Origin of the sequence: Shewanella sp. FJAT-52076 (assembly GCF_019457455.1) — a bacterium.
Taxonomy (GTDB): domain Bacteria; phylum Pseudomonadota; class Gammaproteobacteria; order Enterobacterales; family Shewanellaceae; genus Shewanella; species Shewanella zhangzhouensis.
Genome location: NZ_CP080415.1, coordinates 758,529 through 816,199, shown reverse-complemented (window position 1 = coordinate 816,199; position 57,671 = coordinate 758,529). Strand labels below are relative to the sequence as shown.

At 54.3% G+C, this 57,671-nt stretch carries 49 protein-coding genes and 2 pseudogenes (1 of these 51 only partly in view); 17 read left to right on the top strand and 34 right to left on the bottom strand.

Annotation, left to right across the window (positions count from 1 at the left end; genetic code table 11):
• Window positions 1-1,344, top strand: the 3' portion of a protein-coding gene (locus K0H79_RS03530) for an OmpA family protein (protein ID WP_220077336.1). 111 nt of this gene lie to the left of the window's left edge; only the last 1,344 of its 1,455 coding nucleotides appear in the window; its start codon lies beyond the left edge, outside the window; it ends in the stop codon at window positions 1,342-1,344.
• An 89-nt stretch (window positions 1,345-1,433) separates the two neighbouring features.
• Window positions 1,434-2,045, top strand: coding sequence for a DUF4124 domain-containing protein (locus K0H79_RS03525; protein ID WP_220077335.1), 612 nt, complete (start codon window positions 1,434-1,436; stop codon window positions 2,043-2,045).
• Window positions 2,046-2,130: 85 nt separating this feature from the next.
• Here the strand turns inward: K0H79_RS03525 and K0H79_RS03520 are convergent, their stop codons facing one another.
• From K0H79_RS03520 to K0H79_RS03500, 5 genes are all read right to left on the bottom strand, one after another.
• A complete protein-coding gene (locus tag K0H79_RS03520) occupies window positions 2,131-2,733 on the bottom strand; it encodes an acetate uptake transporter (protein ID WP_220077334.1) in 603 nt (200 codons plus the stop codon).
• Between the two features lie 339 nt (window positions 2,734-3,072).
• A complete protein-coding gene (locus K0H79_RS03515; protein ID WP_220077333.1) occupies window positions 3,073-3,579 on the bottom strand; it encodes a YgjV family protein in 507 nt (168 codons plus the stop codon).
• Window positions 3,580-3,658: 79 nt separating this feature from the next.
• Window positions 3,659-4,252: a Crp/Fnr family transcriptional regulator gene (locus tag K0H79_RS03510; RefSeq protein WP_258405469.1), complete on the bottom strand. Its 594-nt coding sequence runs from the start codon at window positions 4,250-4,252 to the stop codon at window positions 3,659-3,661.
• Between the two features lie 142 nt (window positions 4,253-4,394).
• Window positions 4,395-4,946 carry a hypothetical protein gene (locus tag K0H79_RS03505; protein ID WP_220066805.1) on the bottom strand — a complete coding sequence of 184 codons (552 nt, stop codon included), beginning with the start codon at window positions 4,944-4,946 and terminating at the stop codon, window positions 4,395-4,397.
• A 242-nt stretch (window positions 4,947-5,188) separates the two neighbouring features.
• Entirely contained in the window at window positions 5,189-6,166 is a 978-nt protein-coding gene (locus K0H79_RS03500) for a LysR family transcriptional regulator (RefSeq protein ID WP_220077331.1), read from the bottom strand.
• A 152-nt stretch (window positions 6,167-6,318) separates the two neighbouring features.
• On the opposite strand from K0H79_RS03500, the gene K0H79_RS03495 reads away from it, so the two are divergent.
• From K0H79_RS03495 to K0H79_RS03480, 4 genes are all read left to right on the top strand, one after another.
• Window positions 6,319-7,263, top strand: coding sequence for a sodium-dependent bicarbonate transport family permease (locus K0H79_RS03495; protein ID WP_220077330.1), 945 nt, complete (start codon window positions 6,319-6,321; stop codon window positions 7,261-7,263).
• 94 nt (window positions 7,264-7,357) lie between these two features.
• Window positions 7,358-8,503: a DUF418 domain-containing protein gene (locus K0H79_RS03490; RefSeq protein ID WP_220077329.1), complete on the top strand. Its 1,146-nt coding sequence runs from the start codon at window positions 7,358-7,360 to the stop codon at window positions 8,501-8,503.
• A complete protein-coding gene (locus K0H79_RS03485) occupies window positions 8,500-8,853 on the top strand; it encodes a DUF1294 domain-containing protein (RefSeq protein ID WP_220077328.1) in 354 nt (117 codons plus the stop codon). Before K0H79_RS03490 ends, K0H79_RS03485 begins: the two co-directional genes overlap by 4 nt.
• Before the next feature lie 99 nt (window positions 8,854-8,952).
• Window positions 8,953-9,423, top strand: coding sequence for an FKBP-type peptidyl-prolyl cis-trans isomerase (locus K0H79_RS03480; protein WP_220077327.1), 471 nt, complete (start codon window positions 8,953-8,955; stop codon window positions 9,421-9,423).
• A 67-nt stretch (window positions 9,424-9,490) separates the two neighbouring features.
• Here the strand turns inward: K0H79_RS03480 and K0H79_RS03475 are convergent, their stop codons facing one another.
• Window positions 9,491-10,702 carry a Xaa-Pro peptidase family protein gene (locus K0H79_RS03475; protein ID WP_220077326.1) on the bottom strand — a complete coding sequence of 404 codons (1,212 nt, stop codon included), beginning with the start codon at window positions 10,700-10,702 and terminating at the stop codon, window positions 9,491-9,493.
• Window positions 10,703-11,196: 494 nt separating this feature from the next.
• Here K0H79_RS03475 and K0H79_RS03470 point away from each other — a divergent pair, with 494 nt between their 5' ends.
• Complete coding sequence (locus tag K0H79_RS03470) at window positions 11,197-13,938, top strand: ankyrin repeat domain-containing protein (protein ID WP_220077325.1); 2,742 nt, start codon at window positions 11,197-11,199, stop codon at window positions 13,936-13,938.
• Between the two features lie 54 nt (window positions 13,939-13,992).
• On the opposite strand, the gene K0H79_RS03465 is transcribed toward K0H79_RS03470, so the two are convergent.
• Both K0H79_RS03465 and K0H79_RS03460 read right to left on the bottom strand, forming a co-directional pair.
• Window positions 13,993-14,781, bottom strand: a complete 789-nt coding sequence (locus K0H79_RS03465; RefSeq protein WP_220077324.1) for an ROK family protein — start codon at window positions 14,779-14,781, stop codon at window positions 13,993-13,995.
• Between the two features lie 86 nt (window positions 14,782-14,867).
• Window positions 14,868-16,121, bottom strand: coding sequence for an MFS transporter (locus tag K0H79_RS03460; RefSeq protein ID WP_258405468.1), 1,254 nt, complete (start codon window positions 16,119-16,121; stop codon window positions 14,868-14,870).
• 304 nt (window positions 16,122-16,425) lie between these two features.
• On the opposite strand from K0H79_RS03460, the gene K0H79_RS03455 reads away from it, so the two are divergent.
• From K0H79_RS03455 to K0H79_RS03445, 3 genes are read left to right on the top strand one after another with little or no spacing between them, the layout of a single operon-like run.
• Window positions 16,426-18,225 (top strand): aminopeptidase P family protein, encoded by a 1,800-nt coding sequence (locus tag K0H79_RS03455; protein WP_220077323.1) that lies wholly within the window; start codon window positions 16,426-16,428, stop codon window positions 18,223-18,225.
• Window positions 18,226-18,276: 51 nt separating this feature from the next.
• Window positions 18,277-18,567, top strand: coding sequence for an antibiotic biosynthesis monooxygenase (locus tag K0H79_RS03450; RefSeq protein WP_220077322.1), 291 nt, complete (start codon window positions 18,277-18,279; stop codon window positions 18,565-18,567).
• 55 nt (window positions 18,568-18,622) lie between these two features.
• On the top strand, window positions 18,623-19,297 hold the full coding sequence (locus tag K0H79_RS03445; RefSeq protein ID WP_220077321.1) for a glutathione S-transferase family protein: 675 nt from the start codon (window positions 18,623-18,625) through the stop codon (window positions 19,295-19,297).
• A 184-nt stretch (window positions 19,298-19,481) separates the two neighbouring features.
• On the opposite strand, the gene K0H79_RS03440 is transcribed toward K0H79_RS03445, so the two are convergent.
• Window positions 19,482-20,054 carry a malate synthase gene (locus K0H79_RS03440; RefSeq protein ID WP_220077320.1) on the bottom strand — a complete coding sequence of 191 codons (573 nt, stop codon included), beginning with the start codon at window positions 20,052-20,054 and terminating at the stop codon, window positions 19,482-19,484.
• A gap of 156 nt (window positions 20,055-20,210) precedes the next feature.
• Between K0H79_RS03440 and K0H79_RS03435 the strand changes: the two genes are divergently transcribed.
• Complete coding sequence (locus tag K0H79_RS03435) at window positions 20,211-21,725, top strand: DUF3612 domain-containing protein (protein WP_220077319.1); 1,515 nt, start codon at window positions 20,211-20,213, stop codon at window positions 21,723-21,725.
• A 123-nt stretch (window positions 21,726-21,848) separates the two neighbouring features.
• Here K0H79_RS03435 and K0H79_RS03430 read toward each other — a convergent pair whose 3' ends face one another.
• The 8 genes from K0H79_RS03430 to mdh all read right to left on the bottom strand — a co-directional run bounded on the left by K0H79_RS03430 (window position 21,849) and on the right by mdh (window position 34,844).
• Window positions 21,849-24,878 carry a TonB-dependent siderophore receptor gene (locus K0H79_RS03430; protein ID WP_220077318.1) on the bottom strand — a complete coding sequence of 1,010 codons (3,030 nt, stop codon included), beginning with the start codon at window positions 24,876-24,878 and terminating at the stop codon, window positions 21,849-21,851.
• A 372-nt stretch (window positions 24,879-25,250) separates the two neighbouring features.
• Window positions 25,251-25,628, bottom strand: coding sequence for a PH domain-containing protein (locus K0H79_RS03425; protein WP_203326048.1), 378 nt, complete (start codon window positions 25,626-25,628; stop codon window positions 25,251-25,253).
• A 157-nt stretch (window positions 25,629-25,785) separates the two neighbouring features.
• Window positions 25,786-27,705, bottom strand: a complete 1,920-nt coding sequence (locus K0H79_RS03420) for a U32 family peptidase (protein WP_258405467.1) — start codon at window positions 27,703-27,705, stop codon at window positions 25,786-25,788.
• A 112-nt stretch (window positions 27,706-27,817) separates the two neighbouring features.
• On the bottom strand, window positions 27,818-28,153 hold the full coding sequence (locus K0H79_RS03415) for a cupin domain-containing protein (protein ID WP_220077317.1): 336 nt from the start codon (window positions 28,151-28,153) through the stop codon (window positions 27,818-27,820).
• A gap of 326 nt (window positions 28,154-28,479) precedes the next feature.
• Window positions 28,480-31,566: an efflux RND transporter permease subunit gene (locus tag K0H79_RS03410; RefSeq protein WP_220077316.1), complete on the bottom strand. Its 3,087-nt coding sequence runs from the start codon at window positions 31,564-31,566 to the stop codon at window positions 28,480-28,482.
• 9 nt (window positions 31,567-31,575) lie between these two features.
• Window positions 31,576-32,655 (bottom strand): efflux RND transporter periplasmic adaptor subunit, encoded by a 1,080-nt coding sequence (locus K0H79_RS03405; protein WP_258405466.1) that lies wholly within the window; start codon window positions 32,653-32,655, stop codon window positions 31,576-31,578.
• A gap of 2 nt (window positions 32,656-32,657) precedes the next feature.
• A complete protein-coding gene (locus K0H79_RS03400) occupies window positions 32,658-33,722 on the bottom strand; it encodes an efflux RND transporter periplasmic adaptor subunit (RefSeq protein ID WP_220077315.1) in 1,065 nt (354 codons plus the stop codon).
• A 186-nt stretch (window positions 33,723-33,908) separates the two neighbouring features.
• Window positions 33,909-34,844 carry a malate dehydrogenase gene (gene mdh, locus K0H79_RS03395; RefSeq protein WP_220077314.1) on the bottom strand — a complete coding sequence of 312 codons (936 nt, stop codon included), beginning with the start codon at window positions 34,842-34,844 and terminating at the stop codon, window positions 33,909-33,911.
• A 286-nt stretch (window positions 34,845-35,130) separates the two neighbouring features.
• Between mdh and argR the strand changes: the two genes are divergently transcribed.
• The gene (argR, locus tag K0H79_RS03390; RefSeq protein WP_011758789.1) at window positions 35,131-35,595 is read left to right on the top strand and encodes a transcriptional regulator ArgR; all 465 of its coding nucleotides are present in this window, start codon (window positions 35,131-35,133) and stop codon (window positions 35,593-35,595) included.
• Window positions 35,596-35,657: 62 nt separating this feature from the next.
• On the opposite strand, the gene K0H79_RS03385 is transcribed toward argR, so the two are convergent.
• From K0H79_RS03385 to K0H79_RS03365, 5 genes are all read right to left on the bottom strand, one after another.
• Window positions 35,658-36,593: a Dyp-type peroxidase gene (locus K0H79_RS03385; protein WP_220066785.1), complete on the bottom strand. Its 936-nt coding sequence runs from the start codon at window positions 36,591-36,593 to the stop codon at window positions 35,658-35,660.
• A 107-nt stretch (window positions 36,594-36,700) separates the two neighbouring features.
• Complete coding sequence (ggt, locus tag K0H79_RS03380) at window positions 36,701-38,407, bottom strand: gamma-glutamyltransferase (protein WP_220077313.1); 1,707 nt, start codon at window positions 38,405-38,407, stop codon at window positions 36,701-36,703.
• A gap of 53 nt (window positions 38,408-38,460) precedes the next feature.
• Window positions 38,461-39,486: an ABC transporter ATP-binding protein gene (locus tag K0H79_RS03375; RefSeq protein WP_220077312.1), complete on the bottom strand. Its 1,026-nt coding sequence runs from the start codon at window positions 39,484-39,486 to the stop codon at window positions 38,461-38,463.
• 1 nt (window position 39,487) lies between these two features.
• A complete protein-coding gene (locus K0H79_RS03370) occupies window positions 39,488-41,116 on the bottom strand; it encodes an iron ABC transporter permease (RefSeq protein WP_220077311.1) in 1,629 nt (542 codons plus the stop codon).
• Window positions 41,117-41,175: 59 nt separating this feature from the next.
• Entirely contained in the window at window positions 41,176-42,183 is a 1,008-nt protein-coding gene (locus K0H79_RS03365; protein ID WP_220077310.1) for a Fe(3+) ABC transporter substrate-binding protein, read from the bottom strand.
• 235 nt (window positions 42,184-42,418) lie between these two features.
• On the opposite strand from K0H79_RS03365, the gene K0H79_RS03360 reads away from it, so the two are divergent.
• On the top strand, window positions 42,419-42,922 hold the full coding sequence (locus tag K0H79_RS03360; RefSeq protein ID WP_220077309.1) for a hypothetical protein: 504 nt from the start codon (window positions 42,419-42,421) through the stop codon (window positions 42,920-42,922).
• Here the strand turns inward: K0H79_RS03360 and K0H79_RS03355 are convergent.
• From K0H79_RS03355 to K0H79_RS03335, 5 genes are all read right to left on the bottom strand, one after another.
• Window positions 42,919-43,521, bottom strand: coding sequence for a glutathione S-transferase (locus K0H79_RS03355; RefSeq protein WP_220077308.1), 603 nt, complete (start codon window positions 43,519-43,521; stop codon window positions 42,919-42,921). The genes K0H79_RS03360 and K0H79_RS03355 overlap by 4 nt on opposite strands.
• A 17-nt stretch (window positions 43,522-43,538) precedes the next feature.
• The gene (locus K0H79_RS03350) at window positions 43,539-44,285 is read right to left on the bottom strand and encodes a ferredoxin--NADP reductase (RefSeq protein WP_220077307.1); all 747 of its coding nucleotides are present in this window, start codon (window positions 44,283-44,285) and stop codon (window positions 43,539-43,541) included.
• Window positions 44,286-44,364: 79 nt separating this feature from the next.
• Window positions 44,365-44,973: a DUF5610 domain-containing protein gene (locus K0H79_RS03345; protein WP_220077306.1), complete on the bottom strand. Its 609-nt coding sequence runs from the start codon at window positions 44,971-44,973 to the stop codon at window positions 44,365-44,367.
• Window positions 44,974-45,401: 428 nt separating this feature from the next.
• Window positions 45,402-45,668 (bottom strand): hypothetical protein, encoded by a 267-nt coding sequence (locus K0H79_RS03340; protein ID WP_220077305.1) that lies wholly within the window; start codon window positions 45,666-45,668, stop codon window positions 45,402-45,404.
• A 68-nt stretch (window positions 45,669-45,736) separates the two neighbouring features.
• A complete protein-coding gene (locus tag K0H79_RS03335; RefSeq protein WP_220077304.1) occupies window positions 45,737-47,521 on the bottom strand; it encodes an ABC transporter ATP-binding protein/permease in 1,785 nt (594 codons plus the stop codon).
• Between the two features lie 386 nt (window positions 47,522-47,907).
• On the opposite strand from K0H79_RS03335, the gene K0H79_RS03330 reads away from it, so the two are divergent.
• Window positions 47,908-48,084, top strand: coding sequence for a hypothetical protein (locus K0H79_RS03330; protein ID WP_011758776.1), 177 nt, complete (start codon window positions 47,908-47,910; stop codon window positions 48,082-48,084).
• Between the two features lie 35 nt (window positions 48,085-48,119).
• On the opposite strand, the gene aroG is transcribed toward K0H79_RS03330, so the two are convergent.
• A complete protein-coding gene (aroG, locus tag K0H79_RS03325) occupies window positions 48,120-49,178 on the bottom strand; it encodes a 3-deoxy-7-phosphoheptulonate synthase AroG (RefSeq protein ID WP_220077303.1) in 1,059 nt (352 codons plus the stop codon).
• A 533-nt stretch (window positions 49,179-49,711) separates the two neighbouring features.
• Between aroG and K0H79_RS03320 the strand changes: the two genes are divergently transcribed.
• Together K0H79_RS03320 and K0H79_RS03315 are read left to right on the top strand one after the other, a co-directional pair.
• Window positions 49,712-50,569 carry a hypothetical protein gene (locus K0H79_RS03320; protein WP_220066773.1) on the top strand — a complete coding sequence of 286 codons (858 nt, stop codon included), beginning with the start codon at window positions 49,712-49,714 and terminating at the stop codon, window positions 50,567-50,569.
• A gap of 10 nt (window positions 50,570-50,579) precedes the next feature.
• Window positions 50,580-51,836, top strand: coding sequence for a DUF4785 family protein (locus tag K0H79_RS03315; protein WP_220077302.1), 1,257 nt, complete (start codon window positions 50,580-50,582; stop codon window positions 51,834-51,836).
• Window positions 51,837-51,925: 89 nt separating this feature from the next.
• On the opposite strand, the pseudogene K0H79_RS19375 reads toward K0H79_RS03315, so the two are convergent.
• From K0H79_RS19375 to K0H79_RS03290, 6 genes and pseudogenes are all read right to left on the bottom strand, one after another.
• A pseudogene (locus K0H79_RS19375) lies at window positions 51,926-52,366 on the bottom strand (methyl-accepting chemotaxis protein); the annotation flags it as partial.
• A gap of 147 nt (window positions 52,367-52,513) precedes the next feature.
• Window positions 52,514-53,146: pseudogene (locus K0H79_RS19370) on the bottom strand (PAS domain-containing protein); the annotation flags it as partial.
• A gap of 362 nt (window positions 53,147-53,508) precedes the next feature.
• Complete coding sequence (locus K0H79_RS03305; protein WP_220077300.1) at window positions 53,509-54,669, bottom strand: lipopolysaccharide assembly protein LapB; 1,161 nt, start codon at window positions 54,667-54,669, stop codon at window positions 53,509-53,511.
• Between the two features lie 80 nt (window positions 54,670-54,749).
• On the bottom strand, window positions 54,750-55,100 hold the full coding sequence (locus K0H79_RS03300; protein WP_220077299.1) for a hypothetical protein: 351 nt from the start codon (window positions 55,098-55,100) through the stop codon (window positions 54,750-54,752).
• Window positions 55,101-55,291: 191 nt separating this feature from the next.
• On the bottom strand, window positions 55,292-56,542 hold the full coding sequence (locus tag K0H79_RS03295) for an ammonium transporter (protein ID WP_220077298.1): 1,251 nt from the start codon (window positions 56,540-56,542) through the stop codon (window positions 55,292-55,294).
• Window positions 56,543-56,553: 11 nt separating this feature from the next.
• Window positions 56,554-56,892, bottom strand: a complete 339-nt coding sequence (locus K0H79_RS03290) for a P-II family nitrogen regulator (RefSeq protein WP_011758768.1) — start codon at window positions 56,890-56,892, stop codon at window positions 56,554-56,556.
• A gap of 239 nt (window positions 56,893-57,131) precedes the next feature.
• Here K0H79_RS03290 and K0H79_RS03285 point away from each other — a divergent pair, with 239 nt between their 5' ends.
• Window positions 57,132-57,671, top strand: a complete 540-nt coding sequence (locus K0H79_RS03285) for a hydrolase (RefSeq protein WP_220066767.1) — start codon at window positions 57,132-57,134, stop codon at window positions 57,669-57,671.

Sequence of the window (57,671 nt, the reverse complement as noted above, 5' to 3'; positions counted from 1 at the left end):
GCCAAAAAAGAGAAACAAGAGCAGCGGCACTATATTCCCTACCCCTTAATCACGGGGATGGACGCTAACGCCTATGCCGTGACTGACGTGGGCGGTGTACTCAGTCGGGTCAATTACAAACTGCCTGTGAGCTTTACACCTGAGCACGTCATCAATAACCACAAGGCACAATTGCTGCAGCAAGGGGCCAGCATATTGTTTGAATGCCACGGCAGCGACTGTGGCAACGAAGAAAAGCTCTACAATCAGATATCGCCCTTATCCAGCGTGAGTAAGCGTGAGCCATCGATGCTGACCGCCAAACTCTCCAGACCCAGCGGTGATATCTACATTAGCCTGTACAGCGCCAATTGGCACAGGGGCACCAATCTGCAACTGGATTTGCTCGAAGCCACCCCAGAGCCTCTGGATCTGGTCAAGATTGATGCCGCCCTGCTCGCCGCACAACCTACCGACATCAAGGTAGCGGATAACAGCGCAAAAGATGCCAGAGGCAGCGCCGACCATCCCCTGATGCAGCGCCTGCCCGGTGCCTTTATTGCCAAATACAGCCAACAGGGGTATGCAAAATCCCCTGTGTTGACGGGCGTTGAAGGTAAAAAAGCGGTCACCACCATCGCAGAGGGAAAACTCACACAAATCGCCTACAGCCTGCCGCGAAGCTACTCCGAATATGAAGTGAATGCCAACTATGTAGCAGCACTGAAAAAGCTCGGATTTCAGAAGGTTTTCAGCTGCGAGGCCAAGAGTTGTATCAGCAAGGATGCCATCTATTATGCCCTCACGCCCACAGTGTCCAACGGCAACGATGAAAGCCAGTTCTATAGCCTGTACCGACTGAGCCGCCCCGAGGGCGACATCACTGTCTCCAGCTATACCCTGGGCTACTCGGGCGCACTGTGGAACGAGCTTAAGGTAATAGAGGCAACCGGCCTGAACGATAACCGGGTTGGCATCGATCTTACCGCCCTCACAGACGCCATCACGCAAACGGGCAAAGCCACCCTCGACGGCCTGCTGTTCGACTACGACAGCGACCGTATGCTGCCTGAGTCAAAACCGGTACTGGAGGTACTGGCAAGCTACCTTAAGCAAAACCCGGCACGCCATTTTTACGTGGTTGGTCACACGGATGACCAGGGCGACAAAGCCTATAACCTCAGCCTGTCTGAGCGCCGCGCCGCCGCCGTGGTTAAGGCCTTGGGCGCGGATTATCAAATCAAACCGGCGCAGCTCGAAGCCCATGGCATGGGGGAATTCAGCCCGGTGGCGAGCAACGCCAACGAGGCAGGTCAAAGCCAAAATCGCCGGGTAGAGTTGGTACTGAGATCTGATAAAAAGTAGCGGCCGGGATAAACCGCATTCAGCAGGTGATTGCCCTGCGCCCCATCACCTGCGAAGATGGCGCGCCTGGAAATATAAGGATATATGCCATGAAATTGCACATGACACTGCTCGGGATTCTGGTTGGCCTGAGCCTCGTCCAGCCCGCACAGGCAGATAACGTCTACAGGTGGGTGGATAAGGACGGCAAGGTTCATTTCGGTGACCGCCCCCCGTCAGAAGCAGCCGAGGAACTCAGGGTCACCGACAAGTCAGCCCCCATCAGCCCATCCAGCCACTATGACGGCGAGGATGAAGACGCAGATATCAATGAAGCCACCCCGGACACCAGGCTGACAGCGGATTCGGGGGCAAAGAGGTCCCCTGCCACTTTCAGTGCCAAACAGCTGCTGGGCCGCTGGCAGGACGATATGCTGAACGACGCCTTTGATACTTACGCCGCCGATGGCAGCTATACCCGCGATGCCAACCTTTTCGGCTCAAAATTAACCCTCAAAGGCAGCTGGAAACTGGTTGGCAATGAGCTTCAGGTACAGATAAAAACCAAGTCGATGACATTGCCCAACGGCCAGTCCAAAACCGAGGCCGATGTGCGACTGAATAAAAGCCAGCTTATCAGCATCTCCGCCGCTGAAATGACACTGCTGCGCAATACCAAGGGTGGCGAACTCGAGTTCACCTATAAAAAAGTGGGCGTCTAAGCCACATCATTCCCTCACCCAGAAAACAAAAATGCCCTGTATTACAGGGCATTTTTAGTTGTTATCAACACAAGAGCTTATGGTCTCAGGCCGCCTTGGCTTCGGTCACGGCAACCACTGGCGCCTTGAGCTTGCGCTCACCAACGGGCAACACAGTGCGTCCATATTCGTTGTTAATCACCTGCGCCATGGCAAAGTAAATGGCGGATGCACCGCAGACAATGCCTTCCCAGGCAGCGATGGTGCCAATGAGTTCACTGCCGGTGAAATCCCGTGCCGCCAGCAGGAAAAACAGCAGCGTCAGGGAGCCGAAAATAAACTGCTTGATGCGGGCGTAGCGCAATGACCCAATAAACATAAAGCCGGTGAACACACCCCAGAGTGCCAGATACCAGCCCATAAAGGATGCCGGACTTGCTGCCACACCGGCGTTGGGCATCAAAATCAGCCCAACCAGCGTCAGCCAGAACAGGCCATAAGAGGTAAAGGCCGTGGTGCCAAATGTATCGCCGCGCATAAAACACATGATACCGACAATCACCTGCCCCAAACCGCCGTAAAAAATCCCCATGGCCAGGATCATGGCATCGATGGGAAAGAAACCGGCGTTATGAATGTTGAGCAAAATGGTGGTCATGCCAAAACCCATCAGCCCGAGTGGGGCGGGGTTGGCCAGAGGGGTGGACATAGTAAACTCCTGAATGGTAAAACCGTCGGCGCCAAAGCCCCAACGACCTGGATATACTGTGCCCTTAGTGACCGGTTAAGCACCCGGGTCATCAGTGAGGGCGGCGCATTCTAGTGGAGCGGCCAGTAAAAAACAATCCGCCTGCTACAAGGTTGTGACTTAACGCAAAACACCTTATTTCAACAAGTTAGCTACAAGTTAATTTGTGTTTCAGAATCATTGACCTGGCGAGCAGCTAGCAGTCACAGTCATTACACTGGTGGCCGCTGACAGCAAATAAAAAACCGAAGCGACTGTGGAAGCAGCCGCTCCGGCCACCCCAAGGATGGGGGACAGACATCAGGCATCGACGGGCTGTTTTTTCAGGTAAAAGCGGTAGTAGCCCACCAGGTTGCTGCCAATAAACACCAACTCCATCAGCACGGCAGCGGGCGACCCACGAAACAGGTTATTAAGCAGCCAAAAACAGCTGCCAAGCAGCATCATCTGACGCAGGCTTTTATCGCATCGACAAAAGGCGGCACGGGTTTGCAATACACTGCCGATAAGGCTCAGGCCGTCAAGCCATGACGCATACGCAAGCAGGGTTGCCACTATTGCCAGCCCCATAAAGAGCAGCATCCAGCATCTGTGCTGACTGAAGATACTGACCAAAAATCGCAACGCCGCCAGCAGCATCAGGATAGCCGGCACAGTGCTGTCGAGCATGGCAAAGTGCGCGGCAATCAGTAGCGCTGACAACACCAGCCAACAGAGAATCGTGCGCCTGTTTCGGCACTGAAACGAAATCACATCAGATATCAGTGCCAGAAATACCAGCAACTGAGACAGCATAAACAAGGACATCGGCCCCCCACACAGGAAAGGTGGCCATTGTGCTCAACCGGGATACGGCAGGCATTAACCTAAGTTAACGCCTTGGCGTTTATTCCGGGGCAGACATACGGAGGCGTCGGCGAATACGGCTCAAACTTTGGGGTGTGATGCCTATGTAGCTTGCCAGCTGAAGCTGACTGAGGTTTATCAACCAGTGAGGCCAATGCTCAGCTAGCCAAAGGTATCTCTGCTCCGGGGTGTTCAGCAGTAAAAACGCCTCCTTGCCCTCTTTATATTGCAATTGCCTTAGCAATAAATTCAGCTTGGCATCTTTCGCTTCCGGCTCATCAAGCACGCCAAGCTCCATGGGGATCACGGCTGCGGATGTAAGCGCCTCCAATTGATAGCGGGCAGGGCTGTTTGACATAAAACTCTGATAAAGCATGCAAAGCTCACCTGTGAAGTAAAACTCTTTACAGCGCTCCTGACCATCTTCGAGGTAGTGGCACGCCCTGAGAACCCCATCGACAACCCAAAACCCATATTGTTGCTGCGTGCCCTGGGGTAGTAAAACCTCCCCCGGCGAGTACTGAACGCATTTGACCTTATCAGGCAACAGACTGATTGGCATGGAAATTTTATGGCAAAACTGCCAGAATTCTTGCTGCTGTTCCTCTGTGACACCGATAATTTTTTGTGCCATGCACTCCCCTGCCATTCTCCTCCGCTGATTGGAACGACACCTTATCGCGCTTTATCCACAATTGCAGCAGGCTGAAGGCCTGATATCCGGACATGGTCGGCATTGCTGCCATAAAAAACGCCCAGAACGGGCGTTTGGCTGGTTACTTTCTCGGGCCCACCGGCACCATGATGTGGGCATAGGGCGTCCCTTTCCACATCACATAGGGGCCACCCTCATAGGGATCGGTTGGCAGACTGTCCAACAGCGCGGCATCGGGGGTAATAATCATCAGGTGCGGACCTTCGACTATCCACTGATTGTCGTCTGTTTTGCCCTCGGCGAAGGGGTCTGTATTACTGGCACCGCCATCACCCGCCAACATATAGGAAATACCTATCGACTTGGCCTGAAACGGCTTTTTATTGGACCAGGCATCGGCCCACATCATCCAGGGCCCGTCCATACACATGGGGGCTTTTCCTTGCAGACTGGGCGGTGTGGGGAAACAGGTATAGTTACTGCTGCCCTGTTGCAGCACATTGTGTTGCCAGTCCATAACAGTCACCTTGTCCCTCAAGGTGGGAGGTGCGGCGCTGAGTGCATCGTCCAGCAAAGCCTGAGTATCTGAGGCATAAAGCGGTGCCACTGCACCGGCCATTGCCAGCCCCAGGGCACAGGGCAAGGCCCTCAGCAAGGGGTTCTTCTTGGTCATAACACTATCCTCTGATGAGTGAAACGTCCCTGGATATGCTCTCAGGCAACCCCTTGCCTCTGGATACCTACTTCCGGTAACTGTTTTCCGGTGTTGTTACATGTAATAACGGCGACATGAAGGTCGAAGGCAAATCGGTGAATCGGCTTGTGTGTTAAGGACAAGGCGGCCCGGCAACATACCCGGATACTGCATCTCAAAGTATAGTTGCCGTAACAGCGTAAAACCAAAGACGGACACGGTTAACGGGAAGGGGTAAAGACGCGGTGGAGTGCCTCTATGTTGTCGGCCACGTAACCGGGGTCAATACAGTCCCCCAAATGCTCAGCCATAAAGCGAATAAGCTGCAATGCACTCTGGGGCAGCCGTTTATCGCGCCGTGCCACCAGATACCAGTTGCTGCGAAGGGGGAAATCCGCCACGTCCAGCACGGCGGGCTTTTCAGGCCCCATATCCCCCTCGCTGAGGGTATGGGCAGAAATCACCGACAACCCCAGCCCGGAGGCAACGCTTAAGCGTATAGCCTCGTTACTCTCGATTTGCATGATGTCACTGAGTTCGATACCGCGGGCACTGAGCCAGCTTTCAAACATCATCCGGGTGGCCGACCCCGGTTCACGCATAATAAAACGCTCCCCCTTGAGCACGTCAAAGCCCAGGCCTTTTTGCCCCACGGCCCAGTGATCGGCCGGGGCAATCAATTTAAGTGGGTTGGTGATAATCCGGGAGGCCAGCACAGACTCCCCTGCGGGTGGATGGCTGAAGAGGTAGAGATCGTCCTCCTGATGGGCAAAGCGATTGAGCACATGGGCACGGTTACCTATGCTGAGGGTGACCTGCACCTTGGGGAAGCGGCGATAGAAAGGGCCCAGAATACGTGGCATCACGTACTTGGCCGTGGTCACCAGACCGATGCGGATATGACCGCTCTCCCCTTCCCTTATGCCGCCGAGAAAATCGTCCAAATCATCGAGGCGCGAGAGTATATCGCAGGCGGCCCGGTACACCTCCTCCCCCACATCCGTTGGTCCCATGACGCCATCTCGGCTCTCCAGCAGCGGCTCCCCCACGAGCTCGGCAATCTTCTTCAACTGCAGAGAAACCGTGGGCTGGGTAAGGTGCAACTGCCGGGCGGCGGCAGACACATTGCCAAGGCGCACCACGGTAATGAACACCTGCAACAGTCTTACACTAAGTTGTTTAAGCCTGGGGTTATCCATCCATCGACCCTTCAAACGCAAACCATGGTATAGATAAATATCTATGCATAGTGCTAATAAAATTTATTTTTCAATATAGCTAATGATGGGCACAATCTCCAGCCGTCAAACTTGCCTTATCCCCGGTGAAAACCGGGCTGCTGGAGTCAACTATGCCGGATATTGTTATTGCCTTTTTTGCCCTGGGCCTCTTGGCCGGAGTGATCAAATCGGATCTTAAGGTCCCGGAATCCATCTACGAGACCCTGTCGATTTTGCTGATGCTGACACTGGGGCTTAAAGGCGGTATGTCACTACATGGTCAAACCGACCACCTGCAACCCATGGAGCTGCTGACGGTCGTCGGGCTGGGTTTTATTATTCCGCTGGCGCTGTTTCCGATACTGCGGCTCTTGGTACGGCTCACAACCTCTGATGCCGCCAGCATAGCCGCTCACTATGGCTCCGTGAGTGCGGGGACCTTTGCGGTGGTCATGGCGATGGCCGAAACCGCAGGCTGGGAGCTGAGACCTGAAACCACCTTGTATCTGGTCATGCTGGAACTGCCCGCCATCGTCATTATGCTCTGGCTGCATCGTCGTTTAAGCAAGGGAAATCAGCCCCACAGCAGCGGCGGCAACATACTTCACGAGGCACTGACCAGCCGTGGCGTGGTCCTGTTGCTGGGTGGTGTCATCATCGGCTGGCTGTACGGACCTCAAGGCCTCGAACCCCTGGCCCCCATGTTGCTCAGCGGTTTTAAAACCCTGCTGGCGCTGTTCCTGCTGGAGATGGGGCTGGTGACGGCAAAGGTGTGTATTCCGCTGCCACTTAAACAGTGGCGCCTGCTGGTGTTTGCAGCCATTACCCCCTTTGCACTTGCCTGGGTCGGCATCGCCGCCGGCATCACCATGGGCTTACCCGCAGGCACTGTGCTGGTACTGGCCGGCCTCACTGCCAGCGCCTCCTATATAGCCGCCCCGGCAGCTATCCGCGCCGCCATTCCCGATGCCAATATCGGCCTCGCGATGCTGGCATCCCTGGGTATCACCTTCCCGGTGAATGTGCTGATAGGGTTGCCGCTGTACCAGCACTGGATTGCCGGCCTGCTGCAATAACAAATGTGCAGTGAATGACGCGGGCCGCTGGCCCGCTTTTTTGTTTTCATGGTAGGCTGAACACCTTTGATAACAAGATGATGGAAGACAACGGATGTCAGCCAGCTCACCAATGCGTAATCCCAATATCGACAGTGTCCGCGGTCTCGCGGTACTTGGGATCTTTTTTATCAACATCCTCTTTATGGGCAATAGCCTCGAGGGATATGTGCCCACTATTCCGGCCGCCGCATCAGACATGCCGCTGGATGTGTTCTCACGGCTGTTTCTGGAAGGGCGTTTTATCGGCCTCTTTACCATGCTCTTTGGTGTCGGGTTGGTTATCCAATATCAGAAGCTTGGTCAAACCGGGCTCATGAAACGCCGCCTCAAGGTGCTGATGCTTTTCGGTGCGCTCCACGGGATATTTATCTGGCCCGGTGATGTGCTACTTAGCTACGGTCTCTCTGCCATGGTGGCCATTCGTTATCTGGATGCGCCCCTCGCCCATATCCACAAAAGAGCCCTGCAGTTTCTCGGTTTTTCGGCCATAGTGATGCTGCTCCTGACCCAGGCCCTGCCCACAGACCCACTTCCCTCACGGCTAAGCCCTGAGTATCAGGCATCCCTTGCCCCCTGGATTGGCAGCTATCTGGGCCAGTTGGTTCAACATCTGGCGATGATGCTGATGATGACGCTGGTAATGCTGCCCATCGCCCTGCTGTGGTACATCCTCGGCATGATGCTGCTGGGCATGTACCTCTACCGCAGCCAGTTTTTCAGCGAGGGGCTCACTGATGCGGCCCGAATCAGGTTACTGCTGCTGGCGCTCGTACTGGGCGCAGTGGATTTAGCCCTGTATTTCAGTGAATCCCGCTCCCTGGTCAATCTCGCTCAAATCACAGTGATATTCAGCGCCATTCCCGTATCTGTGCTCTATGCAGACCTGATTATCCGGCTGTGCCAGGGTAGAGAAACCTTGCTGAAACCGCTGCAAAACGTGGGCAAGCTGGCGTTGTCGCTGTACATTTTGCAGTCGCTCTTGGGGATTGCCTGCTTCCGCTACCTGTTTCCCGACTGGCTGCAAAGCTTTGATCGCATCCATTACCTGATAGCGGCGCTGACATGGGCGGGCTGCCAGCTGCTTCTTGCCACCTGGTATTTGAGGTATTTCAAACAGGGGCCACTGGAAAAACTGTGGCGCTATCTCGCCTTTGGTCGCACTCAGAGGGAAACGAGCACCCAGGAGGTAAAATCATGATTATTTTCGCCCTGGTGTTTTATTTGGTGTTGGCCATTGGGGTGGCGCTGAACTGGTTGCCGCTGTGGCTGCTCATAGGCTATGGCGGACTTGGGCTGGCAGCCTTTGTGGTCTTTGGTCTTGATAAACGCGCCGCCTTAAAAGACAAACCCAGAACCGCCGAAATCAAGCTGTGGCTGCTGGCACTGATTGGCGGCTTCGGCGGCGCCATGTTGGCCATGGGGCTCTTTCGCCATAAAACCAGTAAGCGTGGTTTTTTGTGGCCATTTTACGCTGCTACGGCGGTGCATCTGCTGCTGGCGGTTGGCGCCTTTTATTACGTCACTGCCGGTACACCAGTCGCGGGATAAGCCTTTCACCGACATCCAGACTTTACCCGACAGCAGCTTAACCATAAGATATTGAGTTCCATACGATAGTCAAAAGTCAGCCATTACGGAATCCATCCCATGAGAGTTGCCCTCGCTGTTATTGTGATTGCCTGCGTCATTTTTTACTTTTTCACCACCATGAATAATCAAAAGGCCGCCAAGCTCAATGAAGAGAAAGGCGCCGTTTTCCTTGCTGAAAACGCCAAGCGTGACGGTGTCACCACCACGGCATCGGGCCTGCAGTATGAGCTTCTGATTGCCGGCAGCGGCGAACGCCACCCCAGCGCCAGCGACACTGTGCGCGTGCACTACCACGGCACCCTGACCGATGGCACTGTATTCGACTCGTCAGTGGAGCGCGGTGAGACCATTGCCTTCCCGCTGAATAGGGTTATCAAGGGGTGGACCGAAGGGGTGCAACTGATGAAGGAAGGCGACAAGATGCGCTTTTTCATCCCGGCAAGCCTCGGCTACGGCAGCCGCAGCGTAGGCAAAATCCCCGGCGGTTCTGTGCTGGTTTTTGATGTGGAACTGATAGCCATCGAATGAATGCAGACTGACGCCAACTGACGCGACATAAAAAACGGAGGCCGGTGCCTCCGTTTTTTATTGTCCCTTACAAGCCAAACGGGTTGTCAATGGAATGGGAAGGGAGAGTAAACCACTTGGGCCCTGACTCAGTCATGTAGAAGTGATCCTCGAGCCGTACCCCAAATTCACCGGGCACGCAGAGCATGGGCTCGTTGGAAAAACACATACCCGGCGCCAGCGGTGTGGTGTCATTCGCCACCAGATAGGGCCACTCATGAATATCGAGCCCTATGCCGTGACCTGTACGGTGTGGCAGGCCGGGAACCGCATAGCCGGGGCCAAAGCCTGCGGCCTCAAGCACACTGCGGGCGGCCTTATCAACGCTGCCACAGGGGGCGCCCAATTTTGCCGCCTCAAAGGCGGCCGCCTGCGCCTGTTTTTCCAGGTTCCAGAGTTCACGCTGACGTGCGCTCGGGGTGCCATACACGTAAGTGCGGGTGATATCTGAGTTATAGCCATAAAGCTGGCAGCCGGTGTCAATCAGGACGGTATCTCCCTCTTCCAGCGCCTTGGGATTTTTCACGCCGTGGGGATACGCAGTATCTTCGCCAAAAAGCACGATACAAAAATAAGAGCCAGCCGGCGCCCCGACTTTACGATGGGCGGCGTCGATAAAGGCGTCGACTTCACCGACTGTGATACCGGGGCGCAGCATGGCAGCGGCGGCCTTATGCACTTCCAGGGTCATGTCCTTGGCACGCTGCATCAGCGCCAGCTCAGTGGCCGATTTTTGCATCCGGCAACCGGCCGTCACGGCCTTGGCGCTCACCACCTTAAGCTCAGGGTTGGCATCGCGAATGCCTTCGCTGATAAAGAAGGCGGCCGATTCATCCATGCCCACCCGGCCCTGCCCCAGACCGAGGCGATCGAGCACGGCACCAAAGAGTTGATAGGGGCTTTCGTCTTCATGCCAGGTATTCACCTCACCCTTGATGGCCATATAGCCCTTGAGGGTGTCTAATTCAAAGGCCGGTGCAATGTATTCCAACGCCCCCTCGGCGGGCAGAATGGCGCCCACCATGCGTTCGCTGGCGTACCAGCGGGTGCCGGTGAAGTAGTAAAGATTGGTGCCGGCATTAAGGTATACGGCATCCAGTCCTGCGGCTTTCATCAGTCTCTGCGCCTTTTGAATACGCTGTTGAAACTCACTCACTTCAATAGGGCCCGTACCCGCTGTCATATCACTGAGTTTGGCGAGAGCCTCCTCGGCCGTCAGCCCACCTACACCTATGGTCATACTTCACCTTCAAATCAGTTGTTGCCACGGGCCAACACAGCCTGAGGCGCAGTTCAGATGCGCATTTCTAGCATAAAATATACAAATATTGAACCCTCATTCTGTTCAAGATTGTTGCGTGCAGCTGACCAACACCGCCCAGCTGCGCTGAAATCGCGAAGCCTGCGGCAGTCTACAGAAGGCGCGCACCTCAGATAAGCAGCGGCGCAGAGTAAAAGGCAGGCTTTACGCTCAAGCCAGGCGGCTGCGATGGAAAAGCCCCAAGCACTCGAGACCTCAGCTCGCCATTTGGCGCAGCTGCAATCCGCTGTCTGCAACGCGGCGACAAGGCGCCCAATCAGCATCACCAAGAGCCTTGCTCCCGCGCTCTATAAGCCAAATTCGGTTGCCATTCAGGGCACTTGTGCGTATTGTGACGCCAATGTTGCACAGGCCGCCGTTCCTGCCAGGCCAAGGGCAACCGTCACTGGGGGAGCAAAGTGTCAGAAGGCGCCATGTCGGCAAATTGGTTCAGGTACTGCCTGTGTATGTCCAGCAGCGACAGCGAACGCATCCGGCAGACCACGGCGACCCTGTCCCCCGAACAGGCGCTCGATGCCCTTGGTTTGTCTGAGTATTTGGCAACGACCGAACGGCTCACGTCCCTCAAACTCTTCAGCAATCACCTGCGGCTGGATATCCAAAGCGACAGTGGCATCAATTATCGCCTGATGCGCGCCAGCAAGGCTCTGGGCGTTGAATTTATTAAGGTAAACGCCCGCTGCGCTGCCCTGGATGCCAGTTTTGACAGCTGTTTTTATCGCGGCATCAGGCCCTCACCCGATGAGCTGGACAGCCTGCTGACAAGGTTCCTGCCCGAAGATACCCTGGATACCCTTGTACGAAATCAGGATGTGGACGAGCTCACCCGGCTGCTAAGCTCAGGCCTCGATCCCAACGCCCCCCTCGGCGATGAGCCGCTTATCTATGCCTGCGTGCATTATCGCAGCCTGTCAATGTTTACCCTGCTCCTCAAGCAGGGGGCCAACCCCGAGGAATCAGATAGTGCCGGACAGGATCTGATGACGCGTCTGTTCGCCGACAATGACAGACGCCTGGCCCCCTTTATTGAAGCCTTGTTGCAACAGGGCTGGCCCGCCCATTACCGGTTGCCGGATGGCGGCTCCATCCTGTGGCATGCGTTTGCACTGGATTATGAACTGGCCGCCAGGCTTCACCGCCAGGGGTTCCCCTTCCTTCGCCCCCACGGCATTTACAACGCAGGCAGCACAGAGCAGCAAATAAAAATTGCCATCCGTCATCAGGACCAACCCGTACTGCAGCGCCTGCTCTCAGGCTTAAGCCTCAACTACGATCAATTGATGGTACTGGCAGGCCTGTGCACCCAGGTAGATAACCTGCTGGGTTTTAAGTTACTGGAAAGCCTGGGCCTCAAACTTGAAGATAACAGCGATGATATGGTGGAGCTCTTGCAGGGCGCGGCTGCCAGCGGCGCGTTCCGTCTGGTGGCCTACCTGCTGCTCAAAGCCGAAGCCCTGATGCTGGACATAGATGATTGCGTCGCCGATTTGGTGGAGTATCTGGTGGCCGACGACAGGGCCCACAGACTCATAGCCATTTTGGCGAACCGTATTCGACTGTTCGACCACAATCGCGCCATCGGCACAGCAATCCACCACAATGCACTGAAAAACCTTGAGATACTCCTTAAGGCCAACAAGCCAACCCGCTACCGCAGCCCCCTGTTGCACGACTATCTGGAAGATTTGAGCCCCGAATCCGCCCGGATGCTGCTGGCCGCAGGAGAGAATCCCGCCGAGACCAATGTGGACGGCGAAACCGTTTTTGAGGCCCTCTTGCGCCAAAGGCCCAACGAGGAGGCCCTGCATCAGGTATTCCACACAGCGCTGTTCAACCTGCCGGTGAGCGAATACATCTGGTTATTGATTGCTTACCGGGATACTCAGGGATTTGAGCAGGCCTGGCTGCGGCTTCGAAACAAGCAGCCGGAAAACCACCAGGGCGACACCCTGCTGCTGCACGCCTGCCGTCATGGTGCCCATGACACAGTGGCTTTTTTGCTGGCCCGGGAGCAGCCCCTTGACCATAAAGACCTCGATGGCAATACGGCGCTCGCCATATCCGTCGCCAAGGGACATCTGGGTATTACACGCCTCTTGCTGGATGCCGGCGCCGAGGCCAACGACACCCTGAAGATCCCAAGCCGCTCAACCCGGGCGAGCCATCGCAGCCTCGAAGTGCTGCTGGGCACCCTAAGCCGTCTGCGCCAGGAGGCGGAGGCACTGAGGGAATCCCTGCCCCCCCACGGACGTGCACCGCTGTTGTGTTATGCCGCTTACCGTGGGGATCTGGCCATGGCGCAATTGCTGCTGGAAAGAGGCGCAACCCTGCCTGCCAGTGACAGTGAGGGCTGTAGCGCCCTCTATTTCGCCGTCGCCAATGGCCACAGACAATTGACAGAATATTTGCTGGCGCAGGGCGCCGATGCCCTGGAGTGGTTTAAGGGCGAGTCGCTGCTGCACATCGCCTGCTACCGTGGCCATGGCGCTCTTATCCCCTGTCTGTTGCAGGCTGGACTGTCCCTTGAGGATGGCAACGATGCCGACGGCGATACGCCGCTGCATTTGGCCGCCCGTATGGGCGCCATGCACGATGAGGACCTGTGCACGCAGTTAATTGCCGCCGGCAGTGTGCTCGACAGCCAAAACCGGCGCGGGCAAACACCGCTGATGAGTGCCATTCTCATGCTCAGCCACAAGAGCGCGGCCGTATTGCTCCAGGCGGGTGCCAGTGCCGGGGTGCTGGATAAAAAAGGCAAGAGCGCTTTTGACTATTTCCGCGTCCTGGGTATCCCGGCACCCGGACTGGACCTTGGCGCCCTCAAACCGGCTGGTTTTTGGTATCGGCTGCACAAGCTCACCCTGGGACTGGGACAGGTCACTGTCTGGTATATACTGCCCTCGGTCCTGGCGCTTGGGCTGGTATGGTTCTTTGCACCAACCTGGCTAACGGCGATGGGTATGGGCATAGTGGCATGGTGGACGCTGGCACTGCTCATCGGCGTTAAGCAGCGACAGGATACGCAGGAGCCACTGCCGCAGCTCCTCATGCCATTGGGTAATTTCAGTCGGGCGGAAGATGAGATACGTTACATGGCCAGCTGGGATGACGACAACATGGATATCCCGCTGGCACAGCCCCGCCTGAGAGCATAAAACCAACCCATAAAAAAACGCCGCGTTCGCGGCGTTTTTTGTCACAGGCATTTATCACTCGCCTGCATGCTGCTGTTTTTCCAGCATGGTGGCCAGTCCACGGCACACCAGCGTTTCCATGTCATCGACTCTGTGCACCTGGCAGTTGGCCATAGGCGCACCCAATGCCATATCCTTGAGGGCACCAATACAGCCTTTGTAAAAATCGGCACTGTGCATCATGCTGCCCGCCAGATAAATGCGATTGGGATTGAAGAGGTTAACCACCCACGCCAGCCCCATGCCCAGATGACGCCCAGCCTGCACCAGGTCATCTCCCATCACCTGTTTACGACCACGCAGTGCTTCGGCAGATGCCAGTTGCTCCAGACTGAACTCGCCGCCCTCAGTCATGATACGGCAGTGTCCCAGCTCACCGGCAAAGCCGCTGGCACCGCTGAACACCTGGCCATTCATGGCAATTGCCATACCCAGGCCCGCACCGCACATCACCAGCACCTCACAATCATGACGAGGCTCGGCAATGGCCTGGATGCCCGCATCCATGTCGTTGACAATAAAGGCGAGTTCGCCGCTGCACTGGATTTGTGCAGGGTGCAGCCCCGTCAGTCCCGGCAGCGACTTACAGGTAACCAAACGGTTATCCCGCACCAGGCCCGGAACGGCAATGGCCAGACGGTAGTGCTCCAGCGCAAAGTCCTGTTCAAAGGCCTGGATCTGTTCGTTCAAATCCCGGATAGAGAAACCATCACCGGTGGGGAATTTATATTGTTCTGTATGACCTTCGTGCCTGAGTTCAAACAGGCCGTTGGTTCCCCCCACATCAAGTGTCAATGTTTGCATCATTTACTCCACTGATACGCCCTGCTCTGACCCCGAGCAGGGATGGCGAAGTTTACCATAGTGTCACCAACCGGTAATTGAATAAATCAATTGTTACCACCTTGTAACACCCTGCTTTTGCTCAACTTCCACCACGCCAGCAGCATCAGCTGCACCCCGATAAAGGGTAAGCAGGCCACCAGCAATACCTGCCAGCCAAGGCCGGTGAGCAAGGCGCCGGCCCCCAGTGACGCCATGGCCTGAAACCCAAATACCGCAAAATCATTGAAGGTCTGTATGCGGAACTTCTCTGCGCCGCGATAGCAGGAGGGCAGGAGTGATGTACCCGCCACAAAAAGGAAGTTCCAACCTACGCCCAGCAGCACCAGTGCCGTCCAGTAATTCAGCAGGGCGCTGCCGGACAGCGCCAGAATAATGGTTGCCCCGTAAGCCCCAAGTCCCGCCATCATCATGGCGCCGTGGCCGAAACGGGCGACCAAAGCACCGCTGATAAAGGACGGCAAATACATGGCGATGATATGGCTCTGAATAACCCACTTGGTGTCGGCCAGAGAATGGTGCTCCATATGGTGCATGTGCAGGGGCGTCGCCGTCATAATCAGGCTCATCATGCCATAGCCAATAGCGGCGCCGCCAATGGCCACCCAGAGTTTGCTCTGGGACAAAAGCTCAGCCAAAGGACGCTCGGTCTGAGGTTCTTTGGTGCTGGCATCGCCCTGCCATTGTGACTCATTGCGGTATCCCAACAGCACCAAGCCACCGCACAGGGCGATGGCCGACAACAGCAAAAAAGCGCCGGCATAGCTGCCATCAATCAACGCACTGCCGAGCACCGCAAGTTCAGGGCCAAGCAGTGCCGCCACCAGGCCACCCAGCAGCACCCGGGAGGCGGCCCTTGGCGCCTTGATGGGGTCAACGGCCTCCATGGCAGCGAAACGGTATTGCTGTACCACAGCCCCTGCTGCCCCCAGCAGCAGCGCGCCCACACAGAAAATCACAAAGTCGTTTTGATATACCCCGAGGGCTGCGGTCAATCCTGCGAGGGTGCCCAGCAAACTGCCCAGCAGGAATACCCTGCGCCTGCCGTACTTACGCCCAAGCAAACCCACGGGCACCACGGCGGCGGCAAGGCCGAGGATCATTACGGCAATGGGCGCCGTGGCAAGCTGTGCTGTGGGCGCTATTTTTGCGCCCACCAAACCGCCCAGCAGCACCATGATGGGGGTAGCACTCATTGACAGGGCCTGGGCCAACGTCAGTAACCACACATTGCGCGGCCATCCCTGTAATTTCCCCATCAGTGCCAGGGGAGTTGTGCGAAACCAAGCCGAAAACGCCATGAAATTTATGCCAAAATTAAGACTGTAAAAATGAACTTACGAATATCCCCCGCTCTCGGCCCGGCGTCAAGGCGTACACCCGGAGACAGTTGCCGGGACACGATTGCGGGCTTTTCTGCGCAAGCCTTCAGAGGAGCTCAAAGCATTTTCATCTTGCCTTACCTTGCGACTGTCAGTTGGGGTTGCGATAATCGGCGCATATTTATAAGCCGCGGGAAAGCACCCGGGCACATTACCCGTACTCAAGCACAAGTACTCAGAACAAGTACCCACTCACAAGCAAAACGTCAGGAAAAGGTCACCCATGTCAGCAGTCGCCAGCAGTGAAATCTCCAAGCGCCTCGATGCCATTCGCGCAGAAATGGCCGCCAATCAACTCGATGCCTTCATCATCCCCCGCGCCGACGAGTATCTTGGTGAATATGTGCCTGAGCATAATGAGCGTCTTTATTGGGCCACCGGCTTTACCGGCTCTGCCGGTATGGCGATTGTGATGAAAGAGACCGCCGCCATCTTCGTTGACGGCCGCTACACGGTGCAGGTACGCGATCAGGTAGACGAGCACCTGTATGCCTACGAAAGCCTGACCGATACGCCGCAGCCTCAGTATCTTGCCGACACCCTGGGTGAAGGCGCCCGGGTGGGATTCGATGCCCGCATGCATACCCTGGCCTGGTTTGAACAAGCCAAGGCGGTGCTGGATAAAGCCGGTATCGAGCTCGTTGCCGTAAGCGAAAACCCCATCGATAAGCACTGGCACGATCGCCCTGTGCCGGACATAAAACCCCTGCACCTCTTCAGTGATGTCGATGCAGGCAAGACCAGCGCCCAAAAACGTGCCGAGACAGGCCTCTTGGTGAAAAAAGCCGGTGGTGATGTGGCGCTTATCACAGCGTTGGATTCCTTCTGCTGGCTCCTGAATATCCGCGGTTTTGATGTGCCCAGATTGCCTGTGGTGCTTGGCTCTGCCCTGCTGTGGCAGGATGGCCGTATGCAGCTTTTTGTGGATACCGCCAAAGTCCCTGAAGGTTTCGCTGCCCACGTGGGTGACGGCGTAAGTGTGCACGCTGAATCTGAGCTCAATACGGCGCTTAACAATCTTGCCGGTAAGAAGCTGCTTGCCGACCCCAACAGTGCCAATGCAGCCAGCCAGCTCACTGCCCGTGAGGCCGGAGCCAAACTCGTTGCAGCCATGGACGTGGTTGCCCTGCCAAAGGCCGCCAAAAATGCGTCTGAGCTCAAAGGCATGCGTGAATGCCATGTACGCGATGGCGCCGCCGTGAGCCGCTTCCTCGCCTGGCTCGACAACGAAGTAACCTCAGGCCGCCTGTACGATGAAGCCGAGCTGGCCGACAAGCTTGAGAGCTTCCGTCTGGAAGACCCACGCTACCGCGAGCCAAGCTTTGACACCATTTCCGCTGCCGGTGCCAACGCCGCCATGTGCCATTACAACCACACCAATGGCACCCCGGCAAAACTGACCATGAACAGCATCTATCTGGTGGACTCGGGCGCCCAATATCTGGATGGCACCACAGATGTCACCCGCACCCTGGCCATTGGTGAGGTCACCGACGAGCAAAAGAAAATGGTCACCCTGGTGCTCAAGGGCCATATCGCCCTGGACTGCGCCCGTTTCCCCAAGGGCACCACGGGCCAGCAGCTGGATGCCTTTGCCCGCCAGTACCTGTGGCAACATGGCTTTGATTATGACCATGGCACAGGCCATGGTGTTGGCCACTTCCTGAGCGTGCACGAAGGCCCACAGCGCATCGCCAAAAACAGCAACTCCGTGGCGCTGCTGCCCGGTATGGTGGTGTCCAACGAGCCCGGCTACTACCGCGCCGATGGCTTTGGTATTCGTATCGAAAACCTGATTGTGGTGCGCCACTGCGAGGCCCTCAAAGGCGCCGAGCGCGAAACCTATGAGTTTGACGCCCTCACCCTTATCCCCATCGACACCCGCCTCATCGACAAGGCGCTGTTGACCGAGGCCGAAGTGAATTGGCTCAACCGCTACCACAGCAAGGTATACAACACCCTGTCACCGCTGATGTCCGGTGACGAGCTGGTCTGGCTGACGAAGGCCACCCAAGCTATCTGATATAAAGCGCCTTCGGGCGCTTTTTTATTACTGTTTTTAAGGAGGAAAACCATGTTCGCCGTTATTTTTAAAGCCAACGTCAGCAAGCTCGATGACCAATACAGCGCCATGGCCGCCGAACTCAGAAAGCTCGCCTTCGAGAAATACAATTGCCGCGACTTTATTGCCGTCACAGAAGGAGCAAAGGAAGTTGCCATCTCCTACTGGGACAGCGAGGCCGATATCCTCGCCTGGAAGCAGGACGCGCTGCACCGGGTGGCCCAGCAAACAGGTGCCGAGCGCTGGTATCTGAATTATCAGGTGGAAGTGCTGGAGCTGAAGCGCAGTTACAGCGCCGGCTGAATCACCACGAATAAATATCCATATGACTTAGCAGTATTTTGACAAGGAGTTCCCCATGCTGACGCTGTACATTGCCAATAAAAACTATTCCTCCTGGTCGCTGCGCCCCTGGCTGCTGCTGACCGAGCTGGGGATTCCCTTCGACGAAAAACTGCAGCCCTTTGGCGACAGCGACTTCAAACATTTCTCCCCCACGGCCAAAGTGCCCTGCTTGCTGGACGAAGGCGAGCCCGTGTGGGACTCACTGGCGATTATCGAGTATCTGGCCGAGAGCCACGCTGGCGTCTGGCCCGAGAACAAACAGGCACGGGCCTATGCCCGCTGCGCCGCCGCCGAGATGCACTCAGGATTTGGCACCATTCGCTCCATCTGCACCATGAACTGTGGCATCAGGGTTAAGCTGCACCCAGTGCCGGATGCACTCGAGCGCGAATGGGCCCGTATTGATGAGCTGTGGCAACAGGGCTTAACCCGCTTCGGCGGCCCCTTCCTTGGCGGCAAAAACTTCAGTGCCGTGGATGCCTTTTTCGCCCCTCTCGCCTTCCGGGCCCAGACTTATGGGCCCAAGCTGTCTGCGGCCTCTGAGGCTTATGTCGCCACCCTGCTCGACTTGCCAGGCATGAAGAGCTGGTATCAGGCGGCGCTGGCCGAACCCTGGCGTGATGAAGCCCATGAGCAGGAAGCCCATGAGGCGGGAGAAATTGTGGCTGATTTGCGTCTGGGTCAATGATGAAAACCCGCCAGGGCTGAGGACAGGGCTGAGGACAGGGCTATGCTGGCAACTATGCCGGTACGGAGCTGCCAGTACCATCCCGGCATGAATGTAAAAGGCCCGGTTTAACCGGGCTTTTTGCTTGTCACTTTTCGTTGTCTCTTGTGCGCGTCGCTTTTAGTTGTCTAAGCAGGGACGTTTGTTAAAAGAGCCCCAGTGAGACCAACTGGTACTCGCCGCCATCTTTTGCGGTAAAGCGACGTTCGTTGCGCTGAGGGCAATCATCATCGCAGGGAGCCGAGTGCAGCAGGCTCAGCCAGTTTCGGCATTGGCTGATGGCCTCTGTGGCACAGCCTTCGCTCTCCCTCAGGCAAAATCCGGGAGACTCAACCTGAATGTCCTCGATATGGGCCGGATTGGCACTGCCCATGCGGCCATTCTTATCCAGGGTCAACTCCACATGAATATCGCCTGACTTGAGCAAGATGGCACAGGGCTCTTCCTTGTGACCGCAAAGGGCAACAAACTGGGATGAGGTTTCCAGACCACTGTGGCTGCCATCTTCGAAGAAGGCCAGCAAGTGCTGGTAGTAAACCACATAGCTTTTCACCATCTTGTGACTGCCCCGCGCCAGCGGAAAGCGGCGGTCAAGAAATTCAGTTGCACTCTCGAGGCTGACTCCCCGTTTGGCGCCATTCACCACTGCGGCAATGGCTTCCCCGATGAAGTGATGCAGTTGTTGCTGATTTTGGGTATTCATCATGGTCATGTTCATTGCCTTGTCCTCGGTCACTTAGCTTCTTGTGGGTTTTGTCACGAAATCCTGCCGGTGGGATGCGTCGTGCAGTCGGTGAATTTCGCTTGATTTTTAGTCTATGTTATTTTTTACTACAATTTCACAATAAAAATTTTACAGTGTGAATTTTACAAAATGACCAGTGAAAAAAGCCTGATGCGCCAATCCCATTTTCTGGGCACCAAGATCAGAAACTTACGGAAGCGCAATCACTTAACCATGGAAGATCTGTCTTCACGCTGTGTACGTGTGGATCCCGGTTCGGCACCCTCAGTGTCATACCTGTCGATGATTGAGCGGGGAAAACGGGTGCCCAGTGCGGCCATGCTGGAGGTGATTGCCAAGGTATTTGAAAAGTCACCGGACTGGTTTCTGGACGATGCGCCGGAAGAAGACGCCATTACCCCGGACAAGGGACGCCGGGGTGGGATCAGTGGCATGGCGCTGGAGCCGGGCTTTTTGTTTTCCAAGGATATTCTGCAAATTGCCATTCCCGAAATGCTGTCGCAAACCGGGATCAGTGGCCGCCAGTTTGCCCATTTGCTGATCCGCGCCCACCAGGAGCATCATCAGAATCATTTCCCCGACCTGGAACGCGCCGCAGAAGAAGTCGGTGAGAAGCGGCTGAATCTCAGTGGAGAGGATCTGACGGCTATCTGCAAACAGATGGGCATGAAAATTAGATTCTTTAAAGAGCCACCTCAGGATCAGGTTGACGATAACGGTGTGCCTACCCATCAGTTGGTGACCTCATTTTTCGAACCGCCCTCCACCATCTTTATCAACGAAGCACTGAAGAAAAACCCCGAGCGGCTGAAATACGATTTGGCAGTGCACATAGGCCACTGCGTGCTGCATAACAAAGACGGGCTGAAGAATGTGCTGGCGGTGGGACGTGGCATAGGCACAGGTGAGCAGGATACCGATATATCCTCCACCGTGAATGCCCAGGATATCCTGAGTGCCTGGCGCGACTTTGAATCCAGCTTTTTTGCCGGCGCCCTGCTTTGCCCCAAGGTGCCTTTCCGGCAGTTGTTGGAGCGGGGAGGCTATGAAATTGATACCCATAAAAAAATCGGCGTGTCGGCCTCTGTGGCAATGCGCCGTATGACTGTGGTATCACCCTACCCCCACTGGCATTACTTCGATGCCTACGCCCCGGGCAAACTCAAGGCGGTATACCGGGGTAACGGCATTCCCCTGCCCTGGGGCAATATGCGTCAGGTGCCGGATCCCTGCCAACACTGGGCGGTATTTCGCATGATAAGCGAGCCATCCGATGGCAGCTCGGCGCAAATCTCCATTCTGGATGTGGGTGGCAGCCCGCGTATTTACTGCTGTGAGTCCACCAAGGTGGTGGATTTGGCCGGGAATCACCATGTACTGTGCGCGGGCATCGATTTGAATCCCGCCATCGATGCCCAGGGAACCGACGCCTTAAGTCTCGCCGAGGCACTGAAGGACCACTGCGTGGCGTCTGGTGGTCAGGGGGAAATTCCCACTGCCATTAAACGCCAGCTGATGAGCATAGCCCGTATCCTTAACATCAATTGGGTGGAGCGTGGCATACACAAGGGTGCCAGGTTGATTTGCTCACGGGGAAATGTGTGCCCGCGCAAACCCAGCTGTTATGGGGGCTGCAAGGGATAAGCGTTTTAAGCAGGTCAGTGCCGGGCCTGCTTTGCCCGAAGCAATAATGAAGCAATAAAAAAGGCCGCCTCCCGGGAGATGTGGGAAGCGGCCTTGCCTTCAGGCAATAAGGTATCAATGACCTTAGAACTTCACCTCGGCACCCAGGTAACCGTAACGGCCCTGGCCGCCGCCATAGGCACTGTCATAGCTACCAGAGCCACCGATGACGAAGGGACCACGCTCATCGAACAGGTTGTTTACCCCACCGTACAGACGCAGCTCGGCGTTGCTGCCCAAATCAAATCCGTAGGATGCAGAGAAGTTATGGGTAGTGACCGATGGCAACTCATTGCCCCACAAAGGCTCAGGGTTGGCCACACAGGCTGCATCGGCAGCAGCGCAATTTTCGGCGTTCAGCTCGATGGCTTTTTCCCAGCTTTCATGGGTTGACTGACTGCGGCGAATATCACTCTTGTACTTCACGCTCCAGCGCAGACGCAGGTTGTCCAGACGCCAGGTGAGCGACGCCGAACCCTTGTCTTCGAAGATGCCGGAAGACAGCTGACCCAGGTAGGAGTTGGTGTACTGACCATCAGGACCTGTGGCTGTGATGGTGTAGTCAATCACATGGCTCCAGTCGAGCTTGAGCTTGAGATCGCCCCATGCATCCAGATCGTACTTGTAGTCGAGCGCCAGATCGTATCCGCTGGTGCGGGTCTCATCGGCGTTAATCACACGCTGCTGTACTTCGATGATTTGACCGTCTCCATCACGCTTGATGTCGTTACAGAAGGCGTTGTCATCACCATAAGGCAGCGAAGAGGCATAACAGAACTTGATGATGTCTTCGTTCTCGAGACTGGTCATGGCATCTTCAATCTTGATGTCATAGTAGTCCACGGCGACACGCAACCCTTCAATGAAGGAAGGCGCCAGAGACACACCCACGGTAAAGGTTTCGGCCGACTCCTCTTTGAGGTTCTCGTTACCTACGTTAGGTGAATAACCATTGTTATCGTCATTAAACACGCCATCGGCGGCGATGGTTGCAGCAATGCCCGGATCCTGGCGGCAATTGGCATGACCTTCACCGGTGGAAGTTGCCGTTACACCATCACACACATCGCTGAAGCTGTCGTAATCGCCCCGTGGTGGAGAGAGCAGCTCTGTGATGGTTGGTGCACGTTGGGCTGTAGCCCAGTTGGCACGAACCATATAACCTTCGGCAGGCTCGTAAACCAAACCGGCCTTATAGCTCTTGATAAGGTCAGTGGTAGACCAGCTGTAATCAGCCACACGCAGCGACAGATCCATGGACAGGCTCTTGGCGGCGGTGACATCCCGCAGCAGCGGCAGTGACGCCTCACCAAAGGCTTCGTACACACTGACATCGCCCTCAAAACTGGGCACATAGTTAAAGGTCACGCCACCGTTTGGCACATTGGTGTCAACGCTTTGGGTGTCGCGGCGATATTCAAAACCAAATGCCGAGGCAACAGGGCCAGCGGGCAAATCAAACAAATCGCCGGTGATATAACCCAGCACGTTGGTCATGGTGATATCAGTGGTGATAGTGGGGTTGGAGCGAATATAGTTGGCCGCGTCGACGCTGATAGCGCCTTCACCGAACAGGTTTACGGGCACACATCCATCGGCGCGGGCATCACTGTCGATACACTGAATAGTGCCATCGGCGAGTTTCTCAGCCTGCAGTGCATTACGCAGCTTCACCACATCAATTTCGTTCTGACGGTTTTGTTCCTGACGGAACTTGCCGTAGCCCACCGACAAATCCCATTCCCAGTTGTCCCACACAAAGCCTCTGAGGCCAGCCCAGCTGCGATAGGTGGTACGGGTGTTTTCGTTAACAATGGCACCCACTTCGGCAAAGTTTCTGTCCCAGGTGATGCCGCGAGAGCTGGCACCATCAAAAATTTCCTGGGGAACGAAGGGGTTGTTCTTCGGAATACGGCCCACGTACTCCTCAACAAATTCACCGGTCACAGGATCCCGCACCAGGGCGAATTCGTTTTCGTCTGAGCTTTCAGGTGACTTGTTGTTAACCGAGTGATTGCGGCTGTATTGCAACTGGAAATAGGCCTGGGTGCCCGAGTCAAAGTCATACTCAGTCTTCACGGCGGCAGCCACTGACTCATCGGGAACTTTCAACCAGTCAAACTGCTGGAAGTGGATACCGTATTTTTCTTCGTGCCAGTCGTTACGGAGGGTTTGGCCGTCATACCAAAAACCGGCATCTGGTCGGGTACTGCTGGCTTCGTTGAATACGCCACCGGGAATGGAGTCGTTCAGGTCGCGCCAGTCTGCCTGGGTGATATCACGCATACAATGGGCGTTGGTTCTCAGCGCCGTATCATAGGTTTCGGTGAGCATGGTGTTACACATGCGCTTGGTGTCGTACGACCAGGATTCCTGCTGTTGGGCTCTGTTCCTGTCCCAATAATCCAGGCCCCAGTCCTTATTGTAAGAGGCTGCCATAAACAGGTAGCCCTTGCCATCGGCATAGAGAGCACCGAAGTCACCATCTACACCCAACTCTTCGCCGCCGCTTTCGGTCTGGCCAGAGCGCACGTTGAAGGTAACACCTTGTTTGTCCTGCTCGGTGATGATGTTCACCACACCGGCAACCGCGTCTGAGCCGTAGGTGGCAGATGCACCACCGGTGATGATTTCCACCTTGTCCACAAAACTGGTGGGAATGGTCGAGAGGCTGACATAGTTACCTGAGTAACTGTTGGATACCACTCTGCGACCATCAATCAGGGTCAGGGTGCGGTTGGTGCCCAGATTTCGCAAATCAATGGTCGACAGACCGGTATTCTGGACGCTGGATTGCGAGTTGGTGTTGCTGGTGCCTTCGGCAACCTGTGGCAGTTCGTCCACCAAAATGGCAGACAGAGAACCTGTACCTGCATCATCAATTGCTTCACTGTCCAGTGTCGCCAGTGGGGTAGCCACCGAAAAACTGTCCCTTTTGATGCGTGAACCGGTTACGGAAATTTTTTCAATGGTTTGCTGCTCAGCTTCAGCGCTTTGCTGGGGCTGATTTCCCTTAACCTGGGAAACTTCAACTTCGTCGGCCGCCACTGCTGTCATGGACATACCGCCCAAAACCGCAGCCTGAATGGCCAATGTCAGAATGGTCTTTTTCATGCTTCTCACCCTTCCCTGCATTGTTGCAGTGTTTTGCTGGACTTTTAATTACGCGCACTGACTCTGGACAGTTGCCAAAGCCCCTCCCTTCCGCAATCTTTATTAACCTTGTTAACAAAGCGCTAACGGCAATTGAGGTTTTACGGTGCTGATGAAGTCCGGGCAATTCAACGGGTGTCGTTTCTATCCCCCTTTTATCTCTATTTAAAGTCTATTTATTTAATTTCAAATGGTTAGTAGAAAATCAAGCCACATCTTATGGGTGTTGATTGGGGAGATAGAGATTAAATAGAGGCGTGATTTTGATGGCTGGCTGTGAGACCCAACCAACAAAAAAGCCACCCAGGGTGGCCTTTTTCAGAAGCGTCGGCATTAACCCAAAGCGTAACGGGCAATGGTTTTTTGAATGCCGACCACGTCGGTGCCGCGCTTGAGTTCTTTTACCAATGGCTCGTGCTGGCCCGAGATCCACAGTTTCAATTCGGCATCCATATCGAAGGTACCTGCAGTTTCCACCTGAAAATGCACTATCGCCTTGTAGGGAATGGAGTGATAACTCACTTTCTTGCCAGTAACGCCTTGCTTATCAATTAATATCAATCGCTTGCTGGTAAAAACAAACAGGTCACGCACCATTTTATAGGCCAGTTGCAACTCTTCATTGTCGCCAAGGATAGGCGACAACTCAGCGGTGAGTTTGCCCAGGTCCACCTCACTGGCATTGCCCATCAGGGCATCCAAAAATCCCATCAATACCTTCTCCTGCTGTGTTACCGGTTTGTGGTCATGCAAGATTATCGCATTGGCCCATCGCCTGAAATACAAAGCGCCGAAAGAAAAAGGCAGAAAGAAACGCCTCGAAATAAAAACGGCGACCCAGGGTCGCCGTTTTTGATGGTACAAGGACTTAACCCACCACCAGCATTTCACACTTGTGGCAGTCAAACACCAACTTAAACTCCTTGCCACCCAGCTCCATCTGCAGGGGGTCTGCCTTAATGCCCGGCACTTCCTTGGGGCACATGTTGTAACTGTAGCGAATGCAGTGCTTGGTGATCATCAGCGGCGCATCTCCTTTAACCGGACGCACTTCATAGGCATCGCGGATGGAAACCACACCGTGGCGGGTGTAGAAGTCTTTGGCCTTCTGGTTGGCGACGTTACTGAGGTAGGTCATGCTGCGCTGGGGGTAACGCACGCTGTCATCACGCTCCCAGGGCGTGGGGCGCTGGTAGCCCTGGATACGGGCTTGACCAAGGGCCTCCACCGCTTCGCGGCGCAGATTATTAATGACAGACGCAGGCGCAAATACGGTAGCAGCATCACCCAGTTCAATCTCACCCAGGCAAAAATCAGTGTTTCCCAACTTACCCAGATTCTTTTTCAGCCCGTCACAGTTGCGCTCAATGTCTTTGGCCTGCTGCTTATCGAAGTCAGCGGTTACTGTCACTGAATGGCCATGATTGTCAAAGGCGGTCAATGCCAGCCCCTGCTCCCGCTCGGCCAGGGCAAAGTTAACCGTCACCAAACGCTCGGCCGACTCTTTGGCCAGCAGCATCTCAAATGCCTGATCGTGGTTACGGTAAAGGGTAACACCTACCCGCAGGTCTTCCGGCACCGTCTTGAGATAGAGCACATTGCCTTCGGCGCGGTTTACCCTGAATCCGGTCAGTTTGTCGTCTGACAAACGGGCCTTTTCATAGTTTTTGGCAAAAAAGCCCAGACCATCGCCGTTATTGAATTCGGCGGTGGAGTCTACCACTATGTGGTCTTTGGCGATTTTGCTGACCTTACCCACATCAATCCCGAGGTATTTTGGGGTACGGAAGTCGGCGATGCCCGGCTTGCGGTCATGCACAAAGTAATCTGTCTTGCCACGGTTAAAGCTCTTGTCCGGATCCGGCACAAAGCTGTAGCTGCAGCGGCCGTGGGAGGCACTCTCAAACTCGGGGCGACGGGCCATGATTTCATCGAGCTGCTGGCGATAGTGGGCTGTCACGTTTTTTACGTAACTCAAGTCCTTCAGACGCCCCTCAATCTTGAAAGAGCGAATACCGGCATCTATCAGGGCTTCGAGGTTTTCAGTCTGGTTGTTGTCTTTGAGCGACAGCATGTGCTCGTTGGTGGCAATCACTTCGCCCTTACGGGTACTGAGGTTCCCCGGCATACGGCACTGCTGCGAGCACTCACCCCGGTTGGCACTGCGGTTATCGGTATAGGCTTCACTGATATAACACTGGCCGCTGAACGCCACGCACAGGGCGCCATGGATAAAATACTCGAGCCGCATCTTGGTTTCAGCCGCCACGGCGCGAATTTGAGTCAAGCTCAGTTCACGGGCGAGCACTGCCTGAGAAAAACCGACGTGCTCCAAAAAGGCCACTTTTTCCGGTACCCGGTTATCCATTTGAGTACTGGCGTGCAGCGCTATCGGCGGCAGATCCAGCTCCAGCAGGCCAATGTCCTGTACGATAATGGCATCGGCACCGGCTTCGTAGACTTCCCAAATCAGCTTGCGGGCGTCTTCCAGCTCAGAGTCAAACAGAATGGTGTTTACGGTAACAAACACCTGAGCATGGTAGCGGTGGGCAAACTCACATAGACGGGCAATGTCGGCAATGCTGTTACCCGCGGTGTGGCGGGCGCCAAAGGCGGGGGCGCCTATGTAAACTGCATCGGCGCCATGACGAATGGCTTCGATTCCGTAATCGGCGTTTTTAGCGGGAGCCAACAACTCCAGCTTATTATCGGCAAGCTTAACCGGCTCAGGGGTTACCTGGGACTGGGGTTTGCCGGGAATAAAAATCTCAACGCCTTCTGTACTCATGAATCAAACTCGTCTGCTGGCCTGACTGAATGGCCCGGTAGAAAAATCGGACGCAGAGTATAGCAGAGCCAGTCTTTCAGGAAAGACTTATGCGCTGGCGTTTAAAAAATAATCAGCTTTCAATCTGGTTGGCAGCACCGTAAAACACCGCCAGCCATACGCTGGGGATGGTCGGGTCGGTCGCGTCTACTCTGTGACGCACATGGGCGGGAATATTCACATAATCACCGGGTGCCATGGCAAGACTGCGGCCATCCTCATAGGCCAGAACCGCACTGCCACTGAGCAGCACGACCCATTCATGCTCGTCCTGATCGTACCATTGGCCCGCTGCTGTGCTGTGCCCCAGTGACACTATGCGCTCGATGCGGCAATCAGGAGACCTCATCAGGGTTTCGAAGACTTCCTCACAGAGGTTTTCTGGAAGCTCGGTAAGAAGGTTCGCCATAATCAGCTTTTGCTCCGGCTTTGCTATAAATCGCGTTGCTATAAATCGCTTTGTGGGGCCTGTAATCCTCGGTCGCCAGAGAAAATCCCCCGCTGCAGTTTTCCCATTCGTTCAGGGATAGCCTACTTTTGCCCTCATCCTTCTGTAACGTTTGAGGAAATCTGTGGAATTGAATCTATCACGGGCACACTGGCTGCTCAATGTTGCGCCCCAAGTCCCCCGCTGTGACTGATAAATGGGTTACATCAGGGCCCAGAGCAGTCTGCTGCCATAAAAGAAAAGCGACCCAAATGGGTCGCTTTGTGCATGAATAAAAACGCCTTTTATCAGTCGCTGGACTTCTGAAACTCACCGTAGGCCCGATAGGGGATCTTGAAGAAGATGATGTAAAACACCGGCACAATCAGCAAGGTCAGCACTGTCGCCACACCAAGGCCGAACATCACTACCGCCGCCATGGACTCAAAGAAGGCATCGGTGATAAGGGGCAACATCCCCAGAATGGTGGTGACGGCCGCCATACATACGGGCCTGACACGACTAACGGTAGACTCAAACACCGCCTGGAACGGCTCCTTACCCTCATTGATTTCCAGATTGATTTGGTCGAGCAGCACTATACCGTTTTTAAGCAGCATCCCCGAGAGGCTGAGCATCCCCAGCAACGCCATAAAGCTGAAGGGTTTATCCAGTACCAATAATCCCAGGGTAATACCGATAATGGCCAGCGGGACACAGGCCCAGATCACCAGCGGCTTACGTACCGAGTTGAACAGGAATACCGTCACCAAAAACATAAACAGGAAGCCCATCGGCAAAATGGCAAACAGTGACTCCTGCGCATCCTGTGATGATTCAAATTCCCCGCCCCACACCAGTTCATACCCCGGCGGCATGCTGATGGCCTCCACCTGTGGCCGAACCTTGGCAAACAGCTCCGCAGGCAGCAGGTCATACTCAAAATCGGCATCGGCAAAAACGGTCAGGGTACGCTTGCGGTCCCGGCGCTGAATAATGGGATCCTCAAACTTCACTTCGAATCCATCCACTACCTGCTGCAGAGGCACCAGGGTATTCAGCACGGGGCTCCAGATGCGGATGCTTTCCATGGACTCGATATCGACCCGCTCATCATCCGGCAACCGGCCCACGATGGACAGCAGATTGGTACCCTCTCGGTATACCCCTATCTGCAACCCGGCAAAAGAAAACTTAAGCGCCTTGTCCACTTCACTCTTCACGATGCCCAAACGTCTGGCCTGGGTCTCGTTAAATCTGGGTGCTATGTATTTCACCCGCTCGCGCCAGTCATGGCGCACATTCACTGTGCCCGGTGTGGCCTCAAATACCGCCTGCACCTCAGCCCCCAGAGTTCTGAGCACATCGGGGTCAGGACCCGAAATCCGGGCCTCAATCTTGGCATCGGTCGAGGGGCCTACCTCCAGCCGTTTGAACTTGAGCTGGGTTTGCGGGAAGCCCGCCTCCATTTCGCGGCGGAACTGGGTCATCACCCCCTCGAGGGTCTCGAAGGCACTGGTGCGAATGGCGATTTGGCCGTAAGAGGCGTAATTCTTTTCGGGTGCGTAAGTCAGCATAAAGCGGGGGAAGCCCTTGCCAACTGTGGACGCCACAAACTCCACATCCGCCAGCTGCGCAGCCTTGTCTTCCATGGCAGTCACTATCCGCTGGGTTTCGCGGATATCAGTCCCTTCAGGCAGCCACACATCCACCAAAAATATGGGGGTGGTAGAAGGTGGGAAAAACGACTGCTTCACATAGCCAAACCCGGCCACAGACGCTACAAACGCCAGCACGACGGCGATTACGCTCACAAAGCGATAGCGCATGCACACATCCAGCGCGACTTTATAGAGTGTGAAAAAGGCGCCGCCGTAGGGATCTTTGGATTGCCCTTCAAGCTGCTCCTCCCCTTTCTCACCAAAAAACAGACTGGCAAAAAAAGGCGTGATGGTGATGGCGGTGATCCAGGAAAGGAACAGGGAGAACAGCAGCACCCAAAACAGCGAGCCGGCAAATTCTCCGGTGGAGTCCGGTGACAAACCAATGGGTGCGAAGGCAGTGATGGCAATCACTGTGGCCCCGAGCAGCGGCCACATGGTTTGCTTTACAATGGCATCGGACGCTTCCAGGGTGGTTTTTCCCTGCTGGCGACCAATCAAAATCCCTTCCACCACTACAATGGCATTGTCTACCAGCATCCCCAGCGCAATGATGAGCGCCCCCAGGGAAATACGCTGCAGTTCAATCTCGGCCTGCAGCATCAACACAAAGGTGCCCAAACAGGTTAAAAACAGGATAAGGCCTATCAGGATGCCGCTTTTCACGCCCATAAAGAACAGCAGCACGCCTATCACAATCACAACGGCAGCAATCAGGTTCCACACAAAGCTGCCGACGGAGTTGTCTACTTCCACCGGCTGGTTATACATGGTCTCAATTTTGATACCGGCAGGACGGGCTGAGTCGATTTGAGCCAACTTGTCATCAACGGCCTTACCTACGGCTACCACGTTGACGCCGGATGAAAATGAAATGCCCAGGTTAATGGCACGCTCACGGTTGTAACTGAGCACATTGGTGGGGATTTCCTGGTAACCGCGACGCACGGTGGCCACATCTTTCAGGTAGATAAGCTTATCGCCCTGGGTACCGGGGATGATGAGTTCCTGTAATTCCTCCACCGAACGGGAGCTTCCGCTGGTGCGAATTTTGAGGTTGTCACCGGCAACCTGAATATTACCCGCGTCCGACACCATATTTTGTGAGTTGAGCAAGTTGGCAATCAGATTGGGATCCAGGTTTGAACTGGCGGCCTTATTGACCGACATTTCTACAAAAATCTGTTCTTTTTGCTCACCGGCCAGGGACACCTTACCGACACCGGGCACCAGTTCCAGCTCACGCTTCACATAGTCCACATAGTCTTTGAGCTCGCGGTAGCTGAAGTCCTTACCTGTGATCATCAGCATGATGCCATACACATCGCCAAAGTCATCGTTCACCATGGGGTGCTGTGCACCTGGGGGTAAGCTCGCGGCCATATCATTGACCTTGCGTCTGAGCTCATCCCAGATTTGTGGCAGCTGATCCGGACCATAGGTGTTTTTCATGGTCACAGTGATTTGCGATAACCCGGCGGTGCTCAGCGACTTTATCTTGTCCACATAGGGCAATGCCTGAATCGCTTTCTCTACCGGATAGGTGACCTCTTCTTCCACCTCGGTGGATGTGGCTCCGGGGTAGAGGGTGATAACCACTGCGTCTTTAATCGTAAAAGGTGGGTCTTCCAGCTGGCCCAGTCCGAGAAAGGCAACACTGCCTCCCAGCAGAAGGATCAGGGTAAACATCCAGCTGATGACGGAGTTCTTGACGAAATAGCCTGCTACGCTCATTGTCTGTCCTTATCCCTGAATCAGTTCAACTTGTTGGCCATCCACCAGGCTTGATGCTCCCTGGGTTACCACCTGTTGTCCGTCGGCGAGCCCGTCAACCACTTCGATGCTCTGGCCTACAATTACCCCCAAACGCACAGGTTTGAATTTAACGCTGCCGCTGGCAGCGTCATAAAGCCACACCCCGGCATCCTGCAAGTCAATATCGCTGCCATCGCGCATTACCACGGCGCTGATTGGCAACAGGTACTCACGTCGGTAGGTATAGGTGGCCTTGCCTAAATCCACAGTAACCTTGGCGGGCATCCCCTCCAGCACCTTAACCCCATCGGGTAACTCAACAGCTATGGTGGCCACGTAGGTATGGGATTGGGGATCCTTTTCGGTGTTCACTTCCAGCAGATGTCCAACAAAGTTTTCGTCCGGGAAAGCCTCAAAGGACACATCAAAGCCCTGCTTTTGCCGACCTGATTCCGCCCTTCGAGACACGGCAATCAAGAGATCGGGCACCTGCACATCCACTTCGATACGCTCAGTTCTGTGGACGCTGAGCACCAGGGTGCCGGGCTGAACGTTTTCAAAGGATTTGAGAAACACATCGCCAATGACCCCATCGAAGGGAGCTTTGAGCTCGGTATATTCCAGCATCAGCTCCGCCTGACGGGCTTCGGCGCGGGCAACCAGATATTCGGCATTCATCTGATCGTATTCCGCCTGGGCCATGAGTTGCTGATCCACCAGGATTTTGGAGCGCTCTGCCTGCTTGCGGGTTACGTCAAGACGGGCGCGGCGATCATTCAGTGCAATCTGAAAGTCGTTTTTTTCAAGTACGGCGAGTATATCGCCGGCCTTGACCCTCTGCCCCTTGGTAACCGGAATCCGGGCAATACGCCCCTCGACCCGAAACGCCAACGTCGTCAGGTCCTGCGCGCGGGCCACGCCGCTGAACACCCGAGTCACCTGATTTTCGGTGCTGGGTATGGTGTAAACGGTCACCCTTGCAGGCTTATGCTCAATCTCCGGCGCCTGCCGACATCCGCCAAGCAGCACCAGTAACCCCAGCAGAGTCATCCCTATCGCTTCTTTCATGATCACAGTCCCCGCTCCTTCACCCAGCGCACCGCGCTCTGGCCATCCCTGAGTTCGTCGGCGCCTGCAACCACGACAAAGTCGCCATCATTCAACCCGGATACCAGAACACCGTCCTTCAACACCACTTCCGCCTTTTGCAGCCGCTGTGACTCCGGCAGCCAGCGGAATACCCAGGTTTTCTCGCCTTCCTGCACCACGGCACCGGCTGGAATACTGGGAGGGGGGATCAGGGCTTCGGTAGGCAGGGATACCCGTACAGTGGCCGACATCCCCGGCAAAATGTTGAGCTGCTCAGGCATAGGCAACGTCAGGATCACGGTATAACTGCCGGTACTGCTGTCGGCCACAGTGCTCATTTCTTTCAGGGTGGCGGCAAACCAGCTGTCCCGGCTGTCAAAACGAACTTCCGGCGTCAACAACTTACCGGTAGTGGCCTGATAACTTTGGATAGGGCCTATGTACTGCTCAGGCAATTGAAAACTCACATCAATCAGGTTTTCACTGCGCACCCCAAGTACAGGCTCCTGCGCCCTGACGAATTCGAACTGGCGTTTATCGCGTTTGGATATCACACCATCGTAAGGGGCCAGCAGGCGGGTATAGGCAAGTTCCACTTCGGCTTTGTCGAGCGCGGCCTTGGCGACATCATGATTACTCTTGGACTTGTCAAAATCGTTGCGCGACACCACACCCTGCTCTACCAGGCTGAGATTACGCTCATAGAGCACCTTGGCCAGCGCATACTGAGCTCGGGCGACTTCCAACTGCTGTTCGTAGAGTGCCGGGTCCAGCTTAGCCAACAGCTGCCCGGCTTTTACCTCTTCACCGGGACGCACCAGGATGTCCATGATTTCACCGCTGACGCGAAATGACAGCCCGGCACGTTCCGATGCCCTGACTTCGGCCGGCAACAATCTCTGGTTCATGCCTTCGGCCAACGTAATTTGACTGACCTTAACCGGTCGGGAGGCCTCGCCAGTCGTGGCTTGCGAGGCTGACGGGAGCCAAAGGGCTCCCAGCACTGCGGCAATACCTATCCCGGGAAACGGCCTGAGCTTGCTCATGGGAAACTCCTGTAAAGGTGCAACAGTATTAAGAAGAACTACCAAGTGGATAACAGTCTGACAACAAAACCAATATGTTTCCACATAAATGCAGGGGTTAATTGAAAATCGCTGTCAAAGATAAATCACAGATTTCAGACATAAAAAAACGGAGCACCAGGCTCCGTTTCTTCACTTCAGCGAGACTTACTTAACGAAGTCTACACCCAGTTGGATATCACCCTTGAGGGTATCCAGCATGGCATCGCGGGCGTTGGCTTCAAACGCGCTCACTTCGCCATAAGGCAGTACTTTTTCTACGCCGTTTTTACCCAGCAACACTGGCTGAGCAAAGAACACTGCGTGCTCGCTGCCGCCGTCAACATAGGCGCATTCAACCACATTGGCTTCGCCCTGCAGACCACGGATAAGAGACATACCGAAACGGAAAGCAGCCTGACCCATAGACAGGGTAGCGCTGCCGCCACCGGCCTTGGCTTCTACTACTTCGGTACCCGCGTTCTGGATACGCTTGGTCAGGGCAGCTACTTCTTCATCAGAGAAGCTTACGCCTTCGATTTGAGACAGCAGAGGCAGGATGGTCACGCCGCTGTGGCCGCCAATCACGTTTACTTTCACGCTGGCTACGTCAACGCCCTTGGCTTCGGCAACGAAGGTCTCGGCGCGGATAACGTCCAGAGTGGTAACACCGAACAGGCGGTTCTTGTCATAAACACCGGCTTTCTTCAGCACTTCGGCAGCGATGGCCACAGTGGTGTTTACTGGGTTGGTGATGATACCAACCAACGCTTTTGGACAGGTCACTGCCACTTTTTCAATCAGGTTACGGACGATACCTGCGTTGATGTTGAACAGATCAGAGCGATCCATACCTGGCTTACGGGCCACACCGGCAGAAATCAGTACCACATCGGCACCTTCCAGCGCAGGCGTTGGGTCTTCACCGGCAAAACCTTTCACCTCAACGGCAGTTGGGATGTGACTCAGATCCACAGCAACACCTGGTGTTACAGGGGCAATGTCATACAGAGACAGCTTGGAACCAGCAGGCAGTTGGGTTTTCAGGAGTAGGGCGAGGGCTTGGCCGATACCACCGGCGGCACCAAGAACAGCAACTTTCATAGGTATTCTCCGTTATATCTCGGAATTTGTGAGGTAGATCCTCAAATGATGGCGCCACATTAAAGCATCGTCACACAAATTTCAATTATCCCTTAGTCGCCTGTGGCCAAGGTTTAACGGCATTTTTCGGTGTGATTGTCAGCAATTTGAAACAGGTGTTTGACCAGCCGTCCGGATGGCCACCTTTATCTGCATTTTTATTCACAAAGAGCGGGGATTTGTTGACTTTTGGCTTTTAAATATGCAAAATACGCTGGATTTTTGAATAACAACAAAGCAGCCCACTATGCAAAAAAATCAGGATGACCTCGTCAAAACCTTCAAAGCGCTGTTAAAGGAAGAGCGCTTCGGTTCCCAGAGCGAGATAGTTAATGCGCTGCAGGCCGAAGGCTTCAGCAATATCAACCAATCCAAAGTCTCCCGCATGCTGAGCAAGTTCGGTGCCGTACGTACCCGAAACGCCAAGCAGGAGATGGTGTACTGCCTGCCGGCCGAACTTGGCGTGCCCACTGCCGGCAGCCCACTGAAGAATCTGGTGCTGGATGTGGATCACAACCAGGCCATGATAGTGGTGCGTACCAGCCCGGGGGCTGCCCAGCTAATAGCCCGTTTACTGGACTCCATCGGCAAACCCGAAGGTATCCTGGGTACCATCGCCGGTGACGATACCATTTTTATCTGCCCCTCCAGCATCAAGACCATCGAAGATACGCTGGAAACGGTTAAGTCCCTGTTTAATTACAGCGAGTAACCTAACACATATTGGGACAAGTCCATCATTCCCATTAAAAAGCGCCCCGCGGGGCGCTTTTTTCAATCCTGACCCTGGAGCAAATAATCCAGTGACGGCGCGAAAAACGACGAGCCAGTCAGCGCGCGGGTGAAATGCATCAGGTGATCGTGATTCCCTTCGCCATCGCCGTGCACCATCGAATGCAGCATCTTTTCGAAATGGGAGGGCGTGCGACAAACAGAGATAAACATTAACCCCTGCTCTTTCACCGAGCCATAGGGCATGCTCTGACGCAGGATCTCCATCGAGTTGCCCTGCTCATCTTTCAGATTCACTCTTTTTATGTGGCTGGTCAGCGGCTTATCGGCAGACTCATACTCGATATTATCCACCTTGGTTCGGCCGATGATGTCTTCCTGCTTTTTCACCGGCAAGCGGTGCCACTTTGAAAGGTTATGGGCAAACTTCTGTACGTGCACATAAGCCCCGCCCCGGAATGCCGGATCTTCATCCCCCACCAGGGCCACATCCTGACGGTGGCGACCGCGGGGATTTTCAGTACCGTCCACAAACCCGGTCAGATCCCGGTTATCCATAAAACGGAAACCGCGCTCTTCGTCCACCAGCTCCACCAGCTCATCGAGCATCTGATTCACCTCATTGGCCACCAGATGCAGTATGTCCAGACGATCACAACGCAGATGTACAAATAAATCGTACTCCAGCGCCGGTGCCTCCCGGTTGCCTTCGTGCATGGCCGGGAAGGGCTTGAGTCGAGATGGGCGCTCCTGACCAAAGAGACTGTCCCAATAGTTAGCCCCCACAGCCACGAACCCATTAAAGGCACTGTCGGCATATTGGTCTGTGAGGTCGTAAAGGTATTGGGCAACACTGGCAAGGCTCGCACGCAGCGACTGCTCAACCCCTTCGTTGGCGTTGAACATCAGATAGACTGCGTGAAGATTGCCTTCGGCGCACACGCCCAACTGTTCACGTGGCATAACCTGATTATCCATATTATTAAGGCCTTACTGAGTATGTCTTTGTCGGTCACATTATCCCGTACTTTAGGAAAAAATATCACCGACCGACGCACATTACACGAGATTGGTTGTTATTCACCCTAAAAGCCTGCGGCCTGACCATCTTTACGGCTCTCGGAAGCACCGCGATAGACACCGGTTTCCACATTGATACCGATAGCCTGATAGCCGCCAAATTCCCCCAGGGCATCCCGGATCACATGGCCTTTTTTCACCAGTTCCCGGCGGGTCTCCATGGAAAAACCCGACTCCAGGCTCACATAACCGCCATCGCTCATCACCTCGCCGGTGGGCTCGCTGGAGCCCGAATGCAGAATACGTGGCGCATCGCCCGCTTCCTGTAAATTCATGTCGAAGTCGATGAGATTAATGATAATTTGCGCGTGCATCTGCGGCTGGGTGGCACCGCCCATCACCCCAAAACTGAGCCAGGGTTTACCCTCTTTGGTTACAAACGCCGGAATGATGGTGTGGAAGGGCCGCTTGCCGGGGGCGTAAGAATTGGGACGCCCCGGGGTTAAATCAAACAGCTGCCCCCTGTCCTGCAGCACAAAGCCGAGATCCGGGGGGGTCATGCCAGAGCCCATACCGCGGAAATTACTTTGAATGAGGGATACCATGTTGCCTTCGCTGTCCGCGGTGGTGAGATACACGGTATCACCCTGTTGCAGATTGGGGTTACCCGGCTCCACCGACTTGGCGGCCCTGGGACCTATCTGCTTGGCACGCTCCTGGTTGTAGCGCTCTGAAATAAGCTCACTCACGGGCACATCGGCAAAGGCCATATCGGCGTAAAAACGGGCCCTGTCAGCAAAGGCGAGCTTTTTGGCCTCCACAAAATGGTGCACGTATTCAACGCTGTCATGCCCCATGGCTCTTAAATCAAACGGCTCCAGGGTTTTTAAAATTTGCAGCGCGGCTATGCCCTGACCGTTTGGTGGCAGTTCCCACACATCAAAGCCACGGTAATTTACCGAGACGGGTTCTATCCACTCGCTGGTGTGCGAGGCCAGATCCTCGTAGCCGAGGTAGCCGCCATTGGCTTTCATGTATTTGTCTATGCTGCGGGCAATGTCGCCCTTATAGAAGGCATCCCGGCCACCCTTGGCTATTTTCTCGTAAGTATTGGCGAGGGCGGGATTTTTCATGATGTCGCCCCTGGCCGGCATTTTGCCATTGGGCATATAGGTTTCACTGAACCCCGGATATTTGGCGAGGCGTCGGGCACTGCCTTCCAGGTAAAAAGCGATAAGTTCAGAAACCGGGAAACCCTTTCGCGCGTAGTCGATGGATGGCGACAAAATTTGCGACATTGGCAATTTGCCAAAGCGTTCATGCAGCTCAAACCAGCCATCCACGGCACCGGGTACAGAAACAGGCAATGGGCCAAAGGGCGGTAAAAATTCAAGCCCCTGTGCCTTAAGCATATCCAGCGTGAGCGATTTTGGACTGCGGCCCGAGGCGTTCAAGCCGTATAGGCGTTTGTCTCTGGCGCTCCAGACAATGGCAAAGAGGTCACCACCCACGCCCGAGCCTGTGGGTTCAACCAGCCCCAGCATGGCATTGGCTGCAATAGCGGCATCCACCGCACTGCCACCGGCTTTCAATATATCCAGCGCAACTTGGGTGGCCAAAGGCTGGCTTGTCGCCGCCATTCCCTGGGAGGCATACACCTCCGAACGACTGGCAAACGCCTTACCTGTGATCCTGTCCATGGCCAACACTCCTTCGCTGCTGCCCAGTCCGATAACGGCCAGGGCTAAAATAGTGATTGTAAACCTGTTCATGCTGAGTCCTCCCAGAACACAAACTACACAGGTTTACCTCAATAATCACCTGTTTAAGCAAAGATTACCGGTGTATCCGCCGCCGCAGACAAACTGACACGGCTGCCACAGGCGAGATGGCCAAGGTGGCTGTGGATATCCAGCACCTGCTCGCCAAGACGCACCAGATAATGGCAACCGTTTCCGAGAAAGCGACGCTCAAGTATCTCCCCTGCCCCATCGGCTCTGGCTTCAATCAACAACTGCTCAGGACGCAGTAGCCAGCGACCGGTTTCAGATGCCGCCTTAAAGTCTTGCGGTAATGGGTAAGCTCCCAGAGTGCTGATGAGTTGCCCGGCTTCGAGCTTCACATCCAGATAATTGCTGGCACCGAGGAAGTCGGCCACATAGGGAGTATTGGGGCTTTGATACAAGGTTTCCGGAATGCCGTGCTGCACTATCCGGCCCGCTTCAAACAGTGCCAGAGTATCGGCAAAGGCAAAGGCCTCATCCTTACTGTGGGTCACAAACACCGCCGACACGTTACGCGCCTTCAAAATGGCGCGGATTTCCAACATCAGCGCCCGGCGTACCTGGGCATCGATATTGGAAAAAGGCTCATCCAGCAACAGCAGGTCCGGCTCGTAGGCCAGGGCTCTTGCAATGGACACCCGTTGCTGCTGCCCACCCGATAACTCATGCGGGTAACGTCTTCCAAGCCCTTCCAGTTTGACCAGACTCAGCATTTCCTCGAGCCTGATGCTGCGGCTTTGTTTATCCAACTGACGGACACCGAAGAGGATATTGTCGGCGACCGTGAGATGAGGAAAGAGCGCATAGTCCTGAAAAATCATCCCTATGCTGCGCTTTTCCGGTGCGACGAAGCAGCCATTTGCACTGACAGTGTTGCCATTGATGACAATGCTGCCGGCCGAGATATCCTGAAGCCCGGCTATGGTCCTGAGCAAGGTGGTTTTACCACAGCCACTGGGGCCAAGCAGCGCGGTGATTTCGCCCTGTGTCAGGGTGAGGTCGAGTCCGCGCAACACCTGCTCGCCGCGATAATCACTGTGAAGTCCCTGAATGCTCAGAGTCGACATATCAGCTCTCCTTCTCGATGGAACGGTTTAAAAACACCAAAGGAATCAGTCCCACCAATACAATCACAATGGCGCCCAGAGCCCCCTGCTCCAGCCGCTCATCCGACACATACTCAAACACCTTGGTCGCAAGGTTTTCAAATCCAATGGGCCTTAACAGCAGCGCTGCCGGTAGCTCTTTCATGGCTTCAATGAACACCAGCAGCAACGAAGCTAAAATGCCGGTACGAAGCAGCGGTAAATGCACCTTGAAGAACAGGGCAATCGGCCCCCGGCCCATGGAGAGTGCCGCCATATCGAGCGACGGCGACAGCCTGCGCCAGCTGTTTTCAATGCCACCGATGGCAATAGCAATAAAACGCACACAAAAGGCAAATATCAGGGCGATGGAGCTGCCGGTAAACAGCAGCCCGGGGCCATCAATACCCAGCCAGGCACAAAAATCGTTAAGGCCGAAATCGAGCCAGGTCAGGGGGCCAAGCACGCCGATGGCAAGCACTGTCCCCGGCAAGGCATAACCGGTTGAAGCAAGCCTTGCGGGCATGGCGTCCTGCGCTCTTGGGCTTATTCGGGCAATAAACAGCAGCGCCAGCGCAAACACAACACAAAGCACGGCTGCGATGGCCGACAGTGAAAAGCTGTTCCAACTGTAACGCCAGAAATCGCCCTGCCAGCTCAGGTCAAAGTAGCGCACCGCATAACCCAGCAGGATGCCGAGGGGCAACAGGAAAGAGAGAAACAGCAACAAACTGCAATAGCCCAAGCCCAGCCAACGCCAGCGGCCCAGATGCAGGCGGGGGATTTGTCCGGTAAGCGCCTGACGTTGAAACAGCTGCTGTCGGCGCCGGGCAAATCGCTCCAGCCAGATAAGTAAAAACACCGCCACCAGAATAATCATCGACAGTTTGGAAGCCGAGGCCAGACTGCCATAGCCAAGCCAGGTGTCGTACACCGCAGTGGTCAGGGTGGGCACGGCAAAATAACTCACGGTGGCGAAGTCGGCGGCGGTTTCCATGGCAACCAGCGCCACGCCGGCGGCGATGGCGGGCCTTGCCATGGGCAGCGCCAAACGCCAGAAACTTTCACGTTCGCCGGCGCCCATCAAACGGGATGCCTGCAGTAAACTCAGAGACTGCTCCATAAAGGCGGTGCGGGCCAGCAAAAAGATGTACGGAAATAGCACCAAGGCCAGGATAAGCGTGGCACCGCCGAGGCTGCGAATATCGGGAAACCAATAGTCGGCGCCGCTATCAATCCCAAGCAGCGCCCGCAAGGTCCGCTGAATCGGCCCCGGATAATCAAGCAGGTCGGTGTATACGTAGGCCACCACATAGGCTGGCATCGCCAGTGGCAGCAGCAAAGCCCATTGAAAGAAGCGTCTGCCCGGCACTTCGCAGCGGGCCACCAACCAGGCTGCAGGAATCGCCAGCAGTGCCGACAGCAAGCCAACCCCCAACATCAGCAGCAGGGTATTGAGGATATAAGTGGGCAGCACAGTATCGGCCAGGTGCGCAAACACCTCGCCATCGGGAAAGGCGGCGGTAGCCAACAGCGCCAGCAGCGGTGTTAAAAACAGAAATGCAATAAAAAAACCCAAAAACGACCAGCGCTTGGGTAATCCAACTACCATAGTGTATTCCAGAGGCGGCGCCCTCCGTTGGCGCCGCACGAATTAGGCGAATGCTATCGTCAGAGGTCGAATTTCACTTCATCGAGCAATTTCACGGCAGCACCGTGATATTCGGCAAGCTTTTCAATGGCCAGTGTGTCGGCCTTGAACTCGCCCCAGGAGGCCACCATCTCTGAGGGTTTCACATCAACTTTCACCGGGTATTCCATGTTGACTTCGGCATAGGCATGTTGCGCTTTGTCAGATGCCAAAAACTCCATCAGCTTAACGGCCTGCTCCTTGTTGGGAGCATATTTTGGCATGGCCATGCCGGACACATTGATGTGGGTGCCACGGTTAGCCTGGTTGGGGAAGTTGATGTATACGGCTTCAGCCCAGCTCTTTTGCTCAGGGTCCTGCATCATGGCACCGAAGTAATAGCTGTTGCCGATGGCGATATCACACAGGCCTTCCTTTACGGCCTTGACCTGTGCCCTGTCGTTCCCCTGAGGTTTGCGTGCCAGATTGGCTTTCAGGCCTTCGAGCCACACTTTGGTTTCGGCTTCGCCCTTGTTGGCAATCATGGATGCCACCAGCGAAATATTGTAAGGATGCTTACCGCTGCGGGTGCAGATTTTACCTTTGTATTTGGGATCAGCCAGATCTTCATAGTCGATATCCAACTTACCCAGCCTATCTTTTGAAGAGTACAGGCTCCGGGTGCGCACCGTCAGGGCATACCAATCACCATCGGCGGAGCGCAACTGCGCTGGAATGTTGCTCTCGAGAACCGGACTTTGCACCTTGTCCACCAGATCTTTATCAACCAGCTCCATCAGCTTTGAGAACTCGGAGGTCAATACCAAATCCGCCGGAGACAGGCGGCCTTCACGCTGCAGACGTTCTGCTATGCCATCTTTGGCAAATACCAGCTGGGTTTGAATGCCGGTTTCTTTCGTGAATTCTGCCAGTATGGGCTCGATCAAAAATGCCTGACGATAGGAATAGACAGTCAACGTATCAGCCGCCATGGCAGAGCCGGTCAAGCAGGCCAGGCCTGCGAACAATACCCCTTTGGACAATTTCATCTCGAACTCCCAGAACTTGGTTAAGTCAAAACAACTAATGATAATTATTATCACTACAGACAGGGTAATCCAAGGGGTCTTAACTGACAACTTAAACTCGCCAAATTGTTAGCTGAGTCAATGAAATTTATCGATATTACTCAATACGTTACGCGATTACACCGAAAGCGAACCGCGAATTATCTCAAACTAAACTAAACTGAAACTTAATTGTTAACCGGCAGGGGCTAGCACAATGGACTTGTTTTTGCTGTTGCTGGCTCTGGCTGTGTCAGTAGGCTGGTTCGTTTACAGTAAGTATCAATCGGACCACTGGCATCAACGTCACAGGGAGTGCAGACACAAAAAGCACGCTGTAGTGCCCCATGAGCTGGAGATTCCTAAAGATCAGAGTGTGTACGAGTCCCTGGAAGACGTAGAGCACCAGGCCAGGATCAATGGGGCAAAGCCACAGGGCCTACATCCATTTCACTGCGTCACAGTGGTTGCCGGTTTAAATGACTGCAGTGCCAGACAGGCAATGGATGGGCAACGATTTCTCTCCGGTGATGCCCCCGCCATTCCACTGAAAGGCTGTGATGCCGAAACCTGCCATTGCCATTACCAGCACTTTGAAGACCGCCGGATCCCCCACTCAGACAGACGGGCGAGGTATGGGCTAACAGAAGAATTGTATGGGCATTTCGGTGAAAAAAATAAGCGCCAACTACCCAAGGGCAGGCGCATTACAGATGTTTAGCAGGCAATATCCGGGCGCGTTTCACGGAATATTGGCAACTCACGCACTTCGTCAAACCACAGTGTCAGCGCCGGTGCAAGATTACGCCACTCCAGTGCCGGATGTCGGTAGTCCATATAATCCAATAAGCACACCAAGGCCATACTGTGGGCGTTAATGCGGTCAGACGAACCGGCCCCCTGACGCTCAAGCTCACGAATTCCCCTCAAGAGCGCCTGTTCAAAACGCGAGGTCCAAAACGCTGAACGCACGCCCTCTTCTTCACGCATCTGTTCCTGCCGCAGTTTTACTGCACTGTCGATAAGCCCTTTCAGCAGTGAAAACTGACACTGGACATGCCAATCCAAACCCGGCTCTCCAAACAACTGACTCTTGGCATAGGTTGCATCAAGGTAGCGGCAGATCACTTCACTGTCGTAGAGGGCAGCCCCATCGTTCAAAAACAAGCAGGGAATTTGCCCGAGAGGATTGGCACTCAGCAAGGTATCACCATTTTCCAATGGATTGGTGTTCAGCTCTTCGACATCCAATTCCAGGTAGCGCACCACGATTCGGACCATACGGGAATAAGGCGAAGGTGCAGAGCATAAGAGCTTCATGGGAGTTCCTTGTGTGTTTACCAGTATTTTTCCACCGTGATTTGCCCGGGTGCCCTGCGAAGGTTTTTACACAGACCACGTTCGAGCAACAATGCCTGGGTGCTTGCAACCATCTCAGGATTACCACAAATCATGACCTGAGAATGCGCGGCAGACAAAGTAAGGCCGCTGGCGGCTTCGATCGCGCCAGAAGCCAGCGCATCGGGTATCCTTTGTTGCATGGCTCCGGGTACGGATTCCCGGGTAACGGATAAGATGAGTTGTAAGCCGGGCCTGCTTGCTGCCAGGGCTTGCAACTCATCAAGATAAGCCAGATCCTCAGCCCGGCGAACCCCATATACAAGCACCAGGTGTTCAAACCTTTGCCAGGGCTCTTCGGTGCCAAGCATGGCAATAAAGGGGCCTACGGCGGTGCCTGTGGCGAGCATCCAGAGCTGACGCCCGGCTGCGGGGGCGTCGGGTAATTCGCCCAAGGTTAAAAAGCCGGTCGCGCTGGCAGAAACTTGAAGCACATCACCGGGGCTTAAGTCCTGCAATCTCGGAGAGAGCTCGCCCTCTTCAACGGCAACGGCCAGCACCTCGATATAATCGGCTCCGGGAGGGTTAACCAGAGAATAAGCCCGGGCAATGCGCTTATCCTCACTGGGTAAACTGAGTTTAATAAACTGGCCCGCAATAAAGGGCGCTATTTTGGCATCAATCCTGAGACTGAACAGCTTGTCGGTCCAATCCTTTCTTTGCAACACCCGGCCTTCGACCCACATGTCGCCTCCCCTACTCTGTGGCTGCAGCTCCAGCATAAGCAAGGGAGGAAAAAATAAAAACCCTTTTTAACGAAGGCGTTTATCCTGCTGCGCTCTCTTCTTTATCTTGTGGATTCATCTTGTCGGCAAAATCCTTGAGCCCTTGCTGCACCAAGTCGTAGGTCTTATCGACACCCGCTGCGATATCCCCTTCCAGTACCTTAAGACCACTGAGTATGTCTCTGGCTTCTTTGAAGCCCTCATCAATCGCACCGCCAATCACCGCCATAAACCCTTCCAACTGCTGCTCCAATGGCTGGCTGCTATTTTGAGATTGATAAACGCTGAAGAATTGGGTGGCAAAATCAACTATTCTGCCGGCCGTGGCTTCTGGCGAAGTATCAACGCCTTCCTCTGCCAGCCGCTCAATGGCCTGCTCGCCCATAGTCGGAGCAAGCTGCTCATTGATGGCTTCGATCGCGGCGCGATACAGCAAAACCATGGGCTCATCGGCAGCACTCAGGCTCACCTCTTGCTGTGCCGAAAGTATCGCTGCGTTCATCAAGGCACGGCTGGAATGTGCAGCTGTCTTTTGGCTGGCAACCACAGCAACAGTCTCACCATGGTTTTTGCCCGCTTCGGGGCTCTTGTCTTTTGCCACTTGAGACACTGTGGCACCGTGATTGGGTTGGGGCGGGCGAATTTCCATGGATTACCTCGATACTGACACAAGTCTGCTCAACCTCTGTATCGGATAATTTTTGTACAACTTTAATAAAAAGTCGTCCTCTTGTTGCAAGAAAGCAATAGGGAACATACTCGACTTAAGTTTTAATTTAAACTTCACCAGCCTTGAGTATAATGGCCGGCCAAAGATTGATTCAGTTAACACTTAGGGAGTAAAGTGGGGGCTGGATCAACCATTTAAAGCTCAGGATCCGGATAGTGAATAAGCCAAATATGCCCGAGGTAAAACCTCGCAGTACCAGTTGTCAGAACTGCGACAGACTAACCGAGATTGAAGGAGAACAACTCTGTTTCAGGGATGGGCGCATCATTCGATTAATGCCTGCCGACGGGGAAAAACATGTGCCGCTGCTGTGTGAGGGATGGCGTAAGCCCCCTTCCTCTAAATGATTAGCCCTGGCTGTAAAAACCTGCCGAAGGATAGCTACCGGCTTGGGCGCTGCGGATCACATTGTCCAACACCATGTCTGTGTTTAGTTTTGCCAGCGTCAATCCTCGGGTAGACACCTTAAGACCAGCGCAGAGCTGTGCGTATATATCCACCAGCGTTTCCTGAGTCACCTGCCGTTTTTTCAAGGTTGTAGAAACGGCATTCCAATCTGTAGTGACTTTTTCACTCATGCCTTCCAAATTGACCAGCAAAGCGATGTTTTTCATAGCGACTCCGTGACAATTCTTATCCTTTTTAGGATTATGCGAGCGCTTTGCTGAATCACACCTGAACTTCACTTCATCTTTTGCTCATGCTGAATATGCCAGAGCCTGGCGTAAAGACCGTCCATCGCGAGCAATTGTTTATGGGTTCCCTGCTCGGCAATGCGTCCCTTGCTCAGCACCAAAATGCGGTCGGCATCCACTATGGTTGAGAGTCGGTGGGCGACCACCAGACTGGTGTGTCCGGTGGCCACTTCTTTCAGGGCATCCAATATCGCCTTCTCGGCACGGCTGTCCAGTGAAGAGGTAGCTTCATCAAACACCAGGATGGGCGACCCCTTGAGCATGGCTCTGGCGATGGCAACCCGCTGTTTTTCTCCACCAGAGAGTTTAAGGCCGCGCTCACCCACCTTGGTGTCCCAACCCGATGGCAATGCCGCCACAAAATCTGCCAGATGTGCATGACGAATTACGGCCAGAACCTCTTCATCACTGGCATCCGGGCGGCCATAGCGGATGTTTTCCAGCAGCGAGTCATTAAAGAGCACAGTATCCTGGGGCACTATGGCTATGGCTCTTCTCAGGCTGTCCTGGGTCATGTCGCGAAGATCCATGTCATCGATGCAAATACGCCCGGAATCGACGTCATAGAAGCGGAATAGCAGCTTAATCAGCGTCGATTTGCCGGCGCCGCTGTCACCCACCACGGCCACCTTTTCCCCGGGAGCCACAGTAAAACTGACATCCGACAAAATAGTGCGCTCGTCATAGCTGAAGTTAACCTGCTCAAAACGGATTTCTCCCCTCTGGCAGGCAAAATTCACGGCATCAGTCTTATCTTCAATGCGTGGCGTTTTGTCCAAGAGGCCAAACATCCGCTCGATGTTCGCCAGTGCGCCACGGATTTCCCTGTAGACAAAGCCCAAAAAGTTCAGCGGCATAAAGAGCTGCATCATAAAAGCATTGATGAGCACAAAATCGCCCAGTGTCATCTGGCTTTCGGTCACATGCTTGGCGGCAAGTGCCATCATGGCGGTCATGGCAACGGCAATAATCACTGCCTGGCCGCCGTTCAGGGCAAATAACGACAGACGGTTATTTCGTTTGGCGGTTTCCCAGGCTTCCAATGCCTTGTCATAGTGGGCCGACTCAAAGCGCTCGTTGTTAAAGTACTTCACGGTTTCATAGTTCAGCAGACTATCGATGGCGCGGGTATTGGAAACGGAATCTGCCTTGGCCGCCTGGCGCACATATTCGGTACGCCACTCGGTGGCAACCACGCTGAAGCCGATATAAAGGATGACGGAAACCAAGGTGATACCGGCGAATTGCCAGCCGTATTTAACGAAAAAGATACCCACCACCAAGGCAATTTCCAATAAGGTCGGCACTATGTTGAACACCATAAAGCGCATCAAAAAACTCACGCCACTGGTGCCCCTTTCTATATCTCTGGAAAGACCGCCGGTGCGACGTTCAAGGTGAAAGTCCAGATCCAGGCGATGTAAGTGATCAAACACCGCCAGCCCCAATCGGCGGATGGCCCGCTCTGTGACACGCCCAAACAGGGTGTCGCGGATTTCCCCGGTAATCGACATCAGCAAGCGGGTGCCACCGTACGCCAGCACCAACCCCAATGGCACGGCAACCAAGGCTTCACTCCTGCCTGCATCCAGACCATCCACCAGCCCTTTCAACAAAAAAGGCATACCTACACTCGCCAGCTTGGCAATCAACAAGCACAGCAGTGCAAGCAAAATACGTCCTTTAAACTCGAGTAAATAGGGCCAAAGCAGGCCAAGTACTTTCCAGTTCAGCTTTTCGATGGGGCCTTCAAAATAGGCTGTTGGGCGCATAGATATAAGACGCAAGGGAGTTTGAGAGGGATTCTATCACCCTGAAACGGGTTTGAACGTCTTGTTGTTGGCAAACTCACCAGAATTGTTGAGCTGTGTGCTGATAAGCGTCCCCTTTGTCGACATCGACGCAGGCAAATTCATAGTACTTCATTCCATTAAAGCAACACAAAGCTCATACTTTTGACTTACCTAAAAGCCATTTGAATTACACTTTACTACTACTTAAGCCGATTTTTTTCGCCTACGAGCGTCTACGAGGTTATACAAGAAAAAAGAATTTGCTAATCTGTGACCACCTTAGTGTCCGACCTGGCATATTTTTTTGGTCCGACATGAGAGTTCAGAATTAATTTCTGTAAAATACAATAACTTAAGGGCGATTTATGTTAGATTCTGCACAAGTTCAATACCCACCGCTCACTTTGATCCAAACCTGGGTATGGATGATGATGGAATCAGGCAATCCGGAGCTTCAGGAAAAGGGACGTCGAAATCTGATTAATTCATTTGGCAGCCTGGCCAAGGCTAATGAGTACTTAGCGCAAAACCTGAAAAAGTAAGTAAAAGAAAAGGCGCCTCAGGCGCCTTTTTGATATCAGCTGCGCTCGCGCCTGGCCAGTACGGCTTGATTCAGGGTAGCCAGCAGTTTGGCGCTGTCATCCCAGCCGAGGCAGGCATCTGTGACACTTTTGCCATATTCCAGTGGTACGCCAGGGATATGATCCTGACGACCTTCACTCAGATGGCTCTCAACCATCACACCGAAAATCCCTTTGTTACCATCGGCAAGCTGACTCGCAACATCATCGGCAACAACCATCTGGCGGGTGAATTGTTTGCTGCTGTTGGCATGGCTGAAATCAATCATCACATTGTCCGGCAACCCTGCATTTTGCAGCTCGGTCTGGATCTTGGCGACATGCTCGCGGCTGTAATTGGGCTCGCGGCCACCGCGAAGAATAATGTGACAGTCCGGATTACCTTTGGTGGACACAATGGCCGAGTGTCCAAACTTGGTCACCGACAAAAAGTGATGGGGCGCCGCCGCCGCGCCTATGGCATCGATGGCAATTTTGATAGTGCCATCAGTGCCGTTCTTGAACCCTACCGGACAAGAGAGACCGGATGCCAGCTCCCGGTGCACCTGAGACTCAGTGGTGCGGGCACCGATAGCCCCCCAACACATGAGGTCAGCAACATACTGGGGCGTAATCATATCGAGAAATTCACCCGCAGTAGGCATGCCCATATGATTCAGATCCAACAACAGCTTGCGGGCCGTGCGCAGACCATCATTCAGCTTAAAGCTGTTGTCCATGTAGGGATCGTTTATCAGGCCTTTCCAACCAACTGTAGTTCTGGGCTTTTCAAAATACACCCGCATTACCACTTCCAGCTGATCGCAATATTGTTCTCGCAGCGCCAGCAAACGCTGACCGTATTCCAGCGCCGCTTCGGGATCGTGAATTGAACAGGGACCAATCACGACCAGCAGGCGATCGTCTTTTTTTGCCAGCAAGTTGTGAATATTGCTCCGGGCATTAAAAACCGTGGCAGATGCGTTCTCTGTTGCAGGAAATCGCTCGAGAATGGCGATAGGTGGCAGCAATTCTTTTACTTCATTAATTCGAACGTCATCATTTTGGTAATACATAGGCTTTGCAAGCTCCGGAAAGGGTTAAATCAGGTGTCTCTCTATCTGTTATGACCCTGTCAATTTAGCGACTAAACGAAGCGGTGGCAATCAAGATATACTTTTTTCACAAATTCAAATTTATTACATTGAATTACTTAGCTTTTACATTGATAAAATTCATAATTATCTGAAATAAACGGCACTGGGCTATCCGGCTCACCTGGCCGTCATGCCCCTGAGCACGATAATTTCTCAACTTAAGACAGACACCTTGATACAACATTGCGTACCGCAACAAATTTTGGTGATTTTTCATTCAGTTTAAAACGCCATTGAATCGCAATAAGAATAAATGGTGATTATTATCAAAAAGATAACCAGATAGAGCAAAAGCACCAAACCTGCGTATCGAGCCATCACCCTAAACAGTACAGGCGTACCGTTTAAAAGACTTGCCAGCCTGAAAATGTTAGCGATAGGTTAATTACGCAGGTCGGACGTCCTACCTGTTTCAACAAAACCATATAATTACAAGCATAGAGATCAGACAAATGAAGACAGCCAACACGCTAATGCTTCTGGGTCTGTTTGCAGTCAGCCCCCTGAGTTTGGCCGCGTCAGGAATAGCTTTTATTCATGGCACAGGTCATCAAACCGATGCACTTAACGACTACTGGACCGGTGAATTCGTCAATTCCGTCCGCCAGGGTCTCCCCAACAGCGCCAATTACACCGTCATCAACTGCGATTTTGACCAGTATATGTGGGATGAGGCCGCCGCCGGTTGCCTCGCCAGCCAGCTGGGCAGCTTTATCGACAGTAAAAACATCGACGATCTGGTACTGCTCACCCACTCCAATGGTGGCAATGTGGTGCGCTGGATACTCTCCAATCCCACCTGGGACGCGCGCTATCCCAAGGTAATCAATGCCACGTCGCGGGTCATAGCACTGGCCCCGTCCAGTGCAGGCACTCCGCTGGCCGACGCCGTAACTGAGGGCAATGTGTTCGAAACCACACTCGGCTGGCTGCTGGGTTACGGCAGCGATGCCGTGAAACAGCAACAGGTCAGTTGGATGTCCTACTACAATGCCAACTGGCTCAAGGGTACCGCTGGGCGCCCTGCCCTTGGCAAACCCTTTGAGGTGGTAGTGGGCTCCGATGTGGACTCTGCCATTTGGGACAGCGACAGCTATTGCGGTGGTTATCAATATCAGGTCGCCCTTGAGACCACCCAAAACTGGCTGGACGATTGCTCCGACGGTTTCCTGGAATGCAGCTCACAGAGTGCCGCGGGTACCGTCTGGTTCAAGGACAAGCAAAAAACCTGGGGCAGCGAGCCATTAAGCCATCAGCAAAGTCGCCGCGCCTGTTTTGGCCTCGACGTCTTTATCCGCAATCGCATATAGGAGCGCGACCATGATGACTCACAACAAACTGGCCGCTGCGGTATTGATGTCACTGATGCTCAGTGCCTGTCAGGGAGAAAACAGCCAAGACAACGCCGATGCCCTGGGTGTGCAGGTGGTTCAGCTGTCACCGCTGTCCACTGGCGACTTGGGCTTTAGCCAGGTTCAGGCGCCTGTCACTCAGGGACTGAACACCCGCCGGGATGACATCCAATTTGTCTTCCCCATGTCGGGGGTATATCAGCCCCGACAATGGCAAAGCAGCCAATTGGTAGCCAGCAATGAATACTGGTTCCCGGTCTCGGGTGAGGCACTGAATCAAGGCATTCCCCTGACTATCAGCCAGGGCGGCGCCGTCATACGCCTGGCCCCAAGAGCCGACATGAGTTCTGGCGCCTTGTTCCATGCCCCGGCCATTGAACCTGCATCACTTGAGCTTTCAGCCCCCAAAGGTGCACAGGTGCCAAATCTGGTGCGGTCCATGGCCAATGCCGAAGCATTGGCGTCGGCGGGCATGAATGATGACTCGAGTGCGCTCCTGTTATCCAGCGCCGCCCCTGCCGGTGAATACCGTCTCAAGGTTAGAAGTGCCGTTGATCCCCGCAGTCAGTATCTGGTGAATGTGAAGGAAAAAGGCAGCCCGCTGGTGTTACATCTCAGAGCGCCCATGGGTCTGAGCCTGGGGCAATCCCTGGCAGGTTCACTGACGTTGGATGGACTGGGGCAGTTAAGCACAGCCAAGGCCCTGCTCAGACAAGGAACCCAGGAACTGCCACTGCCACTGACGCTGGAAAATGGCGCATTCAGCGCCGCCATGCCCGATGGTTTTGAGCCTGAGTCTGCCGCAGCGCTCAGCGAATTGCTGATAGATGTTCAGAGCCGTGTCGATGGGATTGCAGTTAAGCGCACCATTAAAACGGCGTTCAAACACTTTGCCCCCAGCGGCCGGGTGTTACCCGACGCCCAAGTGCAATGGCAAGGCGAGACGCCGGTGGCAGTCACCTTTAACCTGGAACTGGCCGATGCCGGCCGATATGCGCTTTCGGCTGTCCTCACAGGGACGGACAGCAACGGGAAAGAAGTCGCCATTCACAGCAGTGCGGCGGCACGCTGGTTCGAGGCAAGCGACAGCCTGACTCTCCCGCTGTCCCGGGAACTGATCGAGCGCTCCGGGTTGAAAGCCCCATTCCAGATACGGGAGCTTGAGCTTAAAGACCAGGGACAGATGGCAACATTGTCGTTCCAGGACAAGGCCCTACAGTTATAACGCAAGCAGTAAAAAAGGCTCCCGCGGGAGCCTTTTATTTGTATGCTTGATGCCATATTGGCGGTGATTTCCCCGGTCAGCTGCCTGACTTATTTATCCAGCTGTAGTTTAAATTCCTGCACCGCAGCCACGACCTGTTGTGCACCATCCCGGATTTGCTCTATGGCTTCGCCAGCCTCCACCGCGAGCGCAACGCCCTGCTCTACCTTGTGTTTACTCTGCTCCATGTTGGCCACTGCTGCCTGGGATAACACCTGATTTTGGCGAACAACATCAACGATTTCGACTGTGGCATTGGCGGTTCGTGCCGCCAGGCTGCGAACCTCATCGGCCACGACAGCAAACCCTCGTCCCTGTTCCCCGGCACGTGCAGCCTCAATGGCAGCGTTCAGGGCAAGCAGGTTGGTCTGATCGGCGATACTGCGAATGGTTTGCACTATATTGCCTATCTTCTCCGACTGATTGCTCACATCCTCAATCCCCCTGGCTGCAAGATTGATTTCTTCGGCAATGCCTCTTACCACCTCGACGGTGGACTGAACCACCTGGGCACCGCTGCGCGCATTGGCATCGGTATTGAGGGCGATATCATACGCCAGTACAGCTGCGGCCGATTCAGCCTGCTGCTGGTTCACCCGCTCGGTAATATCGTTGGCAAACTTGACGATTTTGTACAGCTCACCACGGGCGTTATACACGGGGTTATAGGTGGCGCTGAGCCAAATGGTCCGGCCCAACTTATCCTGACGCTGAAAACGGCCGGTAAAAAACTCCCCATGATTCAATCGCGACCAGAAGTGTTTGTATTCCTCAGAAGCCGCATACTCAGGCGCACAAAAAAGCCGGTGGTGTTTTCCCTTGATTTCATCCAGGCGATATCCGGTTACGGCCAAAAAGTTTCCATTGGCCCGGATCACTTCACCGTCGGTAGTAAATTCAATCACCGCCATGGAACGATCGATAGCATTTATCATGCTTTGCTGTTCGTTTTCGATTTCCACGACATCCGTGACATCCGCTGCCAGCTTCAAGACGCTGACCACTTTGCCTTCTTCATTGCGAATGGGGTTGTAAGAGGCGCCAAGCCACAGATTTTTGCCATCCCGACCAATCCGTAAAAAGCGACCGCTAGCGTGTTCCCCCACCGCCAAGCTTCGCCAAAATGCTTTGTATTCATGGCTGTTGGCATACTCTGGAGTACAAAAAATACGGTGATGTTTTCCCTGGATATCTTCGAGGCGGTATCCCACAAGGGACAAAAAGTTTTCATTGGCGGTGACTATGGTGCCGTCAGGCAAAAATTCTATCATCGCCGTTGACGCGCTGACGGCGGCGGCCCGCGCCTGATACCTTTGAATTTCAGACCGATAAGAGGCCAATGATTGCTTTAGTTTTTTATTAAACATCTGTTTCTCCGCAACAACCCATATCTGCGATGGACCTGCGATGACGCCATAAAGGACTCGTCAGGCTCTAAAAGGAAGTGTACGTCATAAGGGGCTGATTGGTTCAGATAGCGGGAAATATGTACGTCGGGCGAATCACGACAGAGTGGTAGACACACGTGCCAAGTCTCTGGAACTTGCATAAAAATCAATTAATTAAGCAAGACAAGAGCCCAAGAGGAATCCCGGGCCGCTTAAGATGTACGGGCGTAGCCCAAGTAACGGGCTTAATGGCTTGCCATGGCGTTCAACTTGGCCTGATAACGCCGTTTATCTCCATCATCGCCACTGAGCGCCAGGGCTTTTTCCATGCTTTGTTTGGCTTTCTTGGGATTACCCGACGCCCAATAGGCCTGGGACAGTCCAAAGTAAAACTCGTGGCGGTAGTCGGCCTTTTCTACGGCCTGCAAAAACCAATTTACGGCCTGTTGATACTCATGCTCAGACAATGCCTGCTCGGCCATATCGTAGTAGTAATAGGGGTTGCGGATCCTGGCCAGCTCCAGCACCTTGTGCACTTCCGCCCACTCGTCCAACCTATCCTGGGATGAGAGGATAAGCGCCAGATTATAGAGCGTTGTCATATTTTCCGGCTCTTGCTTCAGCGCCTGCCGATACACCTCCTCGGCAAGATCTTCCCGTTGATGATAGCGATACAAAATGGCAAGGGTATTGAGGGCCGGAACAAAGGTATCGCTCTGCTCAAGGGACATGCGAATTAAGGCGTAGGCTTTGTCATGCTCTCTATTGATCAGCGCCTCGGCGGCCAGGTTATTGTAAAACATCGCCAGCAGCATGCTGCGGTTGATACGTACCCGGTCATAGCCGCGTACGGCGCGCTCGGGGAGAAAGTCTACAAGGATCGGCCCCCGCAAATGCACCACATTCGCTTCCGAGGGCGGCAACAGTCGCAGATTCACATGGCCGTTGACCAGATAAAAATCCCCCTGTCTGTCCCACACCGGCTGTACCAACACATCCTGAAAGTCCACGGTGACACCCAGTGCATCGGCCATGGCTGCCGCCAATACCACCAACGACATGCAATTTCCCGCCCTGTCATAATAGGTATCGGCTGCGATACGGGTATTGTTGTCCTGATAACTGAAACCGCCATCGGCCGCAGCAAGCTGGGAAGAGAGCCATGTGTGGGCCGGTTGATTGTCGCCGCCGGGGATGTTGCGCTGACGTTCGAAGGCGCGCCTTAAGTCCTGCGCTACGCTAGGCGGTAAGGAAAATACCGCTTCGGGAGAGGGCAAGCCACTGACTGGCGAGAAAATTTCATCGTGAAATAAGGTCGTGATACTGGTTTGATGCTCACGCTCGGAAGTGGCGGCACAGGACACCAGCAAAGGAAGTAACAGGCAACAGAGTATTCTTGCAGACATCGGCGCCTCCAAAATCGATTGGCCTCACTTGAGACTACGTCAATTTGGCACGAAAAGCCCACTCAATACGTAACAAAAGTTTAACGCTCTGTTCCCTCGTTTGACTGGCTGGCAGGTTGTCCTTCAGCCTCAGGATTGGGAACGGAAATGTAGAGCTCTCGTCCCTGCCACAAATAAGGTCTGTAGAAGAGACCATTGCAGCTGAAATACCGATAGGGGGATGGCACCAACATACATCCCAGTGGCAGAGACTGCAGTATATCCAGTTGTTGCTGAGCCCGTATGGCCTCCTGCCACTGATGCTCCCGGGCCAGTTGGTCACGAACGGCAAAGGCATCGAAGGCTTCATCACTCTTTCGCACCACCACCTGCCCGGCGGTAGCACCCAAACTCAGCAGCATTGTCAGCACGAGTAACTTTTTTATCCGCATTTCCAACTCTCCCTTCAGCCCCGGCCTCTATTCAGCCCCGGTCTCCTTGCGACCTCAGTCTCCCCTCAACCTCAGCATGGCGTCCCCGGCCTGATATCCAGGCTCAAGTCAGTATCCCTCCCCTGCTTTGCCAAATACAAGCGAAACAAAAACAGCAGGCCTGAGCCTGCTGTTTGTCTGAGTTTTGAAGATTAACTGGCCGTTTTTACCGTCACAAACTCGGGGTAGGCGTCGATACCGCAGTCTGAAGCATCCATACCATTGTATTCTTCTTCCTCGCTGACACGGATCCCCATGGTCACCTTGAGGGCAAACCACACCAGGAAGGAGGCGCCGAAGGTCCAGGCAAAGATGGCACAGATACCAAACAGCTGTCCGCCCAGGGTCGCATCGGCATTGGATGCAGGTACCAACAGCAAACCCAGCACCCCGGCCACGCCGTGCACAGAGATGGCACCCACGGGGTCATCAATCTTGATACGATCAAAGCCCACGATAGAGAACACCACCAGGGCACCAGCCAGCAAACCAATGGCGGCGGCGAACTCCAGTGAAGGTGACAGGGGATCTGCGGTAATGGCCACGAGACCCGCCAGCGCACCGTTCAATATCATAGTTAAATCGGCCTTGCCCCAAATCATTTTGCAGACGATAAGGGCAGAAATGGCACCGAAAGCCGCAGCCGAGTTGGTATTGACGAAGATCTTACCGACAGAGGCGGCGTTGGCGGCATCGGACACCATCAACTGTGAGCCACCGTTAAAGCCGAACCAGCCCATCCACAGGATAAACATACCAAGAGTCGCCATTGGCAGGTTGGAGCCAGGGATAGGGTTAACCTGACCCGATGGACCATATTTACCTTTACGGGCGCCCAGCAAAATCACGCCGGACAGTGCCGCGGCAGCACCGGCCATGTGCACAATACCGCTACCGGCAAAGTCCACGAAACCGGCCGCGCTGACAAAGCCGCCACCCCAGGTCCAGAAGCCTTCGACCGGATAGATTACCGCCGTCATCACCACGGAAAATGCCAGGAAGGCCCAGAGTTTCATGCGTTCAGCCACAGCGCCGGACACAATCGACATGGAGGTTGCCACAAACACCACCTGGAAGAAGAAGTCTGATTCCAGTGAGTGGTCGGCATCGGCGGCCTGGGTACCAATCAGGGTACCGAAGCTTGGCAACCAACCCGCTTCAGGGTTGTCCACATACATGATGTTGTAGCCAACGATCAGGTAGGTGATACAGGCAATTGAATAGAGGCACACGTTTTTGGTGAGGATCTCAGTGGTGTTTTTGGAGCGCACCAGACCCGCTTCCAACATGGCGAAGCCTGCCGCCATCCACATCACCAAGGCCCCGGAGATCAAAAAGTAAAAGGTATCCAGTGCGAATCTGAGTTCGGCCACTGTCAGGCCCAGTTTGCTGATTTCTTCCATCTCGCTTCCCCTTACAGTGCTTCGTCGTCTGTTTCACCGGTCCGAATCCGGACCGCTTGCTCTAAATCGGTGACAAAGATTTTACCGTCACCGATTTTGCCGGTATGGGCCGCTTTTACGATGGCCTCCAACAGCAGCTCGACATTTTCAGCCTTGGTTGCGATATCCAGCTTTATCTTGGGCAGAAAATCCACCTGATATTCGGCACCGCGATACAGCTCGGTGTGCCCCTTCTGACGGCCAAAACCTTTGACCTCGGTTACTGTCATACCTTCGATACCCATGCCGGCGATGGCTTCACGCACATCGTCGAGTTTGAAGGGTTTGATGATTGCACTCACCAGTTTCATTCCGGCCTCCACTGATTGTTGTATGTCTTGCCTGACAAAGACATTTCAAGCATCGCGCCAAAGTTTCAACACAATGTTTTTAATATATTTATTACATTTTACGCACAAATTGAGCGCATAAATTCGCACAAAAAAAGTGCACTTATGCAGACTGCGCACCAATGTGGTGCATTTGACTTTCGGCGTATTGGCAGCGGCATCAAAAAGGGGTTAACTGGGTAAAACCAAGGAGGCGAGACATGCTTAAGCCAAGTGAAACTGTGCTTGTAGTCGTGGATGTTCAGGGCAAACTGGCCCGACTGATGCACAACTCAGAAGCCATGCACCAGCAGCTGATCACCCTGATAAGCGGGGCAAGAATTTTTGATATTCCCATTCTCTGGTTAGAGCAGTTACCGGAAAAGCTGGGGCCCACTTCTGAAGAACTCCGACTTGTGCTCGAAGGCTTCAGCCCAATTCCCAAGGAACATTTCAGTGGCTGGGCCTGTGATGAGTTTCAGCAAGCGCTTAACAACACCGGGCGCAAGCAGGTGCTGCTGTGTGGCATAGAAACCCATATTTGTGTGTATCAAAGCTGCCGTGACATGCTGGACAACGGCTTTGATGTGCATTTGGTGGCCGATGCCATGGGGTCCCGCACCGCCGAGAATAAAGCATTGGGGCTGCAAATGATGGGTGAGGCCGGCGCCAAACTCACCAACGTGGAGTCGCTGCTGTTTGAACTGCAACATCATGCGGTTGGTGACAGTTTCAGGGCATTGCTGAAACTCATCAAATAA

Bases quoted from the DNA above. Each gene is read 5' to 3' on its own strand.
- K0H79_RS03525 (WP_220077335.1), top strand. From the start codon at position 1,434: ATGAAATTGCACATGACACTGCTCGGGATTCTGGTTGGCCTGAGCCTC.
- K0H79_RS03520 (WP_220077334.1), bottom strand. From the start codon at position 2,733: ATGTCCACCCCTCTGGCCAACCCCGCCCCACTCGGGCTGATGGGTTTT.
- K0H79_RS03515 (WP_220077333.1), bottom strand. From the start codon at position 3,579: ATGTCCTTGTTTATGCTGTCTCAGTTGCTGGTATTTCTGGCACTGATA.
- K0H79_RS03510 (WP_258405469.1), bottom strand. From the start codon at position 4,252: ATGGCACAAAAAATTATCGGTGTCACAGAGGAACAGCAGCAAGAATTC.
- K0H79_RS03505 (WP_220066805.1), bottom strand. From the start codon at position 4,946: ATGACCAAGAAGAACCCCTTGCTGAGGGCCTTGCCCTGTGCCCTGGGG.
- K0H79_RS03500 (WP_220077331.1), bottom strand. From the start codon at position 6,166: ATGGATAACCCCAGGCTTAAACAACTTAGTGTAAGACTGTTGCAGGTG.
- K0H79_RS03495 (WP_220077330.1), top strand. From the start codon at position 6,319: ATGCCGGATATTGTTATTGCCTTTTTTGCCCTGGGCCTCTTGGCCGGA.
- K0H79_RS03490 (WP_220077329.1), top strand. From the start codon at position 7,358: ATGTCAGCCAGCTCACCAATGCGTAATCCCAATATCGACAGTGTCCGC.
- K0H79_RS03485 (WP_220077328.1), top strand. From the start codon at position 8,500: ATGATTATTTTCGCCCTGGTGTTTTATTTGGTGTTGGCCATTGGGGTG.
- K0H79_RS03480 (WP_220077327.1), top strand. From the start codon at position 8,953: ATGAGAGTTGCCCTCGCTGTTATTGTGATTGCCTGCGTCATTTTTTAC.
- K0H79_RS03475 (WP_220077326.1), bottom strand. From the start codon at position 10,702: ATGACCATAGGTGTAGGTGGGCTGACGGCCGAGGAGGCTCTCGCCAAA.
- K0H79_RS03470 (WP_220077325.1), top strand. From the start codon at position 11,197: ATGTCGGCAAATTGGTTCAGGTACTGCCTGTGTATGTCCAGCAGCGAC.
- K0H79_RS03465 (WP_220077324.1), bottom strand. From the start codon at position 14,781: ATGCAAACATTGACACTTGATGTGGGGGGAACCAACGGCCTGTTTGAA.
- K0H79_RS03460 (WP_258405468.1), bottom strand. From the start codon at position 16,121: ATGGCGTTTTCGGCTTGGTTTCGCACAACTCCCCTGGCACTGATGGGG.
- K0H79_RS03455 (WP_220077323.1), top strand. From the start codon at position 16,426: ATGTCAGCAGTCGCCAGCAGTGAAATCTCCAAGCGCCTCGATGCCATT.
- K0H79_RS03450 (WP_220077322.1), top strand. From the start codon at position 18,277: ATGTTCGCCGTTATTTTTAAAGCCAACGTCAGCAAGCTCGATGACCAA.
- K0H79_RS03445 (WP_220077321.1), top strand. From the start codon at position 18,623: ATGCTGACGCTGTACATTGCCAATAAAAACTATTCCTCCTGGTCGCTG.
- K0H79_RS03440 (WP_220077320.1), bottom strand. From the start codon at position 20,054: ATGAACATGACCATGATGAATACCCAAAATCAGCAACAACTGCATCAC.
- K0H79_RS03435 (WP_220077319.1), top strand. From the start codon at position 20,211: ATGACCAGTGAAAAAAGCCTGATGCGCCAATCCCATTTTCTGGGCACC.
- K0H79_RS03430 (WP_220077318.1), bottom strand. From the start codon at position 24,878: ATGAAAAAGACCATTCTGACATTGGCCATTCAGGCTGCGGTTTTGGGC.
- K0H79_RS03425 (WP_203326048.1), bottom strand. From the start codon at position 25,628: ATGGGATTTTTGGATGCCCTGATGGGCAATGCCAGTGAGGTGGACCTG.
- K0H79_RS03420 (WP_258405467.1), bottom strand. From the start codon at position 27,705: ATGAGTACAGAAGGCGTTGAGATTTTTATTCCCGGCAAACCCCAGTCC.
- K0H79_RS03415 (WP_220077317.1), bottom strand. From the start codon at position 28,153: ATGGCGAACCTTCTTACCGAGCTTCCAGAAAACCTCTGTGAGGAAGTC.
- K0H79_RS03410 (WP_220077316.1), bottom strand. From the start codon at position 31,566: ATGAGCGTAGCAGGCTATTTCGTCAAGAACTCCGTCATCAGCTGGATG.
- K0H79_RS03405 (WP_258405466.1), bottom strand. From the start codon at position 32,655: ATGAAAGAAGCGATAGGGATGACTCTGCTGGGGTTACTGGTGCTGCTT.
- K0H79_RS03400 (WP_220077315.1), bottom strand. From the start codon at position 33,722: ATGAGCAAGCTCAGGCCGTTTCCCGGGATAGGTATTGCCGCAGTGCTG.
- mdh (WP_220077314.1), bottom strand. From the start codon at position 34,844: ATGAAAGTTGCTGTTCTTGGTGCCGCCGGTGGTATCGGCCAAGCCCTC.
- argR (WP_011758789.1), top strand. From the start codon at position 35,131: ATGCAAAAAAATCAGGATGACCTCGTCAAAACCTTCAAAGCGCTGTTA.
- K0H79_RS03385 (WP_220066785.1), bottom strand. From the start codon at position 36,593: ATGGATAATCAGGTTATGCCACGTGAACAGTTGGGCGTGTGCGCCGAA.
- ggt (WP_220077313.1), bottom strand. From the start codon at position 38,407: ATGAACAGGTTTACAATCACTATTTTAGCCCTGGCCGTTATCGGACTG.
- K0H79_RS03375 (WP_220077312.1), bottom strand. From the start codon at position 39,486: ATGTCGACTCTGAGCATTCAGGGACTTCACAGTGATTATCGCGGCGAG.
- K0H79_RS03370 (WP_220077311.1), bottom strand. From the start codon at position 41,116: ATGGTAGTTGGATTACCCAAGCGCTGGTCGTTTTTGGGTTTTTTTATT.
- K0H79_RS03365 (WP_220077310.1), bottom strand. From the start codon at position 42,183: ATGAAATTGTCCAAAGGGGTATTGTTCGCAGGCCTGGCCTGCTTGACC.
- K0H79_RS03360 (WP_220077309.1), top strand. From the start codon at position 42,419: ATGGACTTGTTTTTGCTGTTGCTGGCTCTGGCTGTGTCAGTAGGCTGG.
- K0H79_RS03355 (WP_220077308.1), bottom strand. From the start codon at position 43,521: ATGAAGCTCTTATGCTCTGCACCTTCGCCTTATTCCCGTATGGTCCGA.
- K0H79_RS03350 (WP_220077307.1), bottom strand. From the start codon at position 44,285: ATGTGGGTCGAAGGCCGGGTGTTGCAAAGAAAGGATTGGACCGACAAG.
- K0H79_RS03345 (WP_220077306.1), bottom strand. From the start codon at position 44,973: ATGGAAATTCGCCCGCCCCAACCCAATCACGGTGCCACAGTGTCTCAA.
- K0H79_RS03340 (WP_220077305.1), bottom strand. From the start codon at position 45,668: ATGAAAAACATCGCTTTGCTGGTCAATTTGGAAGGCATGAGTGAAAAA.
- K0H79_RS03335 (WP_220077304.1), bottom strand. From the start codon at position 47,521: ATGCGCCCAACAGCCTATTTTGAAGGCCCCATCGAAAAGCTGAACTGG.
- K0H79_RS03330 (WP_011758776.1), top strand. From the start codon at position 47,908: ATGTTAGATTCTGCACAAGTTCAATACCCACCGCTCACTTTGATCCAA.
- aroG (WP_220077303.1), bottom strand. From the start codon at position 49,178: ATGTATTACCAAAATGATGACGTTCGAATTAATGAAGTAAAAGAATTG.
- K0H79_RS03320 (WP_220066773.1), top strand. From the start codon at position 49,712: ATGAAGACAGCCAACACGCTAATGCTTCTGGGTCTGTTTGCAGTCAGC.
- K0H79_RS03315 (WP_220077302.1), top strand. From the start codon at position 50,580: ATGATGACTCACAACAAACTGGCCGCTGCGGTATTGATGTCACTGATG.
- K0H79_RS03305 (WP_220077300.1), bottom strand. From the start codon at position 54,669: ATGTCTGCAAGAATACTCTGTTGCCTGTTACTTCCTTTGCTGGTGTCC.
- K0H79_RS03300 (WP_220077299.1), bottom strand. From the start codon at position 55,100: ATGCGGATAAAAAAGTTACTCGTGCTGACAATGCTGCTGAGTTTGGGT.
- K0H79_RS03295 (WP_220077298.1), bottom strand. From the start codon at position 56,542: ATGGAAGAAATCAGCAAACTGGGCCTGACAGTGGCCGAACTCAGATTC.
- K0H79_RS03290 (WP_011758768.1), bottom strand. From the start codon at position 56,892: ATGAAACTGGTGAGTGCAATCATCAAACCCTTCAAACTCGACGATGTG.
- K0H79_RS03285 (WP_220066767.1), top strand. From the start codon at position 57,132: ATGCTTAAGCCAAGTGAAACTGTGCTTGTAGTCGTGGATGTTCAGGGC.